This is a genomic window from Curvibacter sp. APW13 (genome assembly GCF_032337135.1).
Classification (GTDB): domain Bacteria; phylum Pseudomonadota; class Gammaproteobacteria; order Burkholderiales; family Burkholderiaceae_C; genus Allorhodoferax.
Genome location: NZ_JAVXZZ010000004.1, coordinates 338446 through 393968 on the forward strand (window position 1 = coordinate 338446; position 55523 = coordinate 393968).

Annotated in this window: 43 protein-coding genes (1 of these 43 running past the window's edge); 17 read left to right on the forward strand and 26 right to left on the reverse strand. The window is 58.0% G+C overall.

Annotated elements, in window-relative coordinates; genetic code table 11:
• The 3 genes from RQP54_RS17390 to RQP54_RS17400 all read right to left on the reverse strand — a co-directional run.
• On the reverse strand, nucleotides 1–128 hold the start of the coding sequence (locus tag RQP54_RS17390; RefSeq protein WP_315679696.1) for a response regulator. 382 nt of this gene lie to the left of the window's left edge; 128 of the gene's 510 nt are visible here — the first part of the coding sequence; it begins with the start codon at nucleotides 126–128; the stop codon falls past the left edge of the window.
• A gap of 286 nt (nucleotides 129–414) precedes the next feature.
• Nucleotides 415–3414, reverse strand: coding sequence for a hybrid sensor histidine kinase/response regulator (locus RQP54_RS17395; RefSeq protein ID WP_315679697.1), 3000 nt, complete (start codon nucleotides 3412–3414; stop codon nucleotides 415–417).
• 24 nt (nucleotides 3415–3438) lie between these two features.
• Nucleotides 3439–4419, reverse strand: coding sequence for a substrate-binding domain-containing protein (locus tag RQP54_RS17400; protein ID WP_315679698.1), 981 nt, complete (start codon nucleotides 4417–4419; stop codon nucleotides 3439–3441).
• A 618-nt stretch (nucleotides 4420–5037) separates the two neighbouring features.
• Between RQP54_RS17400 and RQP54_RS17405 the strand changes: the two genes are divergently transcribed.
• The 3 genes from RQP54_RS17405 (at nucleotide 5038) to RQP54_RS17415 (ending at nucleotide 7345) form a co-directional block, all read left to right on the forward strand.
• A complete protein-coding gene (locus RQP54_RS17405) occupies nucleotides 5038–5475 on the forward strand; it encodes a hypothetical protein (protein WP_315679699.1) in 438 nt (145 codons plus the stop codon).
• A gap of 121 nt (nucleotides 5476–5596) precedes the next feature.
• On the forward strand, nucleotides 5597–6271 hold the full coding sequence (locus RQP54_RS17410; RefSeq protein WP_315679700.1) for a hypothetical protein: 675 nt from the start codon (nucleotides 5597–5599) through the stop codon (nucleotides 6269–6271).
• A gap of 84 nt (nucleotides 6272–6355) precedes the next feature.
• Nucleotides 6356–7345 carry a HEPN domain-containing protein gene (locus RQP54_RS17415; protein ID WP_315679701.1) on the forward strand — a complete coding sequence of 330 codons (990 nt, stop codon included), beginning with the start codon at nucleotides 6356–6358 and terminating at the stop codon, nucleotides 7343–7345.
• A gap of 342 nt (nucleotides 7346–7687) precedes the next feature.
• Here RQP54_RS17415 and RQP54_RS17420 read toward each other — a convergent pair whose 3' ends face one another.
• Both RQP54_RS17420 and RQP54_RS17425 read right to left on the reverse strand, forming a co-directional pair.
• Entirely contained in the window at nucleotides 7688–9802 is a 2115-nt protein-coding gene (locus tag RQP54_RS17420; protein WP_315679702.1) for a hypothetical protein, read from the reverse strand.
• A gap of 379 nt (nucleotides 9803–10181) precedes the next feature.
• Nucleotides 10182–10409, reverse strand: coding sequence for a hypothetical protein (locus RQP54_RS17425; protein ID WP_315679703.1), 228 nt, complete (start codon nucleotides 10407–10409; stop codon nucleotides 10182–10184).
• Nucleotides 10410–10849: 440 nt separating this feature from the next.
• On the opposite strand from RQP54_RS17425, the gene RQP54_RS17430 reads away from it, so the two are divergent.
• Complete coding sequence (locus tag RQP54_RS17430; RefSeq protein WP_315679704.1) at nucleotides 10850–11617, forward strand: S1/P1 nuclease; 768 nt, start codon at nucleotides 10850–10852, stop codon at nucleotides 11615–11617.
• Nucleotides 11618–11694: 77 nt separating this feature from the next.
• A complete protein-coding gene (locus RQP54_RS17435) occupies nucleotides 11695–12060 on the forward strand; it encodes an H-NS histone family protein (RefSeq protein WP_315679705.1) in 366 nt (121 codons plus the stop codon).
• A 174-nt stretch (nucleotides 12061–12234) separates the two neighbouring features.
• On the opposite strand, the gene RQP54_RS17440 is transcribed toward RQP54_RS17435, so the two are convergent.
• The 12 genes from RQP54_RS17440 to RQP54_RS17490 all read right to left on the reverse strand — a co-directional run bounded on the left by RQP54_RS17440 (nucleotide 12235) and on the right by RQP54_RS17490 (nucleotide 34312).
• Nucleotides 12235–13320: a hypothetical protein gene (locus RQP54_RS17440; protein WP_315679706.1), complete on the reverse strand. Its 1086-nt coding sequence runs from the start codon at nucleotides 13318–13320 to the stop codon at nucleotides 12235–12237.
• 2 nt (nucleotides 13321–13322) lie between these two features.
• Nucleotides 13323–13991 (reverse strand): hypothetical protein, encoded by a 669-nt coding sequence (locus RQP54_RS17445; RefSeq protein ID WP_315679707.1) that lies wholly within the window; start codon nucleotides 13989–13991, stop codon nucleotides 13323–13325.
• A gap of 429 nt (nucleotides 13992–14420) precedes the next feature.
• On the reverse strand, nucleotides 14421–15083 hold the full coding sequence (locus RQP54_RS17450; protein WP_315679708.1) for a hypothetical protein: 663 nt from the start codon (nucleotides 15081–15083) through the stop codon (nucleotides 14421–14423).
• A 170-nt stretch (nucleotides 15084–15253) separates the two neighbouring features.
• On the reverse strand, nucleotides 15254–25180 hold the full coding sequence (locus RQP54_RS17455; protein WP_315679709.1) for a putative Ig domain-containing protein: 9927 nt from the start codon (nucleotides 25178–25180) through the stop codon (nucleotides 15254–15256).
• Between the two features lie 283 nt (nucleotides 25181–25463).
• A complete protein-coding gene (locus RQP54_RS17460) occupies nucleotides 25464–26012 on the reverse strand; it encodes a hypothetical protein (protein ID WP_315679710.1) in 549 nt (182 codons plus the stop codon).
• A complete protein-coding gene (locus RQP54_RS17465) occupies nucleotides 26009–26431 on the reverse strand; it encodes a hypothetical protein (protein ID WP_315679711.1) in 423 nt (140 codons plus the stop codon). The genes RQP54_RS17460 and RQP54_RS17465 overlap by 4 nt, the downstream gene beginning before the upstream one ends.
• A complete protein-coding gene (locus RQP54_RS19820; RefSeq protein WP_409997585.1) occupies nucleotides 26403–27350 on the reverse strand; it encodes a radical SAM protein in 948 nt (315 codons plus the stop codon). The genes RQP54_RS17465 and RQP54_RS19820 overlap by 29 nt, the downstream gene beginning before the upstream one ends.
• 1 nt (nucleotide 27351) lies before the next feature.
• Nucleotides 27352–28548 carry a hypothetical protein gene (locus RQP54_RS17470; RefSeq protein WP_315679712.1) on the reverse strand — a complete coding sequence of 399 codons (1197 nt, stop codon included), beginning with the start codon at nucleotides 28546–28548 and terminating at the stop codon, nucleotides 27352–27354.
• Nucleotides 28549–28648: 100 nt separating this feature from the next.
• Nucleotides 28649–29689: a hypothetical protein gene (locus tag RQP54_RS17475; RefSeq protein ID WP_315679713.1), complete on the reverse strand. Its 1041-nt coding sequence runs from the start codon at nucleotides 29687–29689 to the stop codon at nucleotides 28649–28651.
• Between the two features lie 161 nt (nucleotides 29690–29850).
• Nucleotides 29851–30570: a helix-turn-helix transcriptional regulator gene (locus tag RQP54_RS17480; RefSeq protein ID WP_315679714.1), complete on the reverse strand. Its 720-nt coding sequence runs from the start codon at nucleotides 30568–30570 to the stop codon at nucleotides 29851–29853.
• Between the two features lie 5 nt (nucleotides 30571–30575).
• Nucleotides 30576–32006, reverse strand: a complete 1431-nt coding sequence (locus RQP54_RS17485) for an HlyD family type I secretion periplasmic adaptor subunit (protein WP_315679715.1) — start codon at nucleotides 32004–32006, stop codon at nucleotides 30576–30578.
• Nucleotides 32003–34312, reverse strand: coding sequence for a type I secretion system permease/ATPase (locus RQP54_RS17490; RefSeq protein WP_409997586.1), 2310 nt, complete (start codon nucleotides 34310–34312; stop codon nucleotides 32003–32005). The genes RQP54_RS17485 and RQP54_RS17490 overlap by 4 nt, the downstream gene beginning before the upstream one ends.
• Before the next feature lie 249 nt (nucleotides 34313–34561).
• On the opposite strand from RQP54_RS17490, the gene RQP54_RS17495 reads away from it, so the two are divergent.
• The 5 genes from RQP54_RS17495 (at nucleotide 34562) to RQP54_RS17515 (ending at nucleotide 37538) form a co-directional block, all read left to right on the forward strand.
• Nucleotides 34562–35551 carry a YafY family protein gene (locus RQP54_RS17495; protein ID WP_315679716.1) on the forward strand — a complete coding sequence of 330 codons (990 nt, stop codon included), beginning with the start codon at nucleotides 34562–34564 and terminating at the stop codon, nucleotides 35549–35551.
• A gap of 127 nt (nucleotides 35552–35678) precedes the next feature.
• Entirely contained in the window at nucleotides 35679–36044 is a 366-nt protein-coding gene (locus tag RQP54_RS17500) for a metal-dependent hydrolase (RefSeq protein ID WP_315679717.1), read from the forward strand.
• Between the two features lie 39 nt (nucleotides 36045–36083).
• Nucleotides 36084–36404 (forward strand): hypothetical protein, encoded by a 321-nt coding sequence (locus tag RQP54_RS17505; RefSeq protein ID WP_315679718.1) that lies wholly within the window; start codon nucleotides 36084–36086, stop codon nucleotides 36402–36404.
• A gap of 192 nt (nucleotides 36405–36596) precedes the next feature.
• The gene (locus RQP54_RS17510) at nucleotides 36597–36818 is read left to right on the forward strand and encodes a hypothetical protein (RefSeq protein ID WP_315679719.1); all 222 of its coding nucleotides are present in this window, start codon (nucleotides 36597–36599) and stop codon (nucleotides 36816–36818) included.
• Nucleotides 36819–36941: 123 nt separating this feature from the next.
• Entirely contained in the window at nucleotides 36942–37538 is a 597-nt protein-coding gene (locus RQP54_RS17515; protein WP_315679720.1) for an HAD family hydrolase, read from the forward strand.
• A gap of 51 nt (nucleotides 37539–37589) precedes the next feature.
• Here RQP54_RS17515 and RQP54_RS17520 read toward each other — a convergent pair whose 3' ends face one another.
• Nucleotides 37590–38300 (reverse strand): hypothetical protein, encoded by a 711-nt coding sequence (locus RQP54_RS17520; RefSeq protein WP_315679721.1) that lies wholly within the window; start codon nucleotides 38298–38300, stop codon nucleotides 37590–37592.
• A complete protein-coding gene (locus RQP54_RS17525) occupies nucleotides 38293–38718 on the reverse strand; it encodes a helix-turn-helix transcriptional regulator (RefSeq protein ID WP_315679722.1) in 426 nt (141 codons plus the stop codon). Before RQP54_RS17525 ends, RQP54_RS17520 begins: the two co-directional genes overlap by 8 nt.
• Nucleotides 38719–38796: 78 nt before the next feature.
• On the opposite strand from RQP54_RS17525, the gene RQP54_RS17530 reads away from it, so the two are divergent.
• The 4 genes from RQP54_RS17530 to RQP54_RS17545 all read left to right on the forward strand — a co-directional run bounded on the left by RQP54_RS17530 (nucleotide 38797) and on the right by RQP54_RS17545 (nucleotide 43611).
• Nucleotides 38797–39000, forward strand: a complete 204-nt coding sequence (locus RQP54_RS17530; RefSeq protein ID WP_315679723.1) for a DNA-binding protein — start codon at nucleotides 38797–38799, stop codon at nucleotides 38998–39000.
• A 357-nt stretch (nucleotides 39001–39357) separates the two neighbouring features.
• Nucleotides 39358–40110, forward strand: a complete 753-nt coding sequence (locus RQP54_RS17535) for a transposase (protein ID WP_315679724.1) — start codon at nucleotides 39358–39360, stop codon at nucleotides 40108–40110.
• Entirely contained in the window at nucleotides 40101–42359 is a 2259-nt protein-coding gene (locus tag RQP54_RS17540; protein ID WP_315679725.1) for a transposase, read from the forward strand. Before RQP54_RS17535 ends, RQP54_RS17540 begins: the two co-directional genes overlap by 10 nt.
• Entirely contained in the window at nucleotides 42352–43611 is a 1260-nt protein-coding gene (locus RQP54_RS17545) for an ATP-binding protein (RefSeq protein ID WP_315679726.1), read from the forward strand. The genes RQP54_RS17540 and RQP54_RS17545 overlap by 8 nt, the downstream gene beginning before the upstream one ends.
• Before the next feature lie 2 nt (nucleotides 43612–43613).
• Here the strand turns inward: RQP54_RS17545 and RQP54_RS17550 are convergent, their stop codons facing one another.
• From RQP54_RS17550 to glmS, 4 genes are all read right to left on the reverse strand, one after another.
• Entirely contained in the window at nucleotides 43614–44966 is a 1353-nt protein-coding gene (locus RQP54_RS17550) for a TniQ family protein (protein WP_315679727.1), read from the reverse strand.
• Nucleotides 44963–45325, reverse strand: coding sequence for a helix-turn-helix transcriptional regulator (locus RQP54_RS17555; protein WP_315679728.1), 363 nt, complete (start codon nucleotides 45323–45325; stop codon nucleotides 44963–44965). The genes RQP54_RS17550 and RQP54_RS17555 overlap by 4 nt, the downstream gene beginning before the upstream one ends.
• A 65-nt stretch (nucleotides 45326–45390) precedes the next feature.
• Nucleotides 45391–47145 carry a TnsD family Tn7-like transposition protein gene (locus RQP54_RS17560; protein WP_315679729.1) on the reverse strand — a complete coding sequence of 585 codons (1755 nt, stop codon included), beginning with the start codon at nucleotides 47143–47145 and terminating at the stop codon, nucleotides 45391–45393.
• 195 nt (nucleotides 47146–47340) lie between these two features.
• On the reverse strand, nucleotides 47341–49245 hold the full coding sequence (glmS, locus tag RQP54_RS17565) for a glutamine--fructose-6-phosphate transaminase (isomerizing) (RefSeq protein ID WP_315679730.1): 1905 nt from the start codon (nucleotides 49243–49245) through the stop codon (nucleotides 47341–47343).
• 146 nt (nucleotides 49246–49391) lie between these two features.
• Here glmS and RQP54_RS17570 point away from each other — a divergent pair, with 146 nt between their 5' ends.
• Nucleotides 49392–49907 (forward strand): Lrp/AsnC family transcriptional regulator, encoded by a 516-nt coding sequence (locus tag RQP54_RS17570; RefSeq protein WP_315679731.1) that lies wholly within the window; start codon nucleotides 49392–49394, stop codon nucleotides 49905–49907.
• Nucleotides 49908–49961: 54 nt separating this feature from the next.
• Here RQP54_RS17570 and RQP54_RS17575 read toward each other — a convergent pair whose 3' ends face one another.
• Nucleotides 49962–51566: a FapA family protein gene (locus tag RQP54_RS17575; RefSeq protein ID WP_315679732.1), complete on the reverse strand. Its 1605-nt coding sequence runs from the start codon at nucleotides 51564–51566 to the stop codon at nucleotides 49962–49964.
• A gap of 109 nt (nucleotides 51567–51675) precedes the next feature.
• On the opposite strand from RQP54_RS17575, the gene RQP54_RS17580 reads away from it, so the two are divergent.
• The gene (locus RQP54_RS17580) at nucleotides 51676–51897 is read left to right on the forward strand and encodes a hypothetical protein (RefSeq protein ID WP_315679733.1); all 222 of its coding nucleotides are present in this window, start codon (nucleotides 51676–51678) and stop codon (nucleotides 51895–51897) included.
• A 94-nt stretch (nucleotides 51898–51991) separates the two neighbouring features.
• Here the strand turns inward: RQP54_RS17580 and RQP54_RS17585 are convergent, their stop codons facing one another.
• Nucleotides 51992–52726, reverse strand: a complete 735-nt coding sequence (locus RQP54_RS17585; protein ID WP_315679734.1) for a sensor histidine kinase — start codon at nucleotides 52724–52726, stop codon at nucleotides 51992–51994.
• A gap of 11 nt (nucleotides 52727–52737) precedes the next feature.
• Nucleotides 52738–54183, reverse strand: coding sequence for a bifunctional UDP-N-acetylglucosamine diphosphorylase/glucosamine-1-phosphate N-acetyltransferase GlmU (gene glmU / locus RQP54_RS17590; RefSeq protein WP_315679735.1), 1446 nt, complete (start codon nucleotides 54181–54183; stop codon nucleotides 52738–52740).
• A 71-nt stretch (nucleotides 54184–54254) separates the two neighbouring features.
• Here glmU and RQP54_RS17595 point away from each other — a divergent pair, with 71 nt between their 5' ends.
• A complete protein-coding gene (locus tag RQP54_RS17595) occupies nucleotides 54255–54686 on the forward strand; it encodes a TfoX/Sxy family protein (RefSeq protein WP_315679736.1) in 432 nt (143 codons plus the stop codon).
• The last annotated feature ends 837 nt before the right edge of the window (nucleotides 54687–55523 follow it).

Sequence of the window (55523 nt, forward strand, 5' to 3'; positions counted from 1 at the left end):
GGCGATTTGATGATTCGACATCGTAAGTCAAAAAGGCTGTTGGCAAATATTGTTGTTTGCGGAGTTTCTTGGATTTTTGCAGTTGCCGCGCGCACACCTTTCAGGCAAATTCGATGGTCGGTATACATCCCACATGAAGGGACGTAGCAGCCAATCGGCAATCGACCCAAAGCGGAAGTTGGAGACTTCGAAGTCGGCGCCTAAGAGCGCTCATTAGTGCTTGTCCACACCGACAGTGATTAACTGAGTGGATAACTGCAAGAAATGCTCGCCACAGCCAGTATTGACGTGGGGCACCAGTCGTTGCTCAAAAAAACAGGCATCGCATTAGTTCGGTTGCTGGAGCCTTTCAAAAGCCTACGAAAACCCACCCAGTTTGCAGTAGAGCATCGTCAACGCGTTACCGATGTCGCATTAAGGATGAAGCCGATCACGACAATGCTCACATAAGGCTGCCGCCGCGGCGAAGTCAAAATTGGCCATGGCCTCCTCCAGTGGATGTAGGTTTTCGCCCAGTAATGCTCCATAACGTTGACGCAAGTCCGCAAAGCCTTTCAAGGCCTGGAGGTCTTGTGCATTCAACAAAGCAATCAGTGTCGTAAGTGCGCCTCTAATGTTCTCCAATGAATCTTCTTCACTAGCGCATGCTGAGGAAACGCTATCCACTGCGAAATTATTCAAGACATCTCGTATAGCTGTAGAGGCGTTATCGATCTCCCGCTGCAGTCGCAGCACTAAGGACTGATGTTGATCGGGGTGAATTCCTTGTTTGACGGCGCGCTCCATCTGAGCTGCTTCCCGTGAGAGATGATTCGCACCAACGGTGGCAGCAAGACCTTTGAGCGTGTGCAGCGAACGAATAGCGTCACCTATGGCTCCAGATCGCAACAGTTCATTTACTTGATTTGGTGTCCCAGTCAAATCATCAGCAAAAGAAGCCAACACTGTGCGCAAGATCTCGCGATCGCCACCCATACGCTGAAGCGCACTGACCAAATCCAGTTCTTCTGTCGAGACGACCTGTGAATCTTGTGACTTACCCGGCAAGGGGATCAGCGCAAATCCCGAATCCGTAACATCGGTGGGCGCGGCCACTCGACCAGTGTATTGACACAGGACATTCACCAAGTGATCCAAATCAAATGGCTTTCCGACATGGTCGTTCATACCGGCTTCCCGGGCAGCCTCGCGGTCGGAGGCCATTACATTGGCCGTCATGGCGATGATGGGCACTTGGGACATACCAAGTTCATGCCGAATTTTCCGTGTGGCTGCATAGCCGTCCATCACAGGCATCTGCACATCCATTAGGACGATGTCGAACGGTGGCTGTGCCTTGGAGATCATGTCAACGCCCATCCGACCGTCATCAGCCAAGCTCACCAGTGCACCCTCGGAACTTAAAAGCCCTTCAGCAACCGTCTGATTGATCTTGTTGTCCTCCACCAGCAACACACGTAGCCCATCCAGGCGCCGTACCCTTGATTGGCATTCATGTGCACTGGCGGTCGTCGCTGCAGCGCCAATATCGCTGCTGTGAACCTTAGGTAACCGCAAAGCAAAAGAGAATTCGCTGCCTTCACCTAATTGGCTGCGCAACTCCAACTCTCCTCCTAGAAGCGCAACCAATCTTCGAGAGATAGATAGCCCCAGTCCTGTCCCGCCAAACCGGCGCGTAGTGCTTGATTCGGCTTGGGAAAACGCGCTGAAGATCTTGGCATGTTGCTCGGGTGCGATTCCTATGCCGGTATCGCGCACCATGAAGCGCAGTTGGGCTTCAGAATCCGACTGTTCGATAAGCTCTACCGACAGAACCACCTCCCCCTTTTCGGTGAACTTGATGGCGTTGCCCCCTAGGTTGATGAGTACCTGCTGCAACCGCAAATCATCGACCAGTAGGGAGCGTGGCACGGAATCAGCCACATCGAAACGCAGGTTCACCGACTTCTTACCCAGATTCGCCGAAAGAACCACTTCAACGTCTCTCAACATTCTGTCGAGGTCAATTGGGTGCGGATCCAACGTCATCTGACCCGCCTCAACCTTGCTGAAGTCAAGGATGTCATTCAGTAGTCCAAGCAAGGATTTGGCAGCACCTTCAGTCTTCACCACATAGTCGGCTTGACGTGAATCGAGCACAGTGGTCTGCAGTAACTTGAGCATTCCCAAGATGGCATTCATGGGTGTGCGGATCTCATGGCTCATATTTGCCAGGAATTCACTCTTCGCCCGGTTGGCATCTTCAGCCAAGTGTCGCGCCTGGATCAAAGCCAGGTTGGCCTCGTGCTGCTCACGGAGCGTCTGCAGATGGCTGTTGTAGCCTTCGACCAACTGACTGATTTCGTCGCCGGTTTCCGGCTTAGGCAGTGGCAGATGTTCCGCTTCCGGGTTCGCGCTGAGTCGAGCAAAGCCCAATGACACGGATCGAATCGGGGCCACCATCGAACGCGTGAAGTACAGCGTCAACGCCCCCACCAATAACAGCCCGCAACTGACCAATGCGATGATCCATCCGGTGAGCGTATCCAGAGCCGCGGTCACCTGTTTTCGCGGTGTCACCATGACGGCATAGCCCTGGCCCGACTCGAAGACCACCGTATCCATTAACACGTCAATTCCATCCAACCGAAATTCTTGCGTTCCCTTGCTCTGGCGGATCAAATCGAATAGTCCTTGAGACAGCTTGCTACCGACCTGAGCAACATCGGAATGCAAAACCACGCGCCCTTCTTTATCAACCTGCATCAGCGTCTGGCCTTGGGGCAAGGGGACTCGGCGAAGGTATTCAGCCATGATGCTGTCGCTCAAGCTAATGACTAGCACGCCCACCAAATCACTTTTCCCCGTCTCAGGCGAAAAGTGGCGTATAGCGCGCAGCACCGTATTGACCTGTGTGTATCGTGAGGTTGGGTTGATGTTTGCTCCAATCCCCCGCCAGCGCGAGAAGGAGAGTGCGGAGTCCGTCTCGCGCAGTAAGTCGCTGGCCAATTTTGGACTTGACGAGTCCACGTCCAGCGTATCACCTACATGAAAACGCGATCCGCCAACGGAAAATAGATCCAGTGACACCAGCCCTTTGACACGGACATAGCCACTGAGCGTGTAGCCCACCTGTGCACGCAAGTTGAGCGCATCAAAGCCCCCGACATTGCCGCTGTCCGCCTTGCGAAGGGAGTTACCGATGGCCTCGTTGCCTGCGATATTGGTGGCCAGATCGTCAATCTGGTCAAAGTACTGGCTGAGATAAGAAGCGAAGCCGCCAACGACCTTTCGATCTTCGGAGCTGACTTGTTCAAGTACCACTCGCCGCGTGAGTTCGAGCCCCCCAATGCCCAACCCCACAAGTGGCACGATGCCGACCACCAACAAGTAGCCCAACAGCTTGGCAGTGATATTCAGGCGAGGCCATTGCATGGGGCTAGACCACGCCCTTACAGATTACTTGGCTTCCGCCGCGGTCACTAGGCGAGTGTCGATCACAGTCTCACCGGGCACCGTTTCGCCTTTTATCAAGCGCACCGCCAGGGTTACGCCTTGGTATCCTTGTTCCGCGGCCTGCTGGTCTACTGTGGCAGACAGCTTGCCGGCCTTAATTTCCGCAATGGCTTCGGAAAGCGCATCGTACCCAGCGACTTTTACTTTGTTTTTACCAACCTCTTGCAGGTATTTGGTCGCACCCAAGGCCATCATGTCGTTTGCGGCGAAGATCAAAGTGATATCGGGATGCTTGGCAAGCATCGCTTTGGTCACAGAGTAGGCCTCGTCAATCTTCCAATTGGCCGTTTCGGACGCCACTACCTTGATCTGCTTGTTTTCCAGTAGGGCTCGCTTGGCCCCTTCCATGCGCTGACGGGCGTTGTCAGCGCTGCGGATTCCCTCGAGGATGCCCGCCTTAGTCGGGGCCGTAACGCCCTCGGCCAAAAATTTACCTGCCTTATAGGCACCTTGGTCGTTATTGACGCTGACGAATGGCACGTCCGCCATGCCGGCTTGTTTAACGGTGGCGGGGTCGAGACGATTGTCAATGTTGACGATCTTGATGCCAGCATCAGCCGCCTTTTTGAGTATGGGAACCAGGCTTTGCGAGTCCCCGGGAGCGATAACGATGGCGTCAACCTTGGCCGAAATGAGGTCGTTGACGAGTTGGATTTGCTGCTCAATGGAGGTTTCCTGCGCGGCGGTTTTGACTTCCAAGCTGACGCCCAGCTCCTGCTCGGCACGACGCGCTCCCTTTTCCATTTCAATGAAGAAGGGGTTGGTCAGCGTCTTCATGACTAATCCGACTTTTTTGACCGCAGGAGCTACGGTGGCTGTCGCAGCGGGCGCAGTGGAAGTGCTCACGCTTGGCCCGCTGGATTGGCCACAGGCAACTAGTCCCAAGCTGACGATACCCAAGGAGAAGAAATGTGCAAGCTTCATGAAAAAGACTCCTCCAGCGGCGCAGTTGGGGTTAACAGCGAATACTGACTGAAGAATACGCGCATTCTGGAAAAAAATCACTGGGGCGAACCTCAACCTGAATCATCCCGGAATCAACAGAGACCATTGAGCTTCAAAGCTAGCCTAGATCGACGACCGCTAAGGGCCCGGAACGGGTGTAGCCGTGGTACACCGTAAGCCGACTTTTTGGCTAAGAGGCCCTGGTGGCTGAATGTCTGCTTTGAGGCGCCGCTACGTACGCACACTCCGGGCCAATAGCGGACTCACGTCTACCGCACCGCAAAGCGGTCATCCCTACCCACGCGCCATCAATTCATCGGACGAAAACCCTGGCCCAGTACAGGTCAGCCTTTTCGGTTTTGAGGCTATAGTGCATATAGCAAACCCGCTCGCGCACCTAGTCAAGAAGGCGGGTTGACTGCAACAAGGGAGTGCCGGGTTTCATGGAAAATTTATACCTGTATATTTATACAACATACAGGCCGCTGGCCCAATGTTCAAGCGGGTTTCCAGCTTTTTTTCCAAAAGATGTATCGGTGGGTTCGGGATGTATCCACCGGGTTTTGCCGTCTACATTACGTTAGGTTGCAGAACTAAATGCCGTCGATCGCTCCGATGCTTGAAATACAACTCGTCTGGTTTGACAGCGACATGATCGAGTTGCGCCTTTCGGCCGCTAGCGAAAATTTCGCTGGGAGTTCAAATTTCTACGCAGGCTTCAATGAGTTGCCTGACCTGGCTACGCTGCTTGAGGGATTCCCTGCCAGTCCAAATGATCTGAGGACTGTGGCGTTCGGCGGGAACAATTTGCCTGGCTACGGTGGCGCAAAAATTACCTTCCGCTGCAAGGATTCAAGCGGGCATTTATCCGCGGAAGTTTCGGTGTTCATGACGCCGGGTGGATGGAAGGATGCTGCCGAGTCCGCGATCATTCAAATTGACACGGTCCCCGCAGAAGTTGATCACTTCATATTGCAATTGCGGGGCGTCGGGACACAGGTCGGTGCAATAGCAAGGCTCAAAAATGCAACCTAACCGGGCGCTCGAGCCGACTCGCAACGCCTGGCCACTTCAGGCCCTCATTTCATTCTGGGCCTTCCGTGCCCAGCCGCTGCTCGCGGCTCAGCTCAAACGTTAGCCCCCTCACGAGGCACCTATGACACGTACCGAGTTTGCCGAACGAATTGCCGCCGGGCTTGGCGGGTGGTTCCAACAACTAGCCGCCCAAAATTTGGAGCATCAGGTTGGAGAGGATGCAGCACGCGTTGAGCTTGTCCGTATGATTAGCGCCCAACGCGCGTTTGTGCCGAACACCGCAGCACGGCCAACAAACTGGCCAACGAACACCAAGAAGCGAATTGATATTGCGGTTCTCGGCAAGAAGGCTGGAGCGAAGGGCTGGTATGGAGCAATCGAACTAAAGTGGCCGGGAGAGAGTGTTGCCGTTGCCGCCACACGTCAAGCCATCGTCGAAGATGCCGTTCGAGTGGCGTTCTCCGCCACGGGTAATCTCTGCGCCAATTTTGTTGTCTTGGGTGGCACTACTTCTGCATTAACAGCGTTGTTTGACGTGCCGCATCCACAAGCACCACAGCAAGAGCAGCAACGCGTTGCATTTTCCAGTCTCTTCAGCCGAGTTCTTGCAAACCACGAAGGCATGTTGACTAACGCCGACCTGAATACTCATTTCCCCGACTTCGGCGATCGAGTCCCCCAAACAACATTCAACGGCTGGGCTCGCCGCCTAAAAACTGAACTCATAACGGTAGTCCATTCAACCGTCGGTACAGCCACAAAGGGAAGTGTGTATGTCTGGCAGTGCAAGAAGTGAAGGGGCTAACCCGGCAGTCAAGCGGGCCTGCGCGAAAAGCCGCGCAGACTGGTCACTTCTACGTTAGACATTACTTCGTCTCTCATGTACACGTTGCGCTTCCCGTTTAGACTCGCTGAAGGCCAAGCAATTGGGGATGGAAAAGATTTCATTGAAATCTCGGATGGACGATATCGACTCTCTAAGTCTGGAAATTGGTATGCCTTGAACATAGATGGTTTTGTATCTGAAGACCAAGCACTCAGCGCCATCACATGTCTTTGGGCGGGCTTGAAGTGGGTTTTGTTGAATGCAAACCTAGCCCCTTCCGCGACAGTCGAGTTATCTAACGTTGCCTACTGTGAAGATCCGCTTGCCGCCGCAGCCAATCTGTCTCGAAGTTTTAAAACAAATATTGATGGACCTGTCGATGGGTTGATTGACGGAAGCAGGCCGGTTGTTTTCCCGACCGAAAAGCAACTTCGCGCGCTTACCATGGGCGATGCAACGATTACCGTTGGCACCCCTGCTGTGAGATTGTTCCAACTACTGGACGAACACTCTCGGTTCTCTGCACCAGCCAAACCTTTGGCGGATTCGAAACTTCAGGTCGCCCTCGAACTATATTCCGCCTATTTCAGTGAGACCTCTAAAAATGCGCGCTTCCTTACGCTTGTTATGGCACTTGAGGCACTATCGTCTCCGATACAAAGGACTGAGCCAGTTCTGGGCCTGCTAAAAAAGTGGCATGAAGAAGTTGAGGAAGCCAAATCGGAGCTGAGTGGAGATAACGAGCGCCTAAGTGCGCTGGATTCATTGTCGCGAGAACTCTTATTTAAGCAAGAAAGCTCTATTCGAAGCCAAATTCGTGCGCTCGTGCTCGGTGTATTGAGCTCTGCTGGAAATTCAGATGCGCAAGACGCAGCAAAAAATGCGGTAAAGATATACGACCATCGGAGCACTTTAGTCCACGAGGGCAGTTTGGATCAAAAGGTGCTATCCGATGCAACTTCAGATGCCAAGCTCATAGTTGAGCGCGTCCTTCGTTGCCGGTTTTTGGCTGAGGCACAAGCAAAAGAGGTGGTGAATGCCTAATTCTTCGGTCAAGAGGGACGCTCCGCCGGCAAGCCGGCACCGCGCCCCTTACCTCCAACGTTGAGTGGCTGCTTTCCTCGCCAATCTGCGACAGCTATGGGTCGGTAGCGTCTGTACGGTCCGCACCGAACCGGTCGTTCATGGCCGGTTTGCCATCACCACACCGAATGCCCGGTCTCGGAGCTACAGCGGCCATGCGAGCCGCTGTCAGTCGAAAGTCCGGTATTGGTCGCTGCAGCCACACCAGCCGCTGAGCGCGAGTGACTCAGACCAGCCTATCGCCGCCTTTGATGAAAGACTGATGCCAGTCTCGACAATGAATACAAATCACAGGTAGATTCACTAGTTGGTAGAAAGACCAACCCTGTCAATTTCGATCACGAACTGAACCCTCGAGCTGAATGTCGGGGTGTTGCCAAGTGCCAAACGAAGAACATCATAAGCGTAGGACGTAAAGACAGTGATCAACTCGTCCTCTCGCCGGCCTTGCTCCATCAGCTTGGGCACCCCCCGCAGCCAATAGACTTTCTGGACGATCTGCTTAATGGCTTCGCGATCAGCCCCTCTGCGTGCAAGAAGGAAGCTCATCCGATTAGCGACGCTGTGCGCCCGTGGCTCCATATCGTGTCTGAGAAGAACGCCTTCAATGGCAGAGAGACTGTTTCGAAGGCGATCTAGCGGGTCCACCAAGGTGGTGCCTTTGCTGTATGTTAGGAGGCTTGCTCGCACAGCCAAGGCAAATTCGCTCAGGCCCTCTGGCATCACAAGCGAGGCCGCGGTGTCCAACAGGCCTGACTTAAGTTCCGAAATTTGCTGCATAGGTAAGCGCCAGTGCCCCACCTGTTTCGGCAGAATACCTTGATTGAGAAGAAAGCTGCCCTCGCCCAGCACAATCAGCTTCGATGTTGGAAGATACTCCGCGCCCATGAGTGCTACGGGGTTGAAGAGATACGACCTGGGCGCGGCTGGAGCGAAAAAACGTAGCAAACCCACCGCGTCTTGAGCAATCCGCAACGCTCGCTCCTGTGCGACTGCAGGTTCAGCTTTCATGGAGAGAACCACGGCGGCAAAACCCTGGAGCTCACGCTTCAACTCCTCGAATAGTTGGCTAACTTCTTGGGCATGTTCCGTTCGAATTGAGGACACCCTGCTACGAAAACTCTCCATTACGCCCGCAGTAATTGATTCGATGCGGACAGGGCCGAAGTCGAAACCCTGTTCGACCTCCATGTTGGCGATCGGTGCCCAGACTTCGACCTTCGTGACACACTCCCGTGCCGCCGATATCAGGGCCTCGTGAAAGGGAGGCCCCTCCGCGCCAAATCGTTGTCTGGCCCAATCCCAGAAGGACTTTTCGACGAACTTACGGCTTAGGCTGGCGCGAGCCCAAGTTGATCTCATGACGGTGTCGATCAGTCCCTCCAGGGACTCATAATCGCCCTCCGATAGGCCATAGGATCTGCCTTCATGGTGGATGAACATGAAGGCTGTCTCGCCGCTCGCCTCCTGCCCCCAGAAGGTGATGGGGCCGGCCAACTCGCGATCCGTAATCGTGGTGGTTGGCCTTTCAGTCGGGAACCCTTGATGAGCCTGCGGAAAGTGAAGTTCTCGAATCTTTTCGCGCAGGCCAGAGGAAATTTGAATGAGCTCTGTGGTTTGAATCAAGGTGAATTCAAAGGGCTCGACAATGGCGGCGTCAAGCGCTTCTACCGTTGCAGCTGAGATAAGTTCTCTCGTCGGGCTAATCGCTTGGAGCTGCGCCTGAAGCTGGTCGAGTTCTTGAAGGTCTGACCGATGATGTGCCGCAAGACTTGCATCTAGCCATCCGTGGAATTGGTTGACAAGCGTCAGGTACTCTTGAGCGGACTCGTGGAGGTCTAGATGTTCCCCTGCCTGTTCCAGGTAAGTGCGCGCCACGGGCTTCCAGCCATCCCAATCAAGAAGCGAAGCGGTGTCATAGTGCACACCGGCTTCCGCCGTGCCAGAACCATCCGTTGCGCCCGGATCGGTCGCGAATTTCATAAACATACTGGAGCTGGGCAGACCTCTGTGCAGCATGTAATTGCGAAGGCCTTGTACGAACTGCGCTACAGGCGATTGCGCAAAAGTCGCCGTCACTTGCTTTTCGTAGGTGGCATAGAGGTCGGTTTCTGCGTAATGCTTCCTCATGAAGACTCGTGTGTGCTCAACAAGGGTCATGGCGGATGAGGCAAAGTTGTGAACGTGACGGTTAAGTTCACGATGGGCTTGGCGCCCGGCTTCCCGGTTCTTCTCCATCATCAAGACTATGCCCTGATCAGGGTCCTTGACCCTTTGAGTGGCCTCAATGAGTTCCAAGGCATTCATCTGGAACACATTGAGCGAGAAGCTGCGTTGATGGGCGCGGTTGAGATAGCCTGAGCCAGCTGAGTCCCTAATCTGCCGAAAAAGATCGGCGGCAGTGCTCGATTTTTTCATCGTAAACCTCCGCGTCGGCGGGCCTTTTTCCAACAAACTGAAACTCTTAAGTAGTTCGCCTGGTCGGAGGGTGTGCAGGACATTGTGTAAGCGGACAATCCACCTCAGGCAAGAGCCTGCATGTCTGTAATCACAATGATGACCAGGATGTTGATTTCAATCCAAAACTGAGCCACTGTGGGTGCGGAAACAACACTGCACCAACCACGCAGCGGTACGTCGTGGATCGTTCAAGTGTTTGCTATTCAAACTGGCGGCTCTCGCCGTGCGTCACCTACCAACTACTTACTGTGAGGGCCTCTTGCCAATTGGCGGCGTCCACCTCCTGGTACAGGAATAGTTTCGCGAGCAGTGTTTCGCCGGTCAGAAACTCCGCCACTTAAATCGAATCAGTCACTTTAGGAGTGCACCCCGCACCAACTGCGGGCGCCTGGTCATTCGAGCTACCTTGTTGTTTCGAATCAACTGCTTTTGCGAGCAGCTTGCCGCGCAGACCTTCCAGTGCCTCGGTAGGCACGTCAGGCGCCATATAGCCCATGACACCGGTGGTAGTCGTTAGCTTCGTTCCGTGTGTGCGGATTCGGGCTTTGGTGGCTTTGAGATCCATGAGTCAATGATACGGGAGGGATGCTAAAGCTTTCAACGCTGCCCTTGCAGCAGTGCTCACTGGACATCGACCTTGGGGCGCAAACGGGTAGCCGCACGGGGGTGGCCTACAGCGCCATCATGACAGCGGCCACAACGTGCAAACTAAGCACACATTACTCGATCTACTGCACAGCCCCGAACGTTGCGTATACGACGACAGTACCTATACCAGCCAGCAGGAAGGCAGTTATTGCGTCCAAAGTTTGTTCTGTCGACTTCTGATACGGGTCAAGGTCGGTCCCAGTCCTTTAGCTATTTCACCAAGCCTAGGTACCGCAGAAGAAAATCCGGCATAGTGTCCAGGTCATGCCGCCATGTTCCATGCTGCGCAAATGGTGGCCTTACTCTGCTGAATGGCTGCGTGGCTGCACCAGTTAAAAGGAGCTGATGAACAGATCGATGAAAACACCTCTCCTCCTGGCCTGCGCTGCTCTGGGCCTGACCATTAGCCTCAACGCCCACGCCTGGGGATCCGAAGGCCACCAGATCATTTCCGCCATCGCCCAAAGCAAGCTACACCCGCAGGCTGCCAAGGAAGTGAATCGCCTATTGGCACTGGAGCCGGGTGCCACATTGCTTTCCGTCTCCACCTGGGCCGACGAACATCGCAGTCCTGCTACGGCGCCTTGGCACTTCATCAACTTCCCCAAGGGCAATTGCCAGTACCAGCAGGAGCGTGACTGCGCGGATGGCAAATGCGTGGTCGAAGCCATCAAGAAGCAGACCGCCATCTTGCAGTTCGATGTCAATGACGAGAAGCGCCTGAACGCACTGAAATATCTGGTCCACCTGGTGGGTGACGTTCACCAGCCCTTACATGCCGGATGGGCCGAAGACCGTGGAGGCAATACCTACCAGCTTCAAGCTTTCATGCGTGGCTCGAACCTGCACGCGTGGTGGGACTCCGGGATGATCAGGTACCTGGAAGAGCAGGAGGGGCCACTGCTTCCCACGCTGGAAACTGGAAACAACCAACCTACTTCCGATGACTGGAAGCCCGATGCTGCCGCTGAGGAGTCCTGCCGCATCGTGAACCAGGATGGGTTCTATCCAGGGCGGTTGGTTGACGTGGGGTACATCACCTCGTACAAGGGCACGCTGGAAGCACGGCTGAAAGTCGCAGGACATAGGCTGGCTGCGTTGCTCAATCGGGTTCTCCAACCATAAGGGATCGAAACCACCCCATCCAGCGCGAGTCGACCCGCGGTAGTCAATCCTGGCCACCCCTCGCATAATCCCACACCATGACTACCCTTCTCTCCCTCCAAGCCCAGATCGCCGAACTTCAACAAAAGGCCGCGCAGATCAAGTCCAAAGAGTTCGCAGCCACCCTGGCCGACATCCAAGCCAAGATGAAAGCGTTCGGCATCACTTTTGCCGACCTCAAGACAGCTCAGAACAAGCCCAAGGCTGGCCGTAAAGGTCGCAAGGCCGCTGCGGAGATACCTTCGTCGATGCGTTTTTCTAAATTGGCTGGCGTCAAGGTCGAACCCAAGTACCGCAATGGCGACGGTCAAACCTGGACGGGCCGCGGTGTAGCTCCCAAGTGGATGTCAGAGGCCATCGCTGCAGGTCGCAGCAAAGACGAATTTCTGATCAACAAGGCCTGAGCCTCGCGTACCCGGCCCAGAATTCTGGATACTTCGGTTCGAAGGAGAACTGGATTGCCATGTCGGTCTTGAGTAACGTCACCGAAATTGTTGTTGCCGGTGGACTTTGGATAGCCACTCTTGAATGAATAACGGCGGGTGCACTGGCGGTTCCAATCGTTTGACTTTGCGTACTCACATTCCTTTGTCGGTCAATCGAATTGCATCGCTAACTTGATGCGTCTGATGGGCCCGCTGCATGTTCGCAATGCAGTCCGCCAGTGCCCCCCAATTCTGACCGTCCTCCCGCACGAACAGCGATCTTGGCCGATCCACAAAATGCACCACGACATGGGCCGGTTCGTTGGGGTCGCGGCTGCGCTGGAGCCCAGGATCGATCTGTTCGATGAAAGACAAATCACTGCGTGCTGTCCCGTGCACCAGGATGTCCAGGAATGGCGCGGCCGTAGCGTCGAGCGCAGGCAAATGGTGCATGGCCCCCATGAGCCCTCCAATGGCCAGATCATCACGCTGCAGCCGTGCAAGACCTTTGGCCAACCTGGTGGCGCTGCGTGGCAAGCCAGACCTGTCCACGAAGCTGACGCTGGACAGACGGTTGTTTCGCTCCATCCATTCCCACCAGTTCGCTCTGGAAAACCCCTGAATCTGAATCAACTTGTCATCCCGGTTGCGTGGCGCCAGGCAGTTCGCATACCGCCTAAGTGCCTGATACACCGTCGGGACGCTGGCACCTGTTTCCTCCACCAAGGCCTCCATCGTCAATCCCGGCAGCCCTCGGACATGGCGATGCAGTAGCGTGGCCATCACAGCCTCTTGGCTCGCCTGGGTAGGGAGAGTCAAAGCGCTCTTTGGTTGCACTCCCATCGCCGGATTCTGGTTGTGCTCAGGCAGACCCACCCTGGAATCGAGGACACGCAAGCGCCGCGCTATCGCTGGTCGACAGATCACACGGAACTGCTCCACCTCCTGCTGCACAACGCGTTTGGACAGTGCGCAATCCCACAAGGCAATGTCCGCGCCATCGAATTCAGGATGCGCCTGCAATGCGTAGGCTGCCTCCAGCAGCAAGGTATGCAGGTCCCGGGTGTTGCGCAGCCCGTGGGAAGGGAACCGGAGGAAGCGTCGGTCGCCATCAAAGACTTCGGTGAAGGCCGCCGTGCGTTTACGTGCCATTGCTGGGTCCTTGAATTGCTGGGGGGGGTGTTGTAGATTCTTTGCGCACATATAGTTTAATGTGCACAAACAATGCTGAGTTGGCACTTTCAGGATTCCAGCACCGCGTTGGACTCCAATCCCCAGTTGGCAATTTGCTCGTATCGAAAGCTGTGGAGCGTTCCTACCCAATTGGCTGTGGGTGACGCCAGGAAGCGATCAATGAAGGCATTGACCGTGTCGATCGTCAGCGACGGCACATCCAGCGTTGCATGCAGACCGATACCGCTGTGGTATCCACGGTGAAGACTCCAGCACTCGGCAACGCAAATGTCACCCCGGTCCGCCAAGGCTGGCAGTTGCGCCCGCACCCAATTCAGGCGTGTCAGTCCTGCGAGCTCCGGGTAGCGATGGGGCTTCCTCGCGGGTGTGATGTATCTTCCTGTGGCTGGATCCTTGTAGACGTCCTCCCAGATCGGAACGTCATGTTCGGTGGGTGCCAATTCAAAGGAGAGATCCCAAGCGCGATCCCAGACCAACTCCTTGTAGGCATAGCGGGTGGTCTGCAAGGCAAAGTTGTAGAAGACTGGTTTGCGCAGGCCCAGGAAATAGCCATCCAGCCAGCCGTTGTCGCCATGCACATAGTGGTGGGTGTAGAAACGCCCACCCGAAACAGGAGCCTGGTTACGGATGTTGTTCAGAACTTTCCAGTAGGCGCGCTTTTGCGCACTGAGGGAGCGTTGGGCGAATGGTTGGCGACGGGTACTGCGTAGGGGCATGGATGCATTGTCCCCAGCCTGACGGCCGGAGGCAATTGCTGGTGCGGTAGTAATCGTACCCAGTAGCGTACCCGGTAGGCTATAGTCCACGGTGCTGAATCGCAAGAGCATTTGGGGAGCCTTACCGGAACACCGGGCTCACCCAGTCCGGCGTGGCGTTGTCCGGAACGCCAAGACAGTGGAGGCTTTCAGAGCCTGTTCTCGAACTCATTGAACTAAGAGATGCTGCGCCTGTCTATTCAGCATTCATTTGGCCGCGTTCTTGTTGAGCGCTTCCGATGCCCAGTCAAGGATTGAGTTGCAGATATCCTTCCGAGCAGACTGGGCTGATTGCCAGACGGATCAAATGCTGTTCGTCTCGGCTCTCTGCCTGTGATACCCGCCCCCCACAAGATAACGGCCGGTCTGTGCTCAGTTCTGCTGTATTCACTACTGTTGCCTAACGCGACGCGACATCCATTGGCGAATGGTTTCTAGTGGCTGAAAGGCTCGGTGTTGATAGATCCGATTCAGCACTGAGGATGCACCCTCCATGTTTCGGTAGAGGAAAAGAACACTGAAAGCCAATGCAATCAGCATTTCCGACAGCAATAGAGTGCCTAGATACTGATGGAATGACCAGTCGCTCCAACTATCAAGCCATGCATAGCTTGGAACTATCAAAATGACACCAGAAGCGACACTGAGTGTTTTGACAAGACCCCAAACAAAGAAACTGAGCGACCCCTGCACGAAGATGGGCGCTGACGCGCATCCCGCAAGGCCACTGAACAAATAGCTCAAAACTTGGGGGAGAAGAATTACGACAACAATCGCCCCGCACAAGAGCAAGCTGCCTTTGACATCCAGTGAAGACTGCAAAAGGAAGCTAAGCACGTTACCAGCCTGTCCATGAAACTCACCGTGGGTGTCTACGACCTCAGATTTTCTTGCCCACAAGGTGAGTAGAAATGAAATCACCGCCGACAGGCTGAAGAAATACCACACACCGCGAATATCACTGTGGTGTGTGCGAGATAGCTGGTTGTTAGTGATCCATATGAGTGCTAGCGGTGCGAGCGATAGGGCTATGGTGCTTAGAAGGGTATTCATTGTTACCAAGGTAATCTGACCTCTGAAAAGATTGGTTGAACCAAATTGGGGAGGTTGCACACCCACGCCGCTGAAGTTGAAGCAACACTGGAGGCGCAGGGCGCCATCGACCCCGGCATGTGCGACACCGGGGCCTTGAGGCAGCCGTTTGGGTTACATAAACAAAGGAACTACTGCCAATTCGCCGCAATCACCGTCTGCAGTGGGTCATAGGTGGCGCCCAGCGTCGTCTGCCCGGCTGGCGGCGGGGCAAACGCAGCCATGGCGTTCACCAGGTTCTGCACCTGGCTGTCCAACAGCACATGCCCATCGCTGGTCTTGATCTGCTCCAGGTGGTAGCTGCTACCCAGGTACCAGTTGCTCACGGAAACCTTGTCGGTGGAGCCAATGACGCTGATGTCCAGGTTGTTGCCATTGCGGCTGAACCACAGCTGGTTGGCGGCAATGTCCGCTCCCAGCTGCAGCACATCGGTGTTGCCTGCGGTGGCATCGTTGTCCTGCACCGAGTCCACCCCGTAGCCGCGGCCGAACAGGTAGGTGTCGTTACCCGTACCGCCGTTCAGAATGTCATTGCCTGCTTTGCCGTCCAGCGTGTCGTTGCCTGCACCACCGGTGAGGGTGTTGGCAGCGGCGTTGCCGATGAGGGTGTTGGCCAGGCCATTGCCGGTGCCATTGATGGCCGCGCTGCCTGCCAGGGTGAGGTTTTCCACATTGGCGCTGAGGGTGAACGTGGCGGTGCTGATCACCGTATCGGTTCCGGCATTGGCCGCCTCGGTCACGGTTTCCCACTGGTAGTCCACGTAGTAGGTATCGTTGCCCGTGCCCCCGGCCATGATGTCGCCACCGGCGCCACCGTCCAGAATGTCGTCACCAGCATCCCCGTTCAAGGCGTCGATGCCGCTTTGGCCCAGCAGGGTGTCGTTGCCGTCGCCACCGTTGAGGGTGCTGTTGAGGGTGCCGCCCACCAGGGTGTCGTTGCCAGCATCGCCATACAGGGTGTCGTAGCCTTCGCCGCCTTCGAGTCGGTCATCGCCATTGCCACCGCGCAGGGTGTCGTTGTCGGCACCGCCCAGCAGCAGGTCATTGCCATCACCGCCGTTGAGCTCGTCGTAACCGGCACCGCCCTCCAGCAGGTCGTCTCCGACGCCGCCGTACAGGGTGTCGTTGTCGGCTTGGCCGTAGAGCTTGTCGTTGCCTGTGCCACCGGTGAGGGTGTCGTAGCCCGCACCGCCCAGGAGGGTGACGCCACCGTTGCCGCCGCCGGTCAGCGTGTCGCTGCCGTTGGTGCCCTGCAGCACCGGCAGGGGCTGCACTTCGATAGTGAACGCATGGGTGGCGCTGGCACCTGCACTGTCGGTGGCCGTGAAGGCCAGGGCCAGGGTGGTCACGTCCGCGCTTTGCGGGGTGCCGCTTAGCGTGAAGGTGTTGGCATCAAAGTGCAGCCAGGCAGGCAGTGCACTGCCGTCACCCAGTGTGACTCGGTAGGCCAGGGTGTCACCCGCATCGACGTCGGCAAACTGGGTGCGGCTGAGTTGCAGGCTGAAGGGCTGGAAGTCGCGCGCGGCTTGGTTGGCCACGCTGCCCCCTAGGGTGGGGGCGTCGTTGGTGCCGGTGATGGTGATCTGCAGGTTGGCCTGCCCCGTCTTGTTGTCCAGCGCGCCGTCTTGCACGGTGTAGGCAAATACGTCGTGCACCTGCACGCCTGCCCCCAGGCTTTGCACCACGGCGTCGCTGTTGTGCAGGGTGTAGGTGTAGCTGCCGTCTGCGCCCAGCACCAGGGTGCCGTACTGGCCCTGCATGGTGCCTGCGTTTTGCACGCTGAGCTCTTGGCGGCTGTCCCAGTGGCGGGTGATGTCCACGTCGCTGTCGTTGGCCAATACGTTGCCGCTGGCCACCGTAACGCCGTCTTCGCTCAGGGCCAGGGCCTCGCCCACCACGTAGGGGGTGTGGTTGTCCAGCAGGCTGTGGATGTCTTGGGCAGTGAGGTACTGGCCGTTGTCCAGTTCAATGCGTTCGATGGCACCGGCACTCTCCACACCGGGGGTGGTGCCAAACCAGTCTTTGAGGGTGAGGCTGTCGCCGCTGTCGGCCAGGGTGACGACGACGTCCTGGTCGTGGCGGTTGAGAGTGATGTCGCTGAGGCTGGTGATGCCTTTGACGAGGACACGATCCAGGCCAGCGCTGTCTACCACGGTGTCGGCACCGCCGCCGCTTTGCAGGATGTAGGTGTCGTCGCCTGCGCCGCCTTGCAAGAAGTCGTTGCCTGCGCCGCCGTCAAGAACATCGTCTTGGGCTGAGCCAATCAGCGTGTCATCCCCATTCATGCCATACAAGTCAGCCGCCATCAGTGGGCTGGCGAGCGTATCGTCACCCTGCGTACCAATCAACTGTGGACGACCCACTGGATGGACTACCAGACTGAAGCTGGTTCTTGCCTGGGCACCCGAAAGATCCGTTGCCACCAGATCCAGTTGCAACGTACCGGCGTCGGCATTGGCCGGTGTACCTTCGAGCAGACCGGTGATGGCATTGAATTTCAGCCAAGAGGGCAAAGGACCACCCCCCACGCTTTCAACCCGATAGAACAGGTGGTCGCCCGTGTCGTTGTCATGGAAGACGTCCTGTGGGGGCGTCCACGCTAGCGGCTCCCCTGCATTCATTTCCACATTGCTGACCACGCCATTGGCTGTCGGCGCATCGTTGGAATTGACCACATTGAGCGAGAAAACCTGGCTGGCCCGAAGCGTTGCCGATTGGCTGGCTGTGACCTCAATGCGCAACAGTCCCAAATCGTCGTTGCCAGGGGTTCCAGAAATTACTCCGGTCTCGCTGTCGAAGTGCAACCAGGCCGGCAGCGGCCCATCCGAGCCCAAAACCCTGGCGCTGTAGTGAACCGATTTGTTGCCAGTAATCGCAAAAGCATCCGGTGGTAATTCAACCGACAACGCTTGCCCTTGCACCACCTGACGATCGCTGAGCCCATGGCCTGCAACGACTCCGTTGCTGACGACTGGGCGCGTAGGGGCCAACGCCAGCAATTCCTGCATGGTCAACACGGAACCATCTGCAAATTCGAAGCGCTCAATGCCTTCACCAGCGCGGGCATCGGTATCTGGCACCACTACCCGCACACCACCGGTACCACCCCAAGACAAGTTCAGTACATCTTTGGTGCCATCTGTCGTTTCGGTAGTGTCCCAAGTGAACATCAAACTGCCAACGTCAACGCCAGGGCCAAACCGCACGACGTCTGACACTGCGTTGCGCAGCAGTTGCACGTCCGCCTCAGTAATCGAGAGTACAGGGCGCTGCGTTGCATGCGTGGGTTCCCAGTGCTCCAACTCCGTGCCATATTCTTGGTACGAGCGATGGGTCGTCTGGGCAATCAACTCATCCAAGCCCTTGCTGCGAATAACCGAACGCCCAGGGTTTTGTGGATCCCACCATTTCCAAGACTTCTCATCCTGCAATGGACGCCTGCGGTCAATATCCAACAGGGCATTCATGTTCTGGGCACTGGCGACCACATTCCCGGAAAGCAGGGTAACTCCAAAGTCATCGCGCACATACACCGGTGCATTCATCAGCGCAGCCAGCTCGTCCATCAGATTCTGATCCAGGCGACCATAGTAGCTGGCTTCAAAATCCACATGCACCGTGGCGGCAGCGCTGTCATAAATCGTGTCCCAGCCGTCATCTTCGGCAGCGACCTCATAGGTGTCAGCACCCGCCCCGCCAGACAAGAAGTCACTGCCAGCACCGCCACTTAGTTCGTCAGCCCCCGCTCCTGCCAATATGCGGTCGTTGCCCATACCACCGTCAATCCAATCACCCGCGTACGAAGGCGACTCACCCAGTCGATCATCTGTTTGTTCAGACAGACGCGTCACCACATCGTCTCCGGCACCTGCCTCCACCAGTTTGGAGCCAGTGCCGCTGAGTTGAATACTGTTGGCGCTGTCACCTGCTCGAATATCCTGCACGGTGCTTTGCGTTTGGTAGTCGTAGCGGTAGATGTTTTCCTGATAGGTTTCGGTGACTGTGTGCGTGGTGTAAATCGGCGTTTGGAACGTGCGCACAGTTTCCGGCCCCTTCATGTGAAGCAACCCGGAAGCGTCCACATACGTGCTGTAGCCAGGCGGAACTGGCATGGGCCCCGCTGTTACCGAGCCAGCCGTGCTTATCCATGAACTGCCAAACACAAGGTAGTCTGCCCCTGGTGCTACCGAATAGCTGGTGGAGTATGTAACGTCGGTCACCACAACGCTGCGAGTGCGCTCCTCGGATCGTAAAAGGCTAGTGCTGTTGGAGTCCGTCCGTTCATCGGCATTGGCCACGATCACTGCATCATCCGACTCCACCAAAGCGCGCGTGCGGGTGAACGCATAGTTTTGCTCGTTACCCTGTGCATCCGTCAACAATTTGCTGCCCGTCGCCACAAAGCTAATTGGGTTGGCCCCTTCAAAGCCCATGACCACCGCATTGTTGGAAATGCCGGCATAGAAAGCATCACGCCGCGCATCGAACGAGCGACCCTGCAAACCAGCTGGCGAGGCCACGCGCAAATCGACTTCGGCACCCGAAGCTGTTTTGAGTGTCCAACTTCCTGTAGTGCTGTAGAAGTTGGCAATGTAGAAGCTGGAGCCCGCCGCTTCGCTGGAAATCAGCAAGCCCGCCCCGCTGCGCGCATACGAAAGACCGGACGCCTCGCCTTGCAAGAGCGCAATGGTGCTGTTTTGGCCGTTGTTCTCCACCAAGGTGTCGCGCCCGCCGCCCATGCCCAGCACATAGGTGTCATCGCCTTCGCCACCCTCCAGCACATCGTCATCGGCACCGCCATCCAGCGTATCGTTGCCCTTGCCCCCCAGCAAATGGTCCGAGCCGGCTGCGCCGAACAGCACATCGCCGTCGGCGTACCCGTACAGCACATCGGCACCTTCGGTAGGGTTGGAAGGCGCTGGCACACCATGCAACACCTGCGCATACAACTGCGCCGCTGTCATGCTCGCCCCGTCAGCAAACACAAACGCGCTGCCATTCAAGTTGACGCCGTCCTTGATCAGCACGGCATCGCCCGGCCCATAAGCCAGGCGCACATAGTCCGCACCGTCCACGCTGATGCGCGTGGCGTTCAGGTCTTGCAGCGCTATGCCCGCACCAAACACCAAGGTGCTGGCACCTTCGGTGTCCAACAGCGTGTCTTCCCCATCGCCCAGAGAAAACTCAAAACGGTCATCACCAGCACCACCATCCAGACGGTCATTGCCAGTGCCGCCAATCAGCACATCGCGGCTTTCACCACCCAACAACTCGTCATTGCCCGCATAGCCACGCAGCGTGTCGTCCCCCCGGTTGCCCAGCAGCAAATCGTCACCGGTGCTGGCATCCAGCGCATTGTCCAAATCGTCCCCGGCAAACACCTGCCCATTGGGCGACGCCAGGCGGCCAATCAGGTCGGCGTACGACCACTGCGTGCCATCAGCAAAGGTGTACGTACCCACGGCGCCTTCCAACGCACCGCGAACCAGTACGGAACGCGTAGCGTCCAGCACCAGGCGCACATCGGTGCTGTTGTCCACCCGCTCCACCACCACCGCTGCGGGGTCCACGCCCACCACAAAGCGCACTGTGTTATGGCCCTCGCGGTCAAACAACTGGTCTTGCCCTGGGGCGCTGGACGCAGCACCCAGCACATACACATCGTCGCCTTCACCGCCCATCAGCACATTGGTGCCGCCGCCAGCGTGCAGGGTGTCGTTGCCCTGGCCCCCTACCAGCCAGTCATCCCCATCGCCGCCAAGCACGGTGTCGTTGCCGTAGCCCGCGTCGACCATGCTGCCCTGTGTGCTGCCCACGATCACGTTGTCACCGTCATCGCCCTGTACCACCATGGCAGGCAGCGCCTCAATGAACGAAGCCAGGGTGCGGGTCTGCCCGTTTTGCAGCTGCACGCGGAACTTGTCGGCCTGCACCAGTGCGGCGTCCAGATTCACCGTGGTATCTGCCCCCACACTCAACAGCAGGCCATTGCCTTGTGCATCGGGCCGGGTGAGCTGCACCGCGCCCCAGTCATCCACCCCCTGCAACACCAGCACATTGGCTCCCTGCGCATCGAGCACCGTGTAGTGCGACCCGGCCTGCACCACATAGGTATCGCTGCCCGCACCACCGGCCAGCACGTCCTGCCCACCGCTGCCACCGAAGGTGTCGTCGGCATCGGTCCCCACCAGGGAGTCGTCCCCCTGCGTGCCCAGCACCTGCACCCCCTGGGCTACCAGGTCGGTAAACCGCAGGGTCGTACCGTCGTCAAACGCAAACCGGTCTATCAACGGGCTTCGGAGCATGCTTTGCAGGTCTACCGCCAAGTGCAGGCGCTGCACCTCGCCAGTGGCCGCATCCAACCCCAGCACCACATGCAACTGACCTTGTGCATCCACCTCCAGGCGCAGGTCTTGCGCGTTGAAGGCCCCTTGCAACTGCACCACGGCCCCTTGGCCGTAGCCCTGCAAGGTATCCACGCCGTCGCCCCAGCGGTACTGCACCGTCTGGTTCAGGCCATAGAGCGAAATCACATCCTGCCCGCGCCCGCCCACCACCGTGGCCTGCGTGCCCGAGGCGGACAACACGTCGTCCTGCATCCCGCCAAACACCACCGCACCCGCATCACTGCTCCATACGTCTTGCACCTGCTCCATGGTGTCGCCAGCCAAGCGGGAGAGGTCTTGGCGCTGCCCGTCCGCATATTGCAGCACCGTCTGGCCGGCGGTGGCCATGCTGCTCAGCACCACACCGGCGGTGCCAGCGTCTTGCCCCCACACCAGCGCATAGCCCTGCGCTGTGCGCACCACCCGCACCCCCGCCTGGGTGGTGTCCAGCTGCACGGTGTTGCGGCCCTGCGCATCGTCTATCACGGTGCCCAGGCGCAGCGCGCCCGTGGTAGGGTCAGTTTGCGCCAGAGCGTCGGCGGTGTGCACTACGTAGGTGTCATCGCCCTGCGCCCCCAGCAGCAGGTTTTTTCCACTGCCACCGTCCAGTGTGTCGTCGCCTGCACCGCCATACAGGTAGTCGTTGCCGCCCAGGCCACGCATACGGTCGGTGGTGTTGGTGCCAATGAGGGTGTCATCACCTTCGGTGCCGTCCAGGTCGAGGCCGCGCGCCAGCAGCTGCGCACTGCTCAGGCTGGTGCCGTCGGCAAACTCGAAGCTGCCAATGGAGACGCTGTTGAACACGTCGTTCTTGTCAAAGTTGTCGATGTGTATCTGGTCTCCACCGCCCAGGTCCAGCAGCAGCGAGCCCAGGCGCAGTTTGATGTCACTGGCCGCTATGCCTGCGCCAAAGCGGAAAATGTTGTTGTCGGCCTTGGTGTCTACGACGGTGTCTGTTCCATCGCCTTTGTTGAAGAGGTAGATGTCCTGGCCCGCACCGCCTTCGAGATAGTCGTCTCCGGTGCCGCCGACCAGGATGTCGTTGCCCTTGCCGCCCGCGAGCTGGTCTTTGCCCGCACCACCGTCCAGGTAGTCGTCGCCTTGGTTGGCTTCTGCATCGCCCACGAGGTCGGAGCCATCGCCTATGAGTATGTCGTCTCCCTCGCCGCCAAACAGGGCGTCGTTGTCGCCGTTGCCAGCGAGCTGGTCGTTGCCGTCTTCGCCATAGAGCACATCGTTGCCCCGGCCACCCCAGGCGTAGTCGGCCCCACTGCCCGCGTAGAGGGTGTCGTCGCCGTAGTTGGCGGGGTGCGAGGCACCGGTGGCAGGCAGGAACTCAAAGTAGCCCGGGTAGTGGACCACGCGCCAGTCCAGTGTGCTGGTGTCCCAGTCGATATCGCCAGAGAGGTAGTCGGTGCCTGCACCACCGATCAGCAGGTCGGAGCCCGCACCACCAAACAGGGCGTCTGACGCGTTGCTGCCCACCAGGGTGTCGTCGCCGTCGTTGCCCGAGAGCCAGTCGCCTTGCTGCGTGGAGCCGCCTGGCTTGTTGCCGTCGATGATGGCTTGGGCCACGCTGGTGCGGGTGTGGCCAAACAGGGTGTCGTTGTCGGCACCGCCAAAGAGGTTGTCGGCATCGGCACCGCCAATGATGAGGTCGGCGCCTGTGCCACCACGCACGATGTCGCGCCCGGCACCGGCGTCGATGAGGTCAGCGCCTGCCTTGGCGTCGATGGTGTCGTTGCCAGCGCCGCTGCTGATGAAGTCGGCCCCGTCGCTACCGTACAAGGTGTCTGCGCGTCCGGGGTCGGGTTGGTTGGGGTCGGTGATGATGTTGCCCAGGGTGTCTTTGCGGGGCTGCGTGCCATCGGCCACCGGGTCGAAGTCCACCGGCTTGCGGTCGCCCACGATGGTGGGGGTGGAGGCGTAGGTGGGTGGGGCATCCATCCAGCGCAGGCCCAGGTCGCCTTGCTTCAGGCTCTCACCCAGGTTGATGCTGCCGCCGTTGTAGCTCAGAGTCCAGGTGTCGCCGTGGGTGAGGGTGAATGCACCATCTGGGCTTTGCCAGGTGTTGGGCTGGCCTGCTACGGCGATGAAGATGCCTGCTGCGCGGTTGCTGTTGCCTGTTGCATCGCTGGCGTTGTTGAGGATGATGCGCCCTGCATGGTCGCTGTCGTACAGGGTGTCGGTGCCGTCGCCGCTTTGGAAAAGGTAGGTGTCGAATCCGCTGCCACCTTCGAGGTAGTCGTTACCACCTTGGCCTATGAGCAGGTCGCTGCCTGCTGCGCCGTAGAGATTGTCGTTACGGCTGGCCCCGCGCAGTACGTCGGAGCCGGAGTTGCCAAAGATGAAGTGCCGACGCATGTCGTCGCCTGCGGTGGAGAGGCCAGTGCGGATGAGTTTGTTGACCTTGCCCGTGCTGGTGTAGTCCAGGAAGTACTGGACGTCGTTGCTGGCGATGACCGGAGAAGTGTCGTCCGTACGGTTGGCCTGGGCCACCCAGGCCAGCATGGCGGCGCGATCGGTGATCCACTGGTCGGTGAAGGTGGTGGGCGGTGTTGCTGTTTTGTCGGCGCTCCAGGCGGCGTAGTCGCTGGCACGACTGATTTGCCGCAATTCCGTAAGGAGATTGCGCGATTCTTCGGTGGTGCCGCTGATATGCATGGACGAGAGGTCTTGCAGCGCAATCAGTGCCCCAAAGTCGTTGCGCGCCATGGCACGCAGGTCACTGGCGGGCATGGCGCGGATAAGCAGCTTGCCGCTGAGTTCCTTGAAGATGGGGTTGGCTTGCACAGATGCCAAGGTGGCGTGGTACGCGTCTCGTTCAGAGCCCTTGTCGCTGTCTGCCGTGGGTAAACGTTCGGTGTCTGGCCCGGCCAGTGCCTGGCGCAGCATGTCGAGTACGCCTTCGTAGCTGCCCTTCATGTCGTCGCTGGCGAGTTTGACGAGTTCGTTGAGCCGCTCAAAGCTCATGCTGGGGTCGAGCTTTTCCAGCGCAGCGCCGAGGGCCAGCAGGTCGGTGAGTTTGTACATGCTGTGGTTGCTTCCCAGCAACCCAAGGTCTTCTTCCTGGTACAACGGTAAGCGTTGGCCGTACTGAGTGAACCCAAACTTTAGGAAACCTTGCTCGCCCCAGGTGTTGGTGGTGACCTCCCAGCCGTTGTCGGCGTAGTAGTTGGTTTGCAGTGGATTGACCGCGGTGAGGCTACTCAATCCCAAGCTACTACCGATAAGTTGTGACAGTTGCTTGTATGTGCTCTCTGTAGCGCTGCTTTTCCAACTATTGAAGCCTGCGCTGTTGAAGGTGTTGACGCTTTGTACGTTGTAGCCCAACTCGCCCCCGAACAAGCGTGTGAATACGGTGGCCAGGTAGCCACCCAGGCTGTGGCCGTTAACCCCTGCAATACTGCTTTGGCCCAGCAACTTGCCTGTGCCCATCACAGTTGAATTGGCAACAAGGCTGAATTCGTCAACCATAATTTCCTGCTGGGTCATCGGGTCGATGACGCCAGTGCCCACGGGAACTAACTTGACTTGTATTGCCTTCTGGTCGGGAGGAGTGGTCACCCGCATCCACCAGTTGACCATGCCGACTATTTGATCCTTGGGCACGCCGGTCGCTGCTAGAGAAATGTCATCGACGAAGTCTGCTCCCTCCTGTGTGCCGCGCATGGAGACGTAAACCTTGCCTGCATAGTCTGTCCCTGGCTTGCCTCTCCACACTACGGCATCAAACCCGCCCGTGGGTGAGAGTTCTTGGTCCTCTACCTTGAAGTTGGTGGTGATGAAGTTGGCTTGGGGTTGGGTTAGGCGGACGGCTATTGCGACATTTACTAGATTTTCAGCAAGTACTTTATCGTCCTTACTCAAGATGGTATAGGAAGCGTCAGCAAGTATTGCGTTGATATAGGTTTCGTTGATCGAATTCATGTTTATCCTCCATTTTTCCTGGTGTCTATTTGTATTTGGTCGGCTGGTAATCGGTTTCAATTAGCTTCAATCGCGCAATCACCTCTTGCAGACTTTCTTTACCGATACGTGGCCGCGGTGTAGAGCCACAATCGGAGAGCAGCAGCGGCATCGAATCACCAGATGAACCTGCAGGAAAGTTAAGGAAACCGGCCCGTGGTTCAATCCACACCCACTTCACTACAGGTATCTCTGTAACTGGCGTAACTAAAGCCCCGTGTTGCACACGAATTTGAATATTTGGGAAGAGTGACTTCGTGTCACGGCTAATGATCGTTGGGTACTTGCTGACGGCTCGACCTGTTGCTGTCTGTTGGTCAAATTCAAAATCTCCAACGCCTCTACACATCGCCTTCAATTGCGGATATGCAATGATTTCATCCGTGACTGGTGCAAAGAACACCAGAACGGTAAACACTCCACCCCATAGGGTCCGATGACGCTGAACACCCAGCCACTTCGGCAACTTCAAGCCCAGTGCAATAGCAATCACACCCCATAGCGCAATCGAACCGAAGAAGAACAACCCAATCATGCTGCCACCCCCCATTTAGTGTCGTTAGAAGATTTTGTTTGCAAGCCAAATCGGCAGTATCCTGGCATATTCATTGAATAGTTTGCTATGTATTTGGGAGTATTGCAGTGCTTGCGGCGGCAGGTTCCACCCTGCGCATCGTCGATCATGGTGCCCAGGCGCAGCTCTCCTGTTTGGGCGTCGGTTTGCGCCAGAGCGTCGGCGGTGTGCACCACGTAGGTGTCATCTCCTTGGGCCCCCAGCAGCAGGTTTTGTCCACTGCCACCGTCCAGTGTGTCGTCGCCCCCACCGCCATACAGGTACTCGTTGCCCCCAAAGCCACGCATGCGGTCGGTGGTGTTGGTACCAATGAGGGTGTTCATATGAGTGCTGTGGTTCATGCCCGCCTTGTTACGGTTGCTTATGTTTTGCAGTGTCATCTCGCATTTCGTTGTCCACAGATGATGGCGTTAGGCCACCAGTGGTGCTCCGACCATTCCACTTGGGCCGGGCGACTATGGCCAACCTGGGAGGACTTGGCGCCACGCTTGCGGCGGTGGGTGGGGTTGGTTCTTGCCCTGGGGGAGGGGCCTTGGGTCGCAAATGCTGACACCCCAGGCACCCGGGCGGAACATGGCCCGCATGCAAGCTGGCACGCAATGCGGCTATGGTGGTGAAGCCTGTGGTGTCTTTGATGTAGACGCATGGCAGTTCTTTGCCCTGCCATGTGTGGTAGCGCAAGGTGTGCTGTTCTGCAAAGTGGCACACTTTTGGGCTGTTGTCGTGTGCGCTGTTTCGGGCTAGTTGCGGATATCGCTGCGCGTAGTCGTGCTTGGCGTTTAGCGCTTGCACCACGTGCCGACGAAACCCCCTCCTCTTTACCCATGCACACAAATCCTGCAACGGTTGCCCTAAGTCCACGGTCATGATGATGATGCGGCCTGGCGCCATCGCGTTGCACAGTCGGTCCAGGTTTTCAAGCACCTTTGGCAAGTTGTATCGACCTGTCTGATTTGCTAGTTGGGCGTCCAGTGTGTCGATCGATATGCCTATGGTTGAGAAGTGGCGTGCGATTGCAGCTGCGTTGATGCGGCTGCCGTTGACAATGGTGTATGGCAGGTGCCCTTTGGCCCGCACGTAGCGCACCATGTCCCAAAAGCGCGGGTGCAAGCTTGGCTCACCTTCGCCCTGTAGTGAGACGGTGCTACCGGGGCAAGCAATGGCATCCACGATGCTGGTAAACCGTACCCATGGCATGTCTTGTTGGGGCATATTGCGGCCGGCGCAATACCAACAGTCGAAATTGCACCTGGTGGTAATTTCTAGTTGGTGGTAGGCGCGTTGAGTGGTCGTTGTCATCTCATTGGGACACGATGATTGGGCGAATGGTTTCGCAATGCGATCTGATTAGTGATAGCAGCGAGGCGTGGGCATTGGGTTGTCCGGCAAACCGCGCCTGTCGTGAGCGGGGCTGGAACAATGGGTCTATGGGCGGCGCGCTTTCAGCGCCCTGCCCAAGGTGCCATGCGCTGCCCCAATTTCTTTGCAGCAAGTTACGGGCCGTGGCCACCTGCTCGGCCTGCTGCGGCACCACAATGGGCCAGCAGCCAGCGTGCAAGGCTTGAGCGACACCCGTGAGACCACCGTTGCTCAGGTAGAACTGCGCGTGTTGCATTGCTTCAGCCAGATTCAGTGGTTCTGCGCTGAAATGCACGCTGGACTGGTGCTGGCTTGGCAGGGGTGAGTAGCCTGGCACGTACAACAGCGCCGGTAGCGCAGCCTTCTGCATGGCGGAAACAAGGGTGTTCAGGCCTGGGGTGTTGGCTTTGAGGTAGCCAACGACCAGCGGCCATTCGCGCGGGGGCGCGCTTACCCAGGGCGATGGGTCAGGCAGAGCCAGGCCGGCGTACAAGACGTCTGCTCTTGGGCCATAGGGGTCCAGTTCGGGCGGGGACATGATGGCGCGATGGATCGGCCAAGATGCGGTCTCGCTGAAACTGTGAATAGGCGCGTGGCCAAACGCTGCCAAACTGGCGTTCCAAGCTTGACAAAGGGCATTTGCCGCAGCCCTGGCGGCGTGGGGGTCAAACCGGCTGATGCCTGGGAAACCTACGGCCCCTGGTACCAATGGCGGCACGCAGAAGCCAACCCCTGCTTCAATGAACGGTACATTCAGGGTCTTGGCGGCTATGTGGATTGCCGGGGCGTAGTCCGCCAGAACCACATGCGGCTGAACGGCACTCAAGATGCTGCGCCAGGCCTTGACGGCGCCCAATAGTGCGCAGGCGTTTGCATAGCCCAAGTCGACCAATAGTTCTGGCCAACTGCCTATGGGGCCTCTCTTTGCTTGCAACAGGCGCCTTGCCCCGACAACGCTGGGTGCACACCAAATGTCTATGGCGTGGTGTGTGCCCAGGGCGTGGTGGACCAGCCCCGTATCAGGGGCTGCCATATGAATTGCATACCCCTGACGCTTTGCTTGCGACACCAGGCCAGACCAAGGCGCAACATGGCCCCTACCTTCATTGGCTTCGGTAGCAATCAATATCGTGAGCATGGGGGCAGCGTTTGGTGGGGCAGGTGTGCCTTAATGCTGGGTAGCTCAGCCGGGTAGTTCGTTCATCGAGGCACAGCGAAAAGGCATGGTGTGGCTCGTCTCAGTTGTATTTCAACCCAACTTCGATGTAGCCATTGGCCGTGTTGGCGTTCACGTACACGCCCTGGCCTGCCAGCATGACCGGGGTGCTGGTGGGCGACAGGGCCATGCCGGTCCAGGGGTTGTCAAGGGTAACGGTGGCGTTGGTGTTGGCCGCCGAGCCGTTCACCTGCGAGTAGTGCACGGCGTTGCCGCTGGTGGTGAACACGGCGGTGTAGCCGCTGCTGCCGTGGGCGAACCAGGTGCCGTCGGTCTGGGTGGTGTTCACGGCCGTTTGGGTAGAGGCCACGATGAAGCCCTTGCCCAGGCTGCTGCCGCCGGTACTGGTGTCTTTCAGGTCCACCATGAGCACGGTTTGTCCGCCCGAGGTCATGGCCAGCACGGTGCCCACGGTGGTGCCGCTCACCGCCAGGGCGTACTTGCCCGAGCCTAGCGACGACACGCTGCCCATGGATGTAGCGCCACAGGCGGGCGAGCCCGAGGCTACGTTCACGCTGGGGCAGTAGTTCCAGGTGGCGTCGTTGTTGATGCGGATGGTGCCGTACTTGGTGGTGCAGCCCGAGCCGGTGATGCAGCCACGGCTGATGAAGTTGTAGGTGCCGGCCAGGCCCGCCAGGGTGGAGGTTGGGTTGGTCATGCCCACCACGGGGTAGGTCTTGACGCCGTTGCCATCATTAAAGTCGTGGCGTATGGCGCCCATCATGAAGCCGTTGGGCAGGGTGACGATGCGGCTGTTGGCAATGCCCGAGAGCGAATAGGCGTGGTTGCCCAGCGAGGTAAGCGTGCCCGAGCCGGTGGTGCCGGTCAGCCCGTATTGGCTCTCGGTAATGGTGTACGAGTAGGTGAGCGCCGTGGTGTCTACGGTGTAGGTCACCAGCTCGCCGGGGGCGGCGGCGGTAACGTAGGTGGTGCCGCTGGAAGTGCTGGTGCTACCCCCGCCCCCACCGCCGCCGCAGGCTGCAAGCAGCGCCGCAGCAAGCACCATCGTTGCCAGGGCAAGGCGGGGGAAGGCGAAGGAACGAAGGGAGAAACGCGTGGTCATGGTGAACAGGCAGGGGTTGAAGGAAAGAGTTGAAGGAAAGGCTTGAGACGAACGTTGGCAAAACGAATGGTAAGGTGGCGATTGCGGGGCAAGGGTGCTTCGGGCCGGTCTTCGATGCTATGCACCCAGCCCGCATTTGCCTATAGGACAAATGTCCCGATTCAGCGTAAAAGCGGCAGCAGCTGGCTCCTTTTGGCAATGCCAAGCCGGGCATAGACCTCGCTCAGTTGGTTGCGCACCGTTTTTTCCGAGATGCCCAGCGCCTGCGCCACGCTCTTGTCGTCCTGCCCTTCGGCCACCAGCCGCACGATGCGCTTTTGCTGGGGCGACAGGGCTTCGAGCGCCTGCGCGGGCTTGTCAATCTCGGCGGCGATGTAGTCCAGGTACAGGTCATTGAGCACTGGCACCATGAGCCGCAGGGCCTCCAGGTGCCAGTCGCTCAAGGGGCCAGGCATGTCGCAGAAGCTGAAGTAGGTGCCTGCGGTAGAACGGCAGTTCAGTACCCCATGGGCGGCCACGTTGTGCAGGTCAAAGCGGGCAATTTCGTCCAGCTCGAACACCGTGGCGTAGGGCGGCGGACCGTGAGGTTCGATGGTGAAGGGCTGGCGGTGGGCAAACCACCAGCGCATGGAGCCGCGCAGCTCCAGCTCGAAGGTGGTGGCCAACTGGGCCAGGTAGCGTGGCTCGTGCCCACGGGTCAGCCAGTGCGTGGTCTTGATCTGCCCGGCCAAATGCTCCCCATAGGCCATGAAGAGCTTGCGGTAGGGGAAGAAGCTCTTGAGCGGCCCTTCCAGCCAAGCCATGAAGGCCTCCTGGCTGCGGGGTAGTTCGGTGATGGCGGCGAGCCAGCGTTGCAGGTCTGCTTCGGTCAGGTGGGCCATGGTGTTCAACGCTCCCGCAAACTTTCACTCGCCGCCCGCTGCACCGGGCTCAGCAAGTACTCGATGACCCGCCGCTTACCCGTCTTCACTTCCGCCGTAATGTTCATCCCCGGGCTGATGGGCACGCGCTTGCCGTCAATGTCCATATCTTTCTGCTGCAAGGTCAATAAGGCGGGGTAGAAGCTGCCTTTCTTCTCATCCGTCACCGCATCGGCCGCCACCTTGTCCACCGTGGCTTTCACCGTGCCGTACTTGGTGTAGCTGAAGGTCTCCAGCTTCACCTGGGCTTCTTGCCCGGCGTTCACAAAGCCAATGTCCAGGTTGGCAATGGCCACCTCGGCACTCACACTGGGGCTGTCAGGCACCACCACCATCAGGGCCTGGGCCGGGGTAACGACACCTCCCACGCTGTGGATGGCCAGCTGCTGCACCGTGCCGGAGACGGGTGCCAGCAACTGGGTGAGCTTTTCTTTCTGGATCGCCTTGGTTTGCTCGGCGTCGAGCTGGCTGTGTTTGGTACTGGCCTGGTTGTAGCGGTCTTGCAGTTCGCGGGTGGTGGTGGCCAGGTACGAGGCCTGGGCCTGGGTGGCTTCCACCAGGGCGGCTTGGCTCTCTGTCAGCTTGGCGCGCTGGGTGGCCAGGTCTTGCTCCTGCTCTATGCGTTCGCGGGTCTTGTCCTGGGTGGCATGGCCGGAGATGAAGCCTTCGCCTACCAGGCGTTGGTAGTCCTGCTCACGGGTCTTGGCCATGGGCACGGTGGCCTCTAACTTGGCAATGGTTTGCTGCACCGTGGCAATCTCGGCCTTGCGGCGCTCTGTCTGCGCCCCCAGGCTTTGCAGCTTGGCGGCTATGTCAGCCCACTCGGCTTGCAGCAGGGAAGCCGTTTTGGGCTCCAGCCCAGGTAGTACCTGTGCAAGCAGCTTCTGTTTCGATAGCAACTGCAACAGCAATCGGGTGCGCACTTCTTCGGACACGGCCGCAGCGCGTTGTTCCTGCACATTGCTCTTGTCGGCAGATACCAGAGTGGGGTCCAGCTCAATGAGCAGTTGGCCCTCTGTGACTTTGTCTCCGTCCTGCACGTGGATGGCCTTGACCACCGCAGCCTCCAAGGGCTGGATGAGCTTGGTGCGCTCGGAAACGATGATGCGCCCCGGCGCCGTGGCCACGATGTCCACCTCGCCGAAGATGGACCACAGCAGGGCCAACACCAGCAAGGCCATCAGCACCCAGGCAATGCGCCGCGGGGCCGGGTGTACCGGGGTTTCCTGCAAGGACAGGGCTGCGGGCAAAAAGGCGGCTTCGTCGGCCAGCAGCTTCGGGCCTGCCAACTCCTTGCGGTGGGCCCAGGCTGCAGCAAAGACCAGGCGGTAGCGCTGGATCAACTCCCGTGCAGGGTGGGGGCGGGGTTCGGTCTGGGTGGTGGCTGTGGTGTTCATGCGCTCACCCCCACGGCTTCGGTACTGATGCCCACACCCACACCACCCTGCATGCGCCACAGGTAGGCGTACAGGCCCTTGGGTTGGGTGATGAGCTGGTCGTGGGCACCCACCTCGGCAATGCGGCCTTTTTCCATGACGATGATGCGGTTGGCCTGGCGCACGGCAGAGAGGCGGTGGGCAATGATGAGCACGGTGCGGCCCTTGCAGATGTGGGCCATGTTGCGCTGGATGATGGCCTCGCTCTCGTAGTCGAGCGCACTGGTGGCTTCGTCCAGTATCAGGATGCGTGGGTTGGTGAACAGGGCCCGGGCAATGGCCACGCGCTGGCGCTGCCCGCCCGACAGCCCACTGCCTTGCTCACCGACCACGGTGTCATACCCTTCGGGTAGCTCGCTGATGAATTCGTGGGCACCGGCCAACTGGGCGGCATGCATGACCTGCTCGATGGGGGCTGCCGGGTCGGCAATGGCGATGTTCTCGCGGATCGAGCGGTTGAACAGCAGGTTTTCTTGCAGCACCACGCCCACCTGGCGGCGCAGTTGGGCGGCGTCGATGAGGCTGATGTCAATGCCGTCCACCAGGATGCGCCCGCTCTCTGGCGTGTACAGGCGCTGCACCAGCTTGGTCAGGGTGCTTTTACCGGAGCCGGAGCGGCCCACAATGCCGATGACTTCGCCGGGGGCAATGTCCAGGCTCACGCTTTGCAATATGGGCGGGGTCTCGGGCCGGTAGCGGAAACCCACCTGGTCCAGGGTGATGCGGCCACGCAGGTGGGGCAACTGGGCGGCGCTGCTGGGCGGTACTTCGGTACGGGTGTTGAGGATGTCGCCCAGCCGGGCTACCGAGATGCCAGTCTGCTGGAAATCGGTCCAGAGCTGGGCCATGCGCATGATGGGCTGAGACACGCGGCCTGCAAACATGTTGAAGGCCACAAACTGGCCCACGGTGAGTTCGTTGGACATGACCAGGTGGGCGCCGTACCACAGGGTGGCAGCATTGATGAGTTTGCCAATGAGGTTCACGGCCTCGTGGGCATTGCTGGCCAGGGCCTGGGTTTTGAAGCTGGCCGAGACGTAGGCCGCCAACTGGTTGTCCCAGCGCCGGGCAAAACTGGGCTCCAGCGCACTGGCCTTCACGGTCTGGATACCGGTGATGGTTTCCACCAGCATGGCCTGGTTCTCGGCACTGCGGGCAAACTTGGCGTCCAGCCTGCCGCGCAGGATGGGCACCACAGCCAGGCTCAAGCCAAAGTACAGCGGCATGCTCACCAGCACGATGAGGGTGAGCGGCACGCTGTACCAGAACATGACGGCAATGAAGACCACGCTGAAGACGACGTCCAGCAGCACGGTGATGGCGTTGCCGGTGAGGAAGGAGCGGATGTTTTCCAGCTCGCGCACACGGGCCACCGAATCACCCACGCGGCGGGCCTGGAAGTAGGCCAGGGGCAGTTGCACCAGGTGGCGGAACAGCCGGGCACCCAGCTCCACGTCGATGCGGCTGGTGGTGTGGCTGAACACATAGGCGCGCAAGGCGTTCAGCACGGACTCGAAGATGACCACCACCACCAGGCCGATGACCAGCACGTTGAGGGTGGAGATGCCTTGGTGCACCAGCACCTTATCCATGACGACCTGGAAGAACAATGGCGAGATCAGGGCCACGAGTTGCAGCATGAAGCTGATGAGCAGCACTTCGCCAATGAGTTTGCGGTACTTGACCAAGGCGGGGATGAACCAGGTGAAGTCGAACTTGGCCATGGCCCCGGCTAGCGTTGCGCGGCTGGTGATGAGGATGAGCTCACTGCTCCAGATCTCGGCAAAGGCAGCAATACCCATGAGGCTGGGCTTGCCGGAGTGGGTGGCGTCCAGGCCTTGGAGCAGGACTTGTTTGCCGTCGCAGCGGGCCAGGATGACAAAGCGGTCTACCTTGGTGCCGGTGCCGTCGTCACATTGCACGCGGGCTAGGGCTGGCAAGGGGGTCAGCGACAGGCGTTCAATGCTGGTGCGGGTTGAGCGGGCCTTGAGGCCGAGGTGTTTGGCGGCAAGCAGCAGTTCAGGGGTGCCGATGGGCTGACCGTCTACCAAGGCCAGCTGGTGGGCCAGGGTGGCGGGGTCGGCGGCGACTTCGTGCAGGCGGGCGATGGTGCACAGGGGCTGTAATGCCGAGAGGGCTATCGTTCCCGCAGGCTGCTGTTGTATGGGAGCTGACCGAGAGCTTTGACTATCAGACTCGACTTGCAACCCTGCTTGCGCAGGATTTTCCGAACGCGGCGCTGCGTTTTGTTGTTTTCGTTGATCCATCCCTGATGCGTTCCATCACTGTGAAACTTACGACTTTGTAAAGTACGCGTAATGTAGCCATATCAACGGGCGTTGGCCATCGGTCGAAAGTATGAAGTTTGAAAATAATTGCACCTAGGGGAGACGTTCTGTCGAATTCAAGGGTTTACCCTTGCCCAGATAGACTCGAAAGCGGTTTCAACTGTTCGAATGGTTGTGTGGCTAGATCGACCTGCACATGAATAGCGTACGAGAATAAGGATTCTTTTGGTGTCTAAGATCAGTATTGAGCGGATCACCAAGATCGTGCGACTCATTCGCAGAATGAAGTCCGTCTCCATGGCCCACCTCAAGGAGGAACTGGAAGTCTCGGAAGCATCCATCAAGCGAGACATCGAGTTCTTGCGCGAGCGGCTTGGATGTCCCATTGAATGGAATCGCAGTCTGCGTGGGTACGTAATCCGCGATGACTTGGCACAGGGGGGCAGGTTCGAACTACCCGGTGTTTGGTTCGACTCATCGGAAGTGTTTGCACTGTTAATGATGTTGCACCTGGTCGAGGGTGTCCAACCAGGGCTTCTGGAAGAACACATTGGTCCCCTGAAGAACAAGCTGAGAGGTCTTCTGGCGGAAGGATCCAAGGCACCGAAATCCCTGGAGCGCAAGCTCAAACTCATTCATTTTGCTGCCCGCAGGGTCGAGTCCAGGCACTTTCAGGTGGTGGCAAGCGCGTTGCTGGAAAACAAGCGTTTGGCTCTGCAGTACTGGAACCGAGGCGATTCCGAACGCACATCACGCATCATTTCTCCCCAGCAGTTAGTGCATTACCGAGAAAACTGGATGCTGGACGCTTGGTGCCATGAGCGCAATGCGCTACGCACTTTCGCACTGGACTCCATAGAAGGCGTGCATGTTCTCGACGAAGCTGCCGTTGAGGTCAGCCCCGAACAGATGCAGGCACACTTTCGCAGCGGATATGGCATCTTTGCCGGAACGGCCACCCATGTGGCCAAGCTGAAGTTCACCAAAGAACGCGCTCAGTGGGTCGACAAGGAGCGCTGGCACCATGAGCAGAAAAGCAGCTATCTCGACGATGGCAGCTATGTCCTGGAGGTACCTTACTCCAATGACAAGGAGTTGCTCATGGATCTGCTTCGGCACAGCCCGGAAGTAGAGGTCCTGGAGCCCCCGGCCTTGCGGATGCGCCTGCATGAGGCTTTGTGCGCTGCCGCTGCAAAAAATCTACCTGCAGCGGTTTAGTCGGTCATGATTTGAGCGACTACCCTTCGCAAAATACCCTCAACCACCGCGATGGTCGCGGTTGAGGAGTACAGATGGAAATCAACCAACCAGGCACGTTCGGGAGCGCTGGCCAGGAGCATGGCAAATGAACGGGCCAACCCACCGACTAGTCGCAGGCGTCGCTGTCGGTTTGTACGTTGCAGACAGAGAAAGCAAGGCAGGGCAATCCACTCCCATGCCTTTGGTGTCCGGCTTTGCGGCCTCTCTACTCACCAATCTGCCGGACATCCTTGAACCAGCTACAACTCCCAACCATCGGGCTTTTTTCCACAGCATCGCATTTGCGGGCTTGATAGTTGGGGGACTCCACAAGACCTACCAATGGCAACCTGAATCAGATCTGGAAAGGTTCTTCAAAGCCGTAGCCCTACTGGCTGGGTCTGCCTACCTGATTCATCTTGCTTTGGATCTGACGACCAAGAAGGGCTTGCCACTTCTCGGGCGCGCATGACGTTACTCACCAATCTTGTTTCAACAATTGGAGTTCACCATGTTTAACGATTTTCTGGCTTTCTACCTCTCTTCCCCGGCAAGGATGAAGTTTGCGGGAAGACTGCTGTGTGGTCTCAGCGCTACATTGATCATTGCTGGAATGGCATTGCGCGTTCCCGTCGTGGCCACGGAAATGATTCAGGCAATGACCAAGACCCAGATCAGTAATGGCACGCTAGCATCAATCTATCCCAGTCTTCCCACCTGGTTCATACCCGAAACGTTTTGGGCCTATGCAGTTTTGATGGGCGTCTTCGGGTTGGGCGTGTATCTATACGAACTTGCCCGCGATATTGAACGGATCTATTTTTATAGATAGCAGCTACGCCTGTTGTGAGTTCCAGAAAGGATTTGTCAATGCTTGACCTCTCCTCTCTATCTCGCATTGCAAGAAGCAGTGCGATCTCGTACTTCGCACCGATAGCATGGGCGATAAGACAGTGCAGGAAGGGTTTTCTTCGGTTGGCGCTGCTACTGCAGCGACGGAACGAAAGGCGATAAGGTGGCCCGAATGAAGAAAACAAATAAGAGCTATACCACCTGGATGGAGGCCATCCCAGGCAGCGATGACTCGTTCTTGCCGATCCCGGACGAAATTCTGGAATCCGAAGATTGGCGGGTTGGTGACGTGCTTGTGATGGATCTTCGTGGCGGCAGTATCCTCATCACCAACAAATCCAAGGGCCTGCGTCAACAGCACGGCGAAGGCCCTGAGGTGCAAGCGTCAGGATAGCGTGTGAAGCAAAAAGACTCATGCCATCAGACCGGCACTGCCACCATCAGCGTTGTTCCGAAAGGTGCTGACTAAGCAGTGTCCATACGGTCTTCCAACATCATTGCGCTGGACTGTGACGGGGTGCTCCTCGACAACGCAGTCGCCTATGCCATCGCGTGGATTCGGGCATTTGGCGAGCAACCCACACTCCAAGAGCCGCAGGCGTACTGGCCCATGGATCGATGGGGCATCCCCCGTTTGTCAGGTCAACAGCTCGATCAATTTCGTAGCGTTTTCGACGAAGAGTTTTGGAGCACCATTCCCGCAATTGATGGCGCTTTGGAGTCCTGCCACCATCTTGTTCATCTCGGCTACGAATTGGTATGTGTTACGGCACTAGATGAGCGCAATCTGAATGCGCGCACGCGCAATCTCCGTGACTTGAGTTTTCCGGTTGCGGAAGTCATCGCCACCGACAATCAGATTTCACACAAAAGTCCCAAAGCGGCATGGCTGAATCGACGCAAGCCTGTTGCATTTGTGGATGACTTTGCACCGTATCTGATCGGCGTGAGCGATGAAATACACAAGGCCCTGATCGTGCGTGATCCGGTGGGAAGTCCGAATGTGGGGGATGCTCTGAAGCAGGCGGATTCGACCCATCGCGATTTGAAGCAATTCGTTGAAGATTGGGACACAACGATGTGCCTGCGACCCTGCCGTGGTCGTTCGCAGTAGATACAAATTGCATCGGCTCGGATGTTTCCAGTGAATCAGGGGCGATTCAGGTTAACTATAGTCAACGGACAGCAAGTCACTCAACTTCCTAACTGCTCCTTCTGAATAGGGCCCCAGCCACCAAGACATTGCAAGCGGAAACGCGATCCAAACCGAACACACCGCACCCAACAACAACGTTTGAACGCCTGAACCCAAGACCAATACCGCAAATATAGAGGCGCCAATGAACGTGAGCAATCCAATCACAGAGAGTATGAAAATCAGGTTAACAAGAAACCTAGTAAAGGCATGGAATTGTCTTAGTACGAGATTTCCATCCACATTCGCTGAAACATTCAAACAGCGGAGCAGGCGACGCAACTTTGCTTGACTAATATCTCCATCATGAACGAGTTTTGTGAGTTTGATGTGCCACGACACATTCACAGGAACACCAAATCGAAGCATGCTCAAGACTCTGGTAAGTCGATCGAGCTCAACATGGTCAGCAGCAATCTGTGGACATTCAGCAAATTTGGCGACCAATTTCCGTAATTTGAAGACGAAATACAATCGATCTAACTTCTCCATTGGCGTAGGCTGAAATGCATTCGCCGCGTGCAGTTGCCAAGGGTTATCAAGCAGAACCTGGTCAAGATGGTAGACGCCATGACGACGGTGTCCATCACCGCCAACAGTCAAACTTTTCAGGACGTTGGCGGTTTGAACCATTGCCAGCAACTTTTTATAGTCGCCATCCCTATCCATCTTGTCACCCAAAGTTTGACACGGTTTGGATCCACGCACTTAGGGTATCGGCAGTCGTGCACGACTCGTCGGTCGGCGACTTGGCGCCACCATAGTGAAATTCCAAAGCGGCCAGAAGTATTTGCTCGTTCGAGAGCTTCATACCAGCCAATCGCGCGAACTCTTGGAGCTTAAGAAAAGTCTTTACCAACTGCTCACGCTGTTCGGTATGGGCCATGGATTTCACTCCCGTGACCACATAGCTAGCATCCCCCCCCACCATGGCAAGACGGGTCAACTGATCAGCAGTCGGCATATGCGACCCTGACTCGTAGTTTGCAACTGTGAATCTGGACACGCCAAGAGTTCCAGCCAGTTGCACCTTAGACATGCCCACTCGCATGCGCTCTTCACGCAAGCGTGAGGCGATTTGTCGCTTGATGTCGATCATCACTAAGATTCTTGCAAAGAGTTGTATTTTTTGAAAGAATGTTGAAAATTTTAACCACTTCGGAACCGATTGGCAACCATGCAATCAGATCAAATTGCGCAGGTAAAAAGTGCCTTTGAAGCGCGTGGTGAAAGTATTGCTGAGTGGGCACGTGGAAGGGGATTCTCGCTGCACATGGTCTACGCAGTGCTTGCAGGACGGTGTAGAGCAAAACGTGGCCAGGGCCATCAAATAAGCATCGCGCTCGGACTCAAACCGCAGCCCCCGACGCCCCCCCAATAGGGAAAGGAGCAACTATCGATCAACCCAATCAATGAAAAAGCGATGTGCAGTCTGGCAGGACCACACATCGCCATGCTGGGGGACCCCAGACTTTAGTCAACGTCTACAGTCTAAGAACCAATTTCTGGTTCGTCAACCCCCCTTTTTCCAAAAATTCTTGCGAACGCCGGTTTAGGCGAGCGTTGTCTTCGCTCGCCCTCCAGCAAGGAGATGTCAATGAGAACGCAAAAGCGATTTACGCCCGAACTTTTGGCTAGGTTCAACCGTCAAGGTCGAGGAAAAGGCACTTTCGAGGACTACCTCCCGTGGCACAGAGTGGGGCGTGGAGACCCTTCAAGCTTAGGCCGATCACATTTGATGATGTGGCGCAACCGACAGCGTGAGCTCCTCTCCGATGGTGAATGGGTCGGATTTCTTTTCTCTGCCATGCTGCCCGACCTCGATGATGTCAGGGAACAACATCCACTTGCCACCCAGTCCAGCGTGCACGAACTGACCTTATACAACGTCGGTAACAGCGCTACCGAGTATCCAGGCACACTCGAACTTGCACGTCAATTGGGAATCAAACACCCAAAAATTACAGAAAGCGGAAGCTCAGTCGATTGGCAAATGACCACCGATCAGGTATTGGTCTTGAATCTTGCCGGAACTCGCGAACTACTTGCCGTTGCTTACAAACCCAATGAAAAAAACCTCTCCAAACGTCAACGGCAACTCCTTCTGCTCGAAAAAACTTACTGGGATAAACGCAAAGTCACCTGGCTTTTAATCACGCCAAGCCTCTTTGATGAGTCTGTTGGCCTCAAGTTGAGAGAAACCGCACCTTGGGCACTTGGGATTCCCAGCACCCAAGCTGAAATAGAAACGGCAGCGCGTGTTGTTCAGCAGACAATTGGTCACACCTACGCATATACCCTGCAAGCCATTGCAGCCGAACTCGGCGGCTTGGCCGTGGCACAACGCGCGTTATGGCAAGGCGTATGGTCCGCAAAAATTCCAAGCGACCTCCGAACCGGATGGCGACCTCATCTACCAATTGAGCTGCTAACAGCAGAGGACTTCCGGGGACTCAACCCTGTCGCATCGAGGAGATCGGCATGGCTCTGATGCATAACCAAGTCTTTCGCCTCTTGAATGACCAGGATCCGGCCGCCTACCCGGCTGGGATTTATCGAGTGATATTTGATGAAGCAGCAATCAACAAAACAGTCTGTGTTTGCTTACAGCTCGAAGCGGTAGGCAAAAGTATTCATGGAGGGCGAAAGAAGAAGAAAACCACAAACCGGCCAAGAAAGAAATCGCCTGCAGCGCTCATCGGAGAATTGCTCTGGCTTGATCGCGACTATCTCGAACAACTCGGGCAAAAAAAGCTGTTGATCCCAGTTGAAGTTGAACGCGAGCCAATCTACTTCGTGCCTATTGGCACCCCAAACAAGAAACGGCTCTACGAATTGCGGTGCGACGTGATGGAGGAATTCCTTGATCCAGCCGTGCTCAAAGACAGCATTCTTGTTAACAAGGGCTTGGGGGGGGCGGTTCGAGCAGCCATGGCGCGAACGAAGACGAGCCGATCCTTCATCTATCGGCTGTGGACGATCCTTTGCATGCTTGGAATCAGCAAGGTTAGTTTGTTACCACGACTGGACAGATGTGGCGCACCAGGTATTGCCCGCCCCTGCGACCCAGGAGGACGAAAAAAAGCAGGCAGGAAAACCCGTGCTCAACGAGTCGCCAAGCTTCACCATATCGACCTACCTCCGAGGCAGCCCGGCATGAGCACCGAGTGGCGCGCTGCCATCCTTGCTGCCGACAACCATATCAAAACACCAGTGAAGCCCGCTATGCCGGCGCGTTGCGCATTAATTCTCAACAGCGCCTTTGTAAAACGGTATCGTCAAGAAGACGGGGAGTTGGTGCCCATTGATCCGAAGCCTGGTGAGTACCCAAACCCCAGGCAAATTCGTAGGGTATTGGAAGTGGAAATTCCGCGTCTGCAACGCCTGCTTCAGAAAACAACAGCCGGGCACTTTAAGCGCACACTACGTGGGTTAGTCGCAAGAAACTGGAAAGGGGTATCTGGTCCAGGGCACACATGGGCGATTGACTCCACCATCGGTGACATCTACCTACGTTGCTCGATTAACCGAGCGTGGATCATCGGACGTCCCATCGTTTACATCATCGTCGACGTGTGGTCGACGGCCATAGTTGGCTTCCACGTCTGCTTGACTGGTCCGAGCTGGAACACTGCAAAAACTGGCATCTTCAATGCTGTTGCTGACCCCGCTTTGCTGGGTGACTTATGGGGCTATCAACCCGTGCTAAGTCTAAATCCACTACCCACCATGTGCTACATGCTGCTTTGCGACCGGGGAGAGTACCTCTCCAAGGCTGCCAGCGTCACCGCATCGAAACTGATCGACATCATCTCTTACACACCACCTTATCGACCAGACCTAAAAGGACTCGTCGAGGTCTTACATCGGATCGAAAAAGACAAGCAGTTTCTCTTCATCCCCGGAGCTATGGATTTTCGCAGGCCGGAGTTCGATTTGCGCAAGTCCAACCCTGCAGAGTCAGCAATGACCGTCAGTGAGTACGTTCAGTACCTTCACATTATCTTTAGTCAGTACAACCTCACTGCGAACCGCTCGAAACGGGTCGATGCCCACATGGCCGCTGCAGGGGTTTTTCCAAGCCCTGCGGGCCTTTGGAACTGGGGCCACGCAATGGGAATAGGAGTGCAACGCTTAATGCCCAAAGATGACCTTATTTCCCAATTATTGGAACAGGATACCGCTCGCGTGGGACGGAGCGCTATCGTTTACGCAGGCAACGACTATTCATGTCCGACCATACGTGATGAAGAATGGACGACCTATGCACGCAACTACCGCGGATGGTCCATCCCAATAACAAAATATCCAGGCCCAGTGGGGCGTATTTGGACACCGAACACCAACGGCAAGGGCCTTTTGGAATTGCAGATATCGCCCCAATCGCAGGCTTCGCCTGAAGTGACTTGGGACGAATTTAGCGATGCAATCGCGTTCAAACAAATGCGTGGTGCTTTCGATGAACACGAGCGGAACCTCCATGCATTAAAAGCCCTCCGTGATGTCGAGGCCCTCCGCAACCGCGCAGTCAAACTGACATCTGAGGCTGTTGCCAAGGCCAAAGGCGCTACTCCAACGATTACAGAGGCACGTATCGCTGAAGTCGCGTGCGCACACCAAATGCACGCCCCCGAGGAAAAAGCAGTGGAAGTCCTGCGGGACGAAGCCATGGAAGCCCATAGTGAAATGATGCGCGCCATATTGAGGTCAGCTGACGGAGAGGAGGATTTCAATGGCTGAAACCAACCCGCTCGACCCCTATGCCGGGAATTTGCTCACACAAGGACTAGGGCCCATTCGGTCTAGATCTGAGGTGCTAAAGGCTTTAACCGAACTGCCTCGCCGGCCCAGGTCAATGGAGTGCATACCACCTCACATTGCGTTGCATCACCTGATGTCATTGCGGGATTTTCATATCGCGAGCCTAGAAGAATGCCGACTGCATGAAACGATCGACTTAATGATCCGCCAAAACTATCGTTATCTGGATCCAACGACGTCGTCGACCTGGACGACCATCAGCGGCGAACATTTGTCACCTCTGCCCGCAAAAGCCCCAGCTTTCGGGGCTGCAGTTGTCGGCCACTCAGGGACTGGTAAGACAGAGGCCATTTTGCGCTGTTTACGCAGCTATCCGCAACAAGTCATCCACCATGGCACTTTCCCCAGGCTGATCGGCGGACATAAGCAAGTAGCTTGGTTGTCTATCAATGTCCCCCCCAGCGGCAGAGCTGCGGATTTAGCGACTGATCTCATGCGCGAGTGGGATCGGGTTACAGGTGGCAATCGATTTGCAGCCGACCTGGCAAAGGACCGACGAGACGGAATGAAGATGCTGGACTCATGGCGACAGGTCGCAACGTCGCACTTTTTGGGTCTCTTGCACTTGGATGAAGTCCAAAACCTTTTCAAGCTTTCAACCTTGAAAAGTCGCCGGAACAAATCGGAAGTGCAAGAGTTGAGCATCGTTGAGGATCAGTTCCTCAAATGGATTTTGATATTGATGAATACGTGGCACGTACCGCTATTGATCTCTGGAACCCCTGACGGTATCGGTGCGCTAACGCGGCGTCTCAGCACCACTGAGCGCATCGTGACATCCGGCTATCACGTGTTCCAACATTTCGATGATCCGAAGGACCCCAGCTTCAGAACGATATTTCTCGATCAACTGGGCAAGTACCAATATGTACAGAAGAAACTTCCTATCGACGATGATCTGGCTGCTCTCATCATCGACCTGACTGGAGGTATTCAACGCTTAATCATTGCATTGTGGATCGCTGCACACCGCGTTGCACTGGAACGTAACAAGGGCGACTTGCTACCTTCCGACTTTAAAAAAGCAGCGTCAACTTACCTCGCAGCAGTTGGGCCTGCGGTTGCCGCGTTTCGTAGCAAGGACCCAGCCATGATGGGTAAGTACGAGGATCTGGTTCCGCGCAATGATGCATTCTGGTCGCAACTCTGGAACTCGATAGCTCGGGCTTGAAATCACAAGACTTCCACAAGACCAGTGGTTACATCCTCTCTCGGCAATGCGCCCTTGGACCTTCTTACCGTCTCACTAGGTTGCGTAAGGAGCTTTCCGTTCATAGCGAGGATTGCAGAAGTCAAATTCGGTCCGGACTTCCGATTGATCTCATCGAATTCATTGATCGTCAACCTGCCGATTCCAGCACTCTCTGCACTTGATTTCCCTAGAATCCGGAATGCTCTAACCGACGCCAGCGCGTCTTTGCCTTGCCGCCCGCCAATGAGATTAGGCAGGCCCAAGTTATTCAAGAACGACTTCACCTGATGAGAAGGAATTCTCAGTTTCTTTGCAACGTTAACGTGCTGACCACGGCAGTCAATATATGCTTGGGTCAGTCTGTTACTGTCCTCCACATTCATGGTCAATGTTTTCCGCTCCGGAATACTTGCATAGGTTTGCGACGCAGCAAAAAGATCATTCAGCGCGCTATCGGATGACTCGTAGAGGACTGCGCTGGCCAAGAGATATGACGAGACTGACGAAGCTGATTTACGCATGTAGAGCACACCGTCCACATGGTTGAGAATTCGACCATCAGGTTTCTCTGCCAGCCCGACGAAAATCGTTTCAAGCCAAGAACTGGGAAATGACCGTTTTATCAGATCACTAAGCAGCGGCAACCTGTTTCCACTGCCGTGGGTTTGAAGTCCACGACCCATTGCTCGGTTGCGCAAGGCAAGCGATACGTACTTAACATCCAAAGGGCATGGGCGCACCATCAAGCCAGAAGCGACTTCCAGGAACTTCTGGACACAGTCATTCCCCAGTGCTTTATTCACGACCACTGAAGAAACTACAGATGCACCTTGCAAGTGTGCGGATGGTGGACAAAGAAATGCATCATCATGATCGACAAATCGGAGTGAAGACCTGTGCTTAGGGCACCACAGCTGCCCTGGCAACTGCAGATCACGCCTCCAGTAACTGACTCCGTGAAATCTCAAGTCAGCTGAAACACACTCAACGCAAAAGTACGCGCCTTTGCGTGCAGCAATCATGCCGCTGTTGTACAGAAGTGAACGGCGTTCATTGCTGCCATGCGTGAGATTGGGCAGGAAAGAAGTGATGGCCCGTCTGAAGGGCAACGTTGAATGACTTTGCACAAACTGCTCAAGCGATTGCCCCGCCAGGCAACTTAATGGCTCTAAGACTGATCGCTCCCATCGGGATAGATGCTCCAAGTCGAACAATCTGAACAGTTCATGATGCGCCTCCTTCTCAGACCTCAGTCCGTTAAGGCGCATTACCCGTCCCAGGTACCCGCGATCGAGTTCTTCCGGTAAGGGCGCAGGCGCAATGAGCGTATTCATTGAACTTTCTTTTTATGCGTTGTAACTGATTGGAGCGGGCCCAATGCCGCGAGTGAGCGGATAACAGAAGACAAGGCTTTTGCATGCTTTGCAGATCCATCCCAGGTCATTGCCAATGCGTCTATCAACTCGTCATTAGCCTTTACCGAGTCTGTTGTCACTCCGCCTGCATAGCGCTCTGCATATAGGCAAACCTCCTCCACTAGACGGGTGGCCTTCTGTCCTTGCCCTTGAAGGATTCGACTTATCTGCGGCTGACTAGCGCCAAGGTCCGCAGCGATTTGCGCTTGTGTAATTCCATGCAACTTGCAGATATTGCGTGCGCGCTCCACGCGGGATTTTGCATTCAGAGCAATCATGCTTCTTTCATACTGTTACGCATATTTGCATATTTTGTAGAAATTTTTTTCACTCGTCAATGTCATCAGAGTAGGCCTTCGCCAGTCTTCAGTTTGTGCTTACCCAACGCTCGTTCAACTATGCTTTTGGTGAGGGGCAGCCTATCCAATTTTGAGAGCTTGGGCTTCAACTTAGGCAGTGCTTGATAAATCTGCCAAAGATGTAATGGCCGGTCTCCATGTTGGCTCCGTAGCGCTTCAATCACAGGCTCTAGTGCTGCGCTTAATTCTAGGTCCCGCTCATCCCATCGAATGCGCAATCCTCCGCCAGTCCGCACAACAACTGGCGGAGTATGGGATTGCAGCCAGACGCCGTCATGTCGATATAGCCACGCATAACTTGAAGGGGCATGGGCTCTGGTCAATTTGACTCCGAGATGACCAAACTTTCGCGATACCTCCAACCACCGTGCACGAGCTTCATGCAGCTTTAGGGAGTAACTGGCGTTCTTCCATGCATCATGAAGACCGGGCTCAGAACGCAGAAATCTGGTAACAGCCTGCACGGTAATGGAATGGGTGGCTGCACAGGTGGCTTTGTCGATTCCCCTATTCAGGTCTTTTTTCAGAGCGGCCTGAATCTCGTGACTTAACGATTTTGGGCGCCTTTTGACACTTATATTCGCTTGAGACAACCATGAAATTGCTGTCCCTACGGTGATCCCTACGGATTCGGCAGCGGCTGTTGCTGACATGCCGGACTGCACCTTGCGCAGCAACTCATTCTTTCGAGGATCTTGAACCGGTGGATTTGGCACACGAACGGCTTCATTCTTGTCCTCGCTTCCTTCTGATGGTAGTGATGCTGAATGGAGGCGGTCGTATTCGGTGATAAACGCTTCTGGAGTTTCAAAAAGCCAGTCGACCAAGATGAGTGTTCGCAGCGGATGTGTCCCTGTTCTCCAGGGGCGCAACATCCGGCATGCTTGAGTTCCAGCATCCCGTATCCCACTCGGCAAAGAGGAGTCCAGATCGGGAGACCCTCGCAGTCTCTGAGAGTACGCCCAGAAATCGACTGCCAAGTCTTTTGATCGAAGATTCCCTTTCGAGGTCAGCCAACCTCGGGCTCTTACTGCTTGGCGCAGTACTGGTTGAACATTTGCGCCACCTAGCCAACCTACAGGGCGTGATTCACGAACTAGGTCGGTTGTCATACATGTCAGTTTTTGGATTGCATGCACATCGACAACATCAGCCAACCATCTCTGGGACAAACATTTTCCATGCGGTAATGCCCACTGGAATCGATGCACTCCTGTAGATTTGACGGTTGCGACTAGCAAGGGGATCTGATGGTGCGTGCAAAACCAGGCCCCTGGATATTGGTGCTCCAAGTGCCAATATGCCCACCCGAACTCACGCAGTTCGTGAGTCATGCAGGCCGGGCAAGCCTTTAAAGGATGATTGGCGCGGAATCGGCTGGTAAGCAATCCAAGCCTGAATTTGAGGTGCCTTGCAGATTGTCCGCGCATCATCTGTATGCAATCTGCGAGCAAAGTTGGCGTTACAAAGGGTTGGTAGTAACGCAGAAGGGTCCTGCTTAAGGCCAGACTCACTGCATCGCCTATCTCACCTTTCGTCCGAGCAACCAATTGATCCAAGGCGCTGGGAAGATCGTGATGGGTTCCGAAATGGCGGTCGCCAAACAGAATTTGTGCAGTTGCCCCAGCATTTGGGAAACCCCAAAAAGCATGCTGACGACTGCACCAACTAAACAAAGTTTCGTCAGGAAGGAATGCAAGAACAGGAGAAGGAAGATCGAAAAGGTCCAACGACTCCATGGTTAAGCACCTCACATGCCTTTGACATTAGGAGAAAAAGCAGGCTCTACGAACATGCTGTTTTCGACTTTAAAAAAATGCGACCAAAACCCAACAGAGCGGAAACCCGCATGGATGCTAGGGTGTTGTTTTCGACTTTAATGTCCTGTTTTCGACTTTATTTGCGCGGAACATCAGTACCAGTAGGCGAACCCGTCATTCGACAGTCACGCTCTTGGCCAGGTTTCTGGGTTTGTCGACATCCGTACCGCGGGCGAGGGCGGTGTGGTAGCTCAGCAGCTGCAGCGGCACCACGTGCAGCAGGGGCGAGAGTTCGCCGTAGTGCTCGGGCATGCGGATCACGTGCAGGCCTTCGCTGCTTTCGATGTGGGTGTCGGCGTCGGCCAGCACGTAGAGCACGCCGCCGCGGGCCCGCACCTCGTGCATGTTGCTCTTGAGCTTTTCCAGCAGCGCGTCGTTGGGCGCCACGGTCACCACCGGCATCTCGCTCGTCACGAGGGCCAGCGGGCCGTGCTTGAGCTCGCCCGCCGCATAGGCCTCGGCGTGGATGTAGGTGATCTCCTTGAGCTTCAAGGCGCCTTCCAACGCAATGGGGTAATGCAGGCCGCGGCCCAGGAACAGCGCGTTCTCACGCTTGGCGAAGTCGTCGGCCCAGGACATGATCTGCGGCTCCAGCGCCAGCACCGCCTGCAAGGCGGCCGGCAGGTGGCGCATGGCCTTGAGGTGGCGCTGCTCTTCGGCGTCCGTCAAGCGGTCCTTGGCCTGCGCCAGCGCCAAGGTGAGCAGGAACAGGCCAGCAAGCTGGGTGGTGAAGGCCTTGGTGGACGCCACACCGATCTCCACCCCGGCGCGGGTGACATAGGCCAGGCTGCATTCGCGCACCATGGCGCTGGTGGCGACGTTGCAGATGGTCAGCGTGTGCTGCATGCCCAAGCTTTTCGCGTGACGCAGCGCCGCCAGCGTGTCGGCGGTTTCACCGCTCTGGCTGATGGTGACCACCAGGGTGTTGGGGTTGGGCACGGATTCGCGGTAGCGGTACTCGCTGGCCACTTCCACCTGGGTCGGGATCTTGGCGATGCTTTCCAGCCAGTACTTGGCGGTGCAGCCGCTGTAGTAGCTGGTGCCGCAGGCCAGGATCAGCACGGAGTCGATCTGCTGGAACACACGGGCCGCATTCTGGCCAGGCGCGTGGTTCATCTGCGCTTCGAACAGCTCGGGCACGATGCCTTCCACGCCTTCCAGGGTGTCGGCAATGGCGCGCGGTTGCTCGAAGATTTCCTTCTGCATGTAGTGGCGGTAGGGGCCGAGCTCGGCCGCGCCGCTGTGGGCGTGCACGGTCTTCACCGGGCGCGCCTCGGCGCTCAGGGGCTTGTGCGCCTTGTCCAGCAGCCAGTACTTGCCCAGCTGCATATCCACCACGTCGCCTTCTTCCAGATACACGATTTGGTCCGTCACCCCGGCCAAGGCCATGGCGTCGCTGGCCAGGAAATGCTCCTGCCCATCCTTGCCCACGCCCAGGATCAAGGGCGAACCGGCACGGGCACCGACCAGGCGGTGCGGTTCGTCCTTGCAGAACACGGCAATGGCATAGGCCCCATGCAGCTGCTTCACGGCCGCCTTCACGGCCTCCAGCAGGTCGCCGTCGTACAGGCTGTCCACCAGGTGGGCGATGACTTCGGTGTCGGTCTGGCTCATGAACTCGTAGCCCTTGGCCTTGAGCGCATTGCGCAGCTCGTCGTGGTTTTCGATGATGCCGTTGTGCACCAGTGCCACGCGGCCAGGCTTGCCACCGTCGAGCGAGGCGCCTACCCCGGTGCCGTGGCTGAAGTGCGGGTGGGCGTTGTGCACGGCGGGGGCACCATGGGTGGCCCAGCGGGTGTGGGCGATGCCCAGGGTCCCCTGCAGCTGCGTGCTGGCAATCTGCTCGCCGAGTTCAGCCACGCGCGACGTGGAGCGGGCACGGCGCAGGCCAGGCTGGCCGTCCATGGCGTACACGGCCACGCCGCACGAGTCGTAGCCGCGGTATTCGAGCCGCTCCAGCCCCTGCACCAGCACCGGAACCACATTGCGCTGGGACACAGCGCCCACAATGCCACACATACGTCACCTCGTTGTTTGTGTTGAGATGCGGCATCCTAGGCTGGTCAACAAAAAATATCGCGTCAACATTTCACGAAAACTGGAATTAAATTTCTCGAATATGAATCAATGGACTAATATTTCAAATACTCAACAAAATTGAAATCATGGAACTTGATGCCATCGATATTGCCTTGCTGGCACAGCTACAGCAGGACGCCAGCCTGAGCAACCTGCAGCTGGCCGAGCGCGTGCACGTGTCGCCCCCCACCTGCCTGCGCCGGGTCAAGCGGCTATGGGAAGCGGGGCTGATTGCCAAGCAGGTCGCCATCCTGCACCCGGAGCGGCTCGCCGTCGTCACCGGCCATGGGCTCACGGCCATCGTCGAGATCACGCTGGAGCGGCAGGATGCCGAGGCGCTGGAGGCTTTCGAGCGGCATGTGGCGCCGGACCCCGGCGTGCAGCAGTGCTATCGGGTGTCGCCGGGGCCGGACTTCTGCCTCGTGGTGCATGCCCGCGACATGCCCGACTACCAGCGCCTGAGCCAGCGCCTGTTCACCGCGCATGCCAATGTGCGCAACGTCAAGACATTCTTCAGCATCCACCGCGCCAAATTCGGTGCCGAACTGCCGCTGCCACCCAGCGCTCGCCCGGCCACATCAGTTCCAGCAAAGCTACCCTGAAACAAGCCAGAACCCTCGCCGATATTGCGTAGACAGCTTCTGATTCAATAGCACTCAGGGAGTCAGCGGGATGGCCTTGCCGGCCGGGTCGGTGAAGATCGGGGTGCCGTTGGGGTCGACGCCGAAGGTGCCTGCCCCGTACTCCCTGCGCAGCTGCACCTTCATCGGCCCCAGCTGCAGGGCCACTTCCCCCACCGTGCCCTTGGTCAGCTCCAGCCGCGCGGTACGCGCCTGCTTGAGCAAGGCGTCGAGCTCGGTGCGCTCGGCCAGGCTGGCACCCCACTGCTTCACGGCCGCCTGCCACGCCGCCTTCACCTTGGGCAACATGCCCTTGGGGTCACCCATGGCGCCCAGCTGTTGCGCCAGCTTGTCGAGCTTGGTCTCGTTTTCCTTCTCCTGCTCCATGCGGGCCAGCAGGGCCTGGTAGCGCAGCTCCAGCTCGGGGTTCACGCCCACCGCGACCTGGGTGACGCCGCCCTTGCTGGAGCCCAGGTAGGGCACGCGGATCCACTTGCCGGCCTGGGTGCTGCCACCCACCAGCTTGCCGCGCTGCGGCACCTTGATTCCGATGTGGATCTGGTCGCGCGAGACCAGCGTGCTCTCCAGCACCATGTCGTCCACCGCGATGAGCGTACCGGCGTCCACCGTGGACGACTCGATGAAGCGCGCTGCCACCGTGCCCGCCGCCCTGGCAAAGGCCCCGGCAATGATGCCCCCCTTGACGATGACGTGGCCCCCGGCGTCGAGTTGCGAGCCCTCAACCACACCACCGACTTCCACGTCGCCCGTGGCCTGTACCTTCATGCCCTGGATGACGTCGCCCTTCACGCGCACGGTGCCGTCGAAATGGAGGTTGCCGGTCGCCAGGTTCACCTCTTCCACCTCCAGCACCGGCTCCACATGCACGCCGCAGGGCACCCGTACCGGCAACCCGGCGGCGTGGGCCTGCAGCAGGTTCGGGTCGGACGCGCTGACCGCGGCCCCGCGCAAGCCGTCGGTAAAAGGCAGGTCCTTGCCGGGCTTGGGCTGCAGCTCGGCAGCGCGCACCGTGAAACCGGCAATGCCCGGCGTGGCCGGATGCCTGCGCATGAGCGGCTGCCCCGGCGCCACCAGCAGGATGGCACCGTGCTCACGGTAGTCGATCATGCCGTCGGGGGTCAGGCGCGGAGAACGGTCGGCCGCGGCGATACCGACTTCCTCGAAGCGGGCATCCAGGCCATCCTGCGCCGGCACCCCCTGCGCCACCAGGTGGTGCTCCACCGGCTGGGCGGCACAGGCTGCGCGCACCGCGTCGCCGTCCACCCCTGCCGCAACGCCCTGCTCCCGCAAGGCCTGCATCACCACGCCCTCGTCGGCCAGGCGCCCACCCTGTGGCGCCGTGATGCTGATCCAGGCCTGCATGGCATCGGGAGCAACCGTTACCAGCACCTGGGCATCGCGGCGCTGGGCGATGTGCACGACGAACGGGCTGCTGCGGGCGTTGCAGTCTTCGACCGCCGCCGCCAGCGCGTCGGGCATGACGTCGCAACCGGCAAAGCCCGACTGGTCCAGCCAGGCCCGCAGGCTCTCGGCAGTCACCGGTGCCCGTGCTGCGTCGGGCAGGCCACGCAGAAAGACCTGCCCATCGGCTTCAGTCAGGGAAAGACCGGGAAACATCATGGTGCCAACAACCTCCAACCAAGCGGGCCCCCGCGCCCTGGGCCAGGTCCACGGGGCGCGACTTGCCCGACAATAGCGCCCTCGCTCGTCCAGCACAAGCCCCAACGTCATGAAAGCCATCTTCAGCCTTGCCGCCCTCATCATTGCTCTGGGCCTGACCGTGGTGCTGGTCAAGAAACAGCTCGGCGCCGTACCCGCCACGGTAGCACCGGCCACCAGCGCCGCACCGGGCAGTTCAAGCGCACCGGCACCGACCAACCAGGTGCAGCACGTGGGTCAGCAGGTGCAGGGGCTGATGCAGCAGGCGCGCCCGGCCGCATCCGAGCCTTGAGCAACCTGCACCCCATCATTCAAGCCATTTTGGCTTGTAGCCCGCACAGATATTGCGCGGCACGCTCCCGTTTCAGGAGCAACTCGAAAGCTTCCTAGTGCGGTAGTTCCAACGTGACACAGCAGCCCTGAGCAGGCGTGGCTTCCAGCTGCAGGCGCCCGCCCAGACGCTGCACACACTTGCGCGCCAGCGCCAGGCCCAGCCCTACACCGTCGAACTGCGAGGCGCTGTGCAGGCGCACAAAGGGCAGGCCCAGGCGCTCCACCTGCTGGGTGGCAAAGCCGGCTCCGTTGTCCTGCAGCCGCAGGCGCAGGCGCGCATCCGCCTGCTCCAGCGCCAGCGTCACGGCGGCGTCGGCCTTGCCGCCGGTGAATTTCCAGGCGTTGTCCAGCAGCGCCAGCACGGCCTGCTGCAGCAGCGCCGGATCGGTGCGCAGCACCGGCAAGTGGGCCGGAGCCTGCCATTGCACGGTGTGCTGGGGGTAGCGGCCCTGTACCGTCTGCACGCAGGACTGCACCACTTCCGCCAGTGCCATGTCCTGCCACTGCAATTCCTGCGCACCCACACGCGAGATGGCCAGCAGGCCGTCGAGCATGCGACCCATGAGCGCGGCCGAGTCCACCACATTGCCCAGGAACCCCTGGGCCTCCGCATCCAGCTGGTCGGCACTTTCCATCTGCACCAGCTTGGCAAAGGACACGATGTGCCGCAGCGGCGCGCGCAAGTCGTGCGACACGGTGTAGGTGAAGTCCTGCAGCTCGCGCTCCAGCGCCGCCACCTGCGACTCCAAGGCGGCGATGCGTTCTTCGGGTGTCGGGGTGGTGGTCATGGTGCGGGGCCTCAGGCTTTGGGGGCCTTCTGCGGCCGCTTCCAGTTGGCTATGGCCACCTGCTTGCCACGCGCCACGCTCAGGGTGCCGGGTTCGGTACTCTTGGTGATGGTGGACCCCCCGCCCACGGTGCCGCCCGCGCCGATGGTGACGGGCGCCACCAGCACGCAGTTGGAGCCCACATGCACGTCGTCCTCGATGACGGTGCGGTGCTTGTTGGCCCCGTCGTAGTTGGCCGTGATGGAGCCCGCGCCGTAGTTCACGCGCTCGCCCACCGTGGCGTCGCCCAGGTAGGCCAGGTGGTTGGCCTTGGCCCCCTTGGCCAGGGTGGAGTTCTTTACCTCCACGAAGTTGCCGATGTGCACCTCGGCACCGAGCTGTGCACCCGGGCGCAGGCGCGCGAACGGCCCGATGAGGGCACCGACACCCACGCGCACGCCGAGCTTCTCGCCGTCGATGTGGGTAAAGGGGTGGATCACGGCCCCGGCTTCGATGATGGCGTTGGCAATGACGCAGTTGGCACCGATGGACACGCCCTCGCCCAGGTTCACGTCGCCTTCGAAGACGCAATTCACGTCAATGCGCACGTCGCGCGCGCACTGCAAGGTGCCACGCACGTCGAAGCGCGCCGGGTCGGCCAGGCGCACACCATCTTCCATCAGGCGGCGGGCCTGCTGCAGTTGGTAGGCACGCTCCAGCTCGGCCAGCTGCACCGGGCTGTTCACCCCAGCCACCTGCACCGGGTCATCGATCTTGTGGGCCAGCACCCGCACGCCGTCCAGCACCGCGAACTTCACGATGTCGGTCAGGTAGTACTCCTGCTGGGCATTGTGGTTGTCCAGGCGCGCCAGCCAGCCCTTGAGCAGCTTGGCCGGCACGGCCATGATGCCGCTGTAGATCTCGGTGATGGCGCGCTGCTCCTCGCTGGCATCCTTGTGCTCCACGATGGCCTGCACCGTGCCGTCACTGCCGCGCACGATGCGCCCGTATCCCGTGGGGTCGGGCATCTCCAGCGTGAGCAGGGCCATGTGCTGGCTGTTGCTCATCTTGAGCAGGTGGTACAGGGTGTCGGCCTGCGTCAGCGGCACATCGCCCGAGAGCACCACCACGACACCGGCGTCGTCGAGCAGCGGCACGGCCTGCTGCACTGCGTGGCCGGTGCCGAGCTGCGGCTCCTGGCGCGCGAATTGCATATCAAAATGGCCCGCAGCCCGCGTAAAACCTGCGCAGGCCGCTTCCACTTCTGTAGCGCCGTGGCCGGTAATGACCACCGCGTTGCGCGCCTGCAGGTCGGCCGCCGTGTCGAGCACATGCTGCAGCAGCGGGCGCCCTGCCAAGGTGTGCAGCACCTTGGGCAAGGTGCTCTTCATGCGTGTGCCCTTGCCCGCCGCCATGACCACGACCTGGATGCCGCCGGGAGGAATGTCGCGGCCGGGAGTGATGGGGGAGGCAGTCATGGGCAAGTCTCGCGGTTGGGTTGGAATCTTGGGCCGCTATTATGCGAGCCCACCACTCCCACCCTGTCGCCATGGCACCACCCGACCACGACTTTGCGCGCTATTGCTGTGAACTATTGGGCACTGTGGGGCCCTGCGTACCAAAGCGCATGTTCGGCGGCTTCGGCATCAGCACCGACGGCCTGACCCTCGCCATCATCGCCGACCTCGGCGCCGGCCAGACCCTGTGGCTCAAGGCCAGCGAGCGCACCCGCCCGCTGTTCGAAGCCGAGGGCTGTGCGCGCTTCACCTACCCGGTGAAGGGGGTGCCCAAGAGCATGAACTACTACGCGGCACCTGCCGAGGCGCTGGAGTCACCCGGCTTGATGGTGCCGTGGGCGCGGTTGGCGCTGGAGGCGGCGGTGGAGGCGCGGGCCAATGCGAAGCCGAAGCGGGTTGTGGCCAAGAAGGTGGCACCGGCCAAGAAAGCGGTTGCTTCTAAATCCGCTGTTCGGAAGAAATGATCTGACCGCTCTTGGGGGCCGCTTCGGCGCGCGCTGCAGGCCGGGTCTCGGCCCGGCAGGCGCCCTACTTTCTCTTGCTTCGCCAAGAGAAAGTAGGCAAAGAGAAGGCGAGCCGGATGCGTCGGCCCTTCGCTTTCGCTACGGGCTCACTGCGTTGCTCGTGCGGGGCGGGAGGCGCGCAAACTCGCCTTCGGCTCAAACAGCGCGCGCCTCTTCTTCCGCCCCACCCTGCGCTACTCGACTCCGCATAACGGCCTGAACTGCCCCACGCGCAATCGCTTCGCTCGGCGCAACCCGGGGCCAAATCAGGCTGTAGCCCACTAATTGATTGCGTAGAAAGCTAGAAATTTAATAGCGGATGGTCGTCGGCTTCAGGCTGTCAGCTGTCGTACAGATTGATACAGAGATTAGCTGTCCACCTCTTCCGGAAGAGGGCTTTGAGCAGCGGCCAGCTGGCGCAGGCCGTACCGCATGCAATACCACCCGACAAGCGTTGTGAAAAGACCGGGTACGCCAACTTCCAGTATGAGAAAGTCGGTAGGTGTTGGCCCTGCAATTGCTGGAAATGTGAATACGAAAAATACCGTCACGCACACACCAGCAAGACATGCAATCGCTCCGATGGTTACCAGAGCATAGTTAATGATTGCTCGCATCCATCACGCTCCTTTGAATCGCAATACAACTGCATGGCATTTGACTGACAGCTTTCGCCGGCGGATTCAACCGGTCGATGCAACACATTCGCTGAACATTTCAGCGGGGGTATGGAAGCCGAGCGTCTTGCGCGGCCTCTCATTCAATTGTCTCGCAATTGCATTGAGTTGAGTCTGGGTG

Excerpts from the sequence above, each read along its gene's own strand:
- RQP54_RS17395 (WP_315679697.1), bottom strand. The coding sequence starts at position 3,414 with ATGCAATGGCCTCGCCTGAATATCACTGCCAAGCTGTTGGGCTACTTG.
- RQP54_RS17400 (WP_315679698.1), bottom strand. The coding sequence starts at position 4,419 with ATGAAGCTTGCACATTTCTTCTCCTTGGGTATCGTCAGCTTGGGACTA.
- RQP54_RS17405 (WP_315679699.1), top strand. The coding sequence starts at position 5,038 with ATGCCGTCGATCGCTCCGATGCTTGAAATACAACTCGTCTGGTTTGAC.
- RQP54_RS17410 (WP_315679700.1), top strand. The coding sequence starts at position 5,597 with ATGACACGTACCGAGTTTGCCGAACGAATTGCCGCCGGGCTTGGCGGG.
- RQP54_RS17415 (WP_315679701.1), top strand. The coding sequence starts at position 6,356 with ATGTACACGTTGCGCTTCCCGTTTAGACTCGCTGAAGGCCAAGCAATT.
- RQP54_RS17420 (WP_315679702.1), bottom strand. The coding sequence starts at position 9,802 with ATGAAAAAATCGAGCACTGCCGCCGATCTTTTTCGGCAGATTAGGGAC.
- RQP54_RS17425 (WP_315679703.1), bottom strand. The coding sequence starts at position 10,409 with ATGGATCTCAAAGCCACCAAAGCCCGAATCCGCACACACGGAACGAAG.
- RQP54_RS17430 (WP_315679704.1), top strand. The coding sequence starts at position 10,850 with ATGAAAACACCTCTCCTCCTGGCCTGCGCTGCTCTGGGCCTGACCATT.
- RQP54_RS17435 (WP_315679705.1), top strand. The coding sequence starts at position 11,695 with ATGACTACCCTTCTCTCCCTCCAAGCCCAGATCGCCGAACTTCAACAA.
- RQP54_RS17445 (WP_315679707.1), bottom strand. The coding sequence starts at position 13,991 with ATGCCCCTACGCAGTACCCGTCGCCAACCATTCGCCCAACGCTCCCTC.
- RQP54_RS17450 (WP_315679708.1), bottom strand. The coding sequence starts at position 15,083 with ATGAATACCCTTCTAAGCACCATAGCCCTATCGCTCGCACCGCTAGCA.
- RQP54_RS17455 (WP_315679709.1), bottom strand. The coding sequence starts at position 25,180 with ATGCGCGGCACACAGGAGGGAGCAGACTTCGTCGATGACATTTCTCTA.
- RQP54_RS17460 (WP_315679710.1), bottom strand. The coding sequence starts at position 26,012 with ATGATTGGGTTGTTCTTCTTCGGTTCGATTGCGCTATGGGGTGTGATT.
- RQP54_RS17465 (WP_315679711.1), bottom strand. The coding sequence starts at position 26,431 with ATGACACTGCAAAACATAAGCAACCGTAACAAGGCGGGCATGAACCAC.
- RQP54_RS19820 (WP_409997585.1), bottom strand. The coding sequence starts at position 27,350 with ATGACAACGACCACTCAACGCGCCTACCACCAACTAGAAATTACCACC.
- RQP54_RS17470 (WP_315679712.1), bottom strand. The coding sequence starts at position 28,548 with ATGCTCACGATATTGATTGCTACCGAAGCCAATGAAGGTAGGGGCCAT.
- RQP54_RS17475 (WP_315679713.1), bottom strand. The coding sequence starts at position 29,689 with ATGACCACGCGTTTCTCCCTTCGTTCCTTCGCCTTCCCCCGCCTTGCC.
- RQP54_RS17480 (WP_315679714.1), bottom strand. The coding sequence starts at position 30,570 with ATGGCCCACCTGACCGAAGCAGACCTGCAACGCTGGCTCGCCGCCATC.
- RQP54_RS17485 (WP_315679715.1), bottom strand. The coding sequence starts at position 32,006 with ATGAACACCACAGCCACCACCCAGACCGAACCCCGCCCCCACCCTGCA.
- RQP54_RS17490 (WP_409997586.1), bottom strand. The coding sequence starts at position 34,312 with ATGGATCAACGAAAACAACAAAACGCAGCGCCGCGTTCGGAAAATCCT.
- RQP54_RS17500 (WP_315679717.1), top strand. The coding sequence starts at position 35,679 with ATGAACGGGCCAACCCACCGACTAGTCGCAGGCGTCGCTGTCGGTTTG.
- RQP54_RS17505 (WP_315679718.1), top strand. The coding sequence starts at position 36,084 with ATGTTTAACGATTTTCTGGCTTTCTACCTCTCTTCCCCGGCAAGGATG.
- RQP54_RS17510 (WP_315679719.1), top strand. The coding sequence starts at position 36,597 with ATGAAGAAAACAAATAAGAGCTATACCACCTGGATGGAGGCCATCCCA.
- RQP54_RS17525 (WP_315679722.1), bottom strand. The coding sequence starts at position 38,718 with ATGATCGACATCAAGCGACAAATCGCCTCACGCTTGCGTGAAGAGCGC.
- RQP54_RS17530 (WP_315679723.1), top strand. The coding sequence starts at position 38,797 with ATGCAATCAGATCAAATTGCGCAGGTAAAAAGTGCCTTTGAAGCGCGT.
- RQP54_RS17535 (WP_315679724.1), top strand. The coding sequence starts at position 39,358 with ATGATGTGGCGCAACCGACAGCGTGAGCTCCTCTCCGATGGTGAATGG.
- RQP54_RS17540 (WP_315679725.1), top strand. The coding sequence starts at position 40,101 with ATGGCTCTGATGCATAACCAAGTCTTTCGCCTCTTGAATGACCAGGAT.
- RQP54_RS17545 (WP_315679726.1), top strand. The coding sequence starts at position 42,352 with ATGGCTGAAACCAACCCGCTCGACCCCTATGCCGGGAATTTGCTCACA.
- RQP54_RS17550 (WP_315679727.1), bottom strand. The coding sequence starts at position 44,966 with ATGAATACGCTCATTGCGCCTGCGCCCTTACCGGAAGAACTCGATCGC.
- RQP54_RS17555 (WP_315679728.1), bottom strand. The coding sequence starts at position 45,325 with ATGATTGCTCTGAATGCAAAATCCCGCGTGGAGCGCGCACGCAATATC.
- RQP54_RS17560 (WP_315679729.1), bottom strand. The coding sequence starts at position 47,145 with ATGGAGTCGTTGGACCTTTTCGATCTTCCTTCTCCTGTTCTTGCATTC.
- glmS (WP_315679730.1), bottom strand. The coding sequence starts at position 49,245 with ATGTGTGGCATTGTGGGCGCTGTGTCCCAGCGCAATGTGGTTCCGGTG.
- RQP54_RS17570 (WP_315679731.1), top strand. The coding sequence starts at position 49,392 with ATGGAACTTGATGCCATCGATATTGCCTTGCTGGCACAGCTACAGCAG.
- RQP54_RS17575 (WP_315679732.1), bottom strand. The coding sequence starts at position 51,566 with ATGATGTTTCCCGGTCTTTCCCTGACTGAAGCCGATGGGCAGGTCTTT.
- RQP54_RS17580 (WP_315679733.1), top strand. The coding sequence starts at position 51,676 with ATGAAAGCCATCTTCAGCCTTGCCGCCCTCATCATTGCTCTGGGCCTG.
- RQP54_RS17585 (WP_315679734.1), bottom strand. The coding sequence starts at position 52,726 with ATGACCACCACCCCGACACCCGAAGAACGCATCGCCGCCTTGGAGTCG.
- glmU (WP_315679735.1), bottom strand. The coding sequence starts at position 54,183 with ATGACTGCCTCCCCCATCACTCCCGGCCGCGACATTCCTCCCGGCGGC.
- RQP54_RS17595 (WP_315679736.1), top strand. The coding sequence starts at position 54,255 with ATGGCACCACCCGACCACGACTTTGCGCGCTATTGCTGTGAACTATTG.